Below are 42332 nucleotides of genomic sequence, written 5' to 3' on the forward strand. Positions count from 1 at the left end.
CCGCTGGCGGCACTGGACAACACTGACGGCGCGAAGTGCGCGGCCCGGGCGAGTTCCCGGTAGCTGGCGTTCCCGGCCCGGCTCCGCAACGCCCGCAGTTCGTGAGCGAAGGCGGCGATCGGTCCGGCGGTGAGGTCCAGCGGGCGTTCTGGCCGACCCATGCCATCTCCCTCTGCCTGAGCTCATTGCTAAAGGGGCAACGAGCTTTACCACAGATACAAAGGGAAATCGGGCCGCCGCGGATGGCCCGATCGGCGTAACCCGGGTGGCAGGAAACGACGCCGTTTTTCCGGTCACCGCACGGGCTGCGCGAGGCTACGGTGGTGTCGCGGCGCGAACCGCCTGCCAGCTCAGGTGGATGTCTCCAGCGGCCGGTGACAGGTGCGCTGCCGGCCGGGTGAGGTTCGCTCGCGGGCGCGTGTATCAAGCGGTGGCCCGCCCGCTCCGGGAAGTGTGCCCAGGGAAGTCCTGCCGCTCCGCGGCCAGCAGCGCGACGATCGCCGGCGTGTTGCGCACCCTCGCCAGGCACCGGGCGCGCGACGGGCCGATCGAGCCGACCGGAATCCCCAGCGTCGTGCTGATTTCCCGGTAGGACCGGGGCGGGTCGTCGAACAGCAGCGAGAGCAGCTCCCGGTCCGGCCGCGACAGCTGGGCGCAGGCGGTGCGGGCGGCGACCAGCCGCTCGGCTCCGATGATCGTGGCGTCGGGCGCGGGGCCCTCGGGGTCGGCGAACATCGTGGCCTCGGTGGGGATCTGCCGGTTCCGGTGACGCAGCAGCCGCAGGCACTCGTGCCGGGCGGTGGTGCGCAGCCAGCCGGGCAGCGCGTCCGGTTCGCGGATCTGCGCCAGGTTGGCCACCAATTGCAGCCACACCGCGCCGCTGATGTCCTGGGCGTCGGCATCGCCGATCCGGTGTTGCCGGCACACCGCGTGGATCAGCGAAGAATAGCGGTCGACCAGCTCCCGCCAAGCCCATTCCGCACCTCGGGCCGCATTTTCCAGCAATCGTCCCGCCGACTCGTCCCGCATGGTCCCTCCTCGAACTCGGCTGTTCCCGGGTTCACGATTCCGCCACGCCCTGGACGCCGACCTTGCAGAGACCTTGCGGTGCGGGCAGCATCGACGTGGCCGGTCCGGACGCGTCGAGCACGGGGAGTCCGCCGCATGGAGTTCCTGCTGTTCGGGGCGGTGCAGCTGCGCGTCGCGGGAGAGCCGCTGGACGTCGGGACCCCACGGCAGCAGGCCGTTCTCGCGGCATTGGCGGTCGATGCCGGGCGCCCGGTTCCGATGGAGACGCTGATTGATCGGGTTTGGGGTGAAAACCCGCCGGAAGAGGCGCGCAATGTCGTCTATTCCCACCTGAGCCGAATACGCCGGCTCCTCGATCGGGTGACGGAACTGACCGGTACGCCGGCCGGGGTCACCCGGAAAACCGCGGGTTACCTGCTGGAAATCGACCCCGGTGTCGTCGACCTGCACCGGTTCGCCCACCTGGTCGACCGGGGCAACGATCTTCGCGCCTCTGACGCCGACCGGGCCGCCGCGTTGTCGGAGGCCCTGCGCGGCTGGCGGGGTGCGCCGCTGGCCGGCCTCCACGGCGACTGGGCCGAGCAGGTCCGCACGGCCTGGCACCGCCGCCGGCTCGACGCGGCCGTCACCTGGGGCGAGCTGGAACTCCGGCTCGGCCGGCCCGGCACGGTCATCGGCGCGCTACCCGAGCTGGCGGCGGAGTACCCGCTCGCGGAGCCGCTCGAAGCGTTGCTCATGCGCGCGCTGCACGCCGCGGGGCGGGACGCGGAGGCGATCGAGCGCTACGCCGCCGTCCGCGCCCGGCTCGCCGACGCGCTCGGCACCGATCCGGGCGCCGAGCTGCGAGCCCTGCACGGCGAGATCCTGCGGGGCGAGCTGCCGCCCGGCCCGCGCGCCGCGCCGGCTTCCGTCCCGGCACAGCTGCCCCCGGACACGCCGGGGTTCGCGGGCCGGGAGCGGTCGTTGCGCCGGCTCGGCGAGATCGGGAGCGAGCGGTCCCCCGCCCCGCGGATCGTCGTCCTGTCGGGCACCGCCGGGGTCGGCAAGACGGCCCTGGCGCTGCACTGGGCCCACTCGGTGGCCGGCGAGTTCCCCGACGGCCAGCTGTACGTGAACCTGCGCGGTTTCGATCCGACCGGGTCGCCGGTGGCCCCGGCCGACGCGGTGCGCGGGTTCCTCGAAGCCCTGGACGTCCCCGACAACCGGATCCCCCGCACCCTCGACGCGCAGGCCGGCCTGTACCGGACGCTGCTGGCGAACCGGCGTGTGCTGGTCGTGCTGGACAACGCCCGTGACGCCGGGCAGGTGCGCCCGCTGCTGCCCGGGGCGCCGGGCAGCGTGGTGCTGGTGACCAGCCGCGACCAGCTCACCGGTCTGGTCACGGCCGGCGCGCGTCCCCTCGCCGTCGACCTCCTGGACACCGCGGAGGCGCGGGCGCTGCTGCGCGGCCGGCTGGGTGCGGACCGGATCGCGGCCGAGCCCGCGGCGGCGGACGAGATCATCGCCCTGTGCGCGCACCTGCCGCTGGCCCTGGCGGTGGTGGCGGCGCGCGCGGCGATCCACCCCGGGTTCGGGCTGGCCGCGCTGGCCGGCCAGCTGCGGGACGCGTGTGGCCTCGACGAGTTCGCCGCCGCCGACCCGGCGACCGACCCCCGGGCCGTGTTCTCCTGGTCGTACCTGCGGCTGGATCCCGCGGCGGCCCGGCTGTTCCGCCTCTTCGGCCTGCACCCCGGCCCGGACCTCGGCACGCCGGCGGCGGCGAGCCTGGCCGGGCTGCCCGCGGGACGGACCCGGGTGCTGCTGACCGAGCTGGCGCACGCGCACCTGATCGCCGAGCCGGCCCCCGGCCGCTACACCCTGCACGACCTGCTGCGCGCCTACGCCGCGGAGCTGGCGTCCGAGGAGGAGTCCCCCGCCGGGCGGGCCGTGGCGGCGCACCGGCTGCTCGGCCACTACGCCCACACCGCCTACCTCGCCGACGGCTTCCTCGACCCGCGGCTGGAAGTGCCGCCCGAGCTGACCCCGCTCCCCGAGGGAGCCGAGCCGGACCGGATCACCGACCACCGGCGGGCGCTGGCGTGGTTCGAGGCCGAGCACCGGGTGCTGCTGCAGGCCGTGCACGCGGACGCGGAGTTCGACGCCCGGGTCTGGGAGCTCGCCTGGTCGATGCAGCGGTTCCTGAACATGCGCGGGTACTGGCACGACGAGCAGGAAGTGCTCACCACCGCACTGGCCGCCGCGCGCCGGCTCGGTGACCGGCGCCAGCAGGCCTTCGCCCACCTGCACCTGGGCGGCACGCACGCCAGGTTCGGCCGGCACACCGAAGCCGGCACCGACCTCGGAGCGGCCCTGGAGTTGTACCGCGCGAGCGCCGACGTCGTCGGGCAAGCCCACGCCCACCGCCAGTTCGCCTGGCTGCTCGACAAGCAAGGCCTCGCCGCGGACGCGCTCCCGCACGCCGAACAGGCCCTCGAGCTGTTCCAGGCGGCCGGGCACCGAGCAGGCGAGGCGACGGCACTCAACGCCGTCGGCTGGTTCCACACCCTGCTCGGCGCGCACGCCGAGGCCATCGCGTACTGCCGGCGGGCCCTCGACCTGCAGACGCAGCTCGGCGACCAGATGGGCGCCACCCAGAGCTGGCACAGCATCGGCTACGCCCACAAGCAGCTCGGGGACCACCCCCGGGCGATCGCCTGCTACGAGCGGGCGCTGGAGATCGTGCACCGCAACGGAAACCTCGTGACGGAGGCGCGGGTGCTGATCGAGCTCGCCAACCTCCGCCACGAACTGGGCGAGGCCGAGGCCGCCCGGTCCGGCTGGCAGCGGGCGCACGACATCCTCGCCCACCTCGCGCACCCGGAGGCGGACGAAGTACGGATGAGACTGGCCGAAGTACACAGTGGATAGTCACCGAACCGGAGGAAAAATGTCCGAAAAGGACCAGCCGGCGGACCTCGCCGATTTCTGGCCGAATCTGAAGAAACTGGCCAAGGCGCTCCCGGAGGAGCAGCAGGAATTCCTGTCCGCGGTGCTCTGGTTCGCCTGGCTCGCGACGGCGAAGGAGAACGCGGTCGAGCGCCGGATCACGGAGGCGTTCAGCTCCGAGTTCGACGAGTCCTTCACGCCCGAGCAGCAGGAGCTGCTGGTGAACTACCAATCCGACTCCTCGGCGGCGTTCGTGGTGCCGCGGTTCATCAAGGCGTCCTTCATCCGGTAGCACCTGAAGCCGCCGCGTGCGGGGTTGGAGCCCGGCCATGACCACCTCACCCGTTGTCCTCGTTTCGATGCCGTTCCTCGACGCCGATCGGCCGTCCATCCAGCTCGGGCTGCTCAAGGCGATCGGGGAACGGCACGGGTTCCCCGTCCGCACACTGCACCTGAACCTCGACTTCGCCGTCCGGATCGGCCTCGAGCGGTACCGGAAGCTCGCCGACCACCGCGGCCGGCAGCTCGGCGACTGGCTCTTCTCCGTCGCGGCCTTCGGCGACGCCGCACCGGACCCGGACGGGAAGCTGCTCGCCGAGGCCGGCGCCGAACTGTCCTACCTGGACGACCCCGCCGGGGCGGCCCCGGAGTGGCTGGCGGCCGTCCGGGACCGGGACGTGCCCGCGTTCCTCGACGCCGTCGCCGGCGAGCTCGCCGGGGCCCGGATCGTCTGCTTCAGCTGCACCTTCCAGCAGAACGTGGCGTCGTTCGCGCTGGCCCGCCGGCTCAAGGACCGCGATCCCGGCGTCGTCACCGTGTTCGGCGGGGCCAACTTCGACGGCGAGATGGGCCTGGAGCTGGTCCGGTCCGTCGACTGCATCGACTTCGCCGTGCTCGGCGAAGGGGACGTCGCGTTCCCGCGCCTGCTGGAGGCGCTGGCGACCGGCACGGACCCGGCGACCGTCCCCGGAGTCGCCCGGCGGGCCGGCGACTCCGGGGACGAGGTCGTCTCCACCCCCGGCGAGGCGCCGCACGACCGGCTCGACGACCTGCCGGTGCCGGACTACGACGAGTACTTCGAGCGGGCCGGCCGGCTCGGGCTGCCGACCGGGCACGTCGCCCTGCCGTTCGAGTCGGCGCGCGGGTGCTGGTGGGGCGCCAAGCACCATTGCACGTTCTGCGGGCTCAACGGCACCACCATGCGGTTCCGCGCCAAGTCGCCGTCCCGGGTGCTCGGCGAACTGGACCGGCAGGCACGGCGGTACCGGACGTTCCGGTTCGACGCGGTCGACAACATCATGGAGCCCGGCTACCTCAACACACTGGTCCCGGCCCTGGCCGAGGCCGGCCGGGAGTACCAGCTCTTCTACGAGGTCAAGGCGAACCTGTCCCGCGCCCAGCTGAAGCAGCTCGCCGCCGCCGGAGTCACGCATCTGCAGCCCGGCCTGGAGTCGCTGAGCTCCGAGGTGCTCCGCCTGATGGACAAGGGGGTCCGGGCGGCGCAGAACGTCAACCTCCTGCGCTGGGCCCGCTACTACGGCATCTCCGTCGCCTGGAACATCCTCTGGGGGTTCCCGGGCGAACCGGCCGGGGCCTACGCCGAACAGGCGGCGGTCATCCCGCACCTGGTCCACCTCCAGCCGCCCGCCGGCGCGGCCCGGCTCTGGCTCGAGCGGTTCAGCCCGCTGTTCACCCGGCCCGGCCGGTTCCCGCTGCGGGCGCGGGAACCCGAGCCCAGCTACCGGCAGGTCTACCCGCCCGCGGTGGACGTCCGCCGGGTGGCCTACTTCTTCGAGTACGAACCCGAGGACGAGTTGCCGGCGGAGGTCTACGCGCCGCTGCGGGAGGCGGTTTCGGCGTGGTCGGTGGCCTGGCAGGCGGCCCCGGAACCGGTGCTGGTGTACCGCTGCGCCCCGGGATTCCTGCAGATCTACGACGGCCGCCACCCCGGCAGCCGCGGCACCCACACCTTCCGCGACACGCTCGCCGCGCTCTACCTCGCCTGTGTGGACCGGCCCCGCACCGCCGCGGCCGTGCACCGCGAACTCGGCCTCACCGTGGGGGTGCCCGCGGTCGAAGCCGCCTTCCGGCAGTTCGGGGCGCGGGGGCTGATGTTCCTCGACGGGAACCTCGCCCTCTCCCTCGCCCTGCCCGCGACACCCGGCCGGTGACCGGTATCAAGCGCCTCCCCCGCGGCTCTGTCCGGCGGTAGCACTGCGGACGAGCGGAAAGGCACTCGACATGGATCCGTCGGTCATCATGGAGGCGGCGAACGCCTCAGCGAAACGGCTCAGCGGCTGGACGCCGTGGGAATTCACCTGGGGGCTGATCCGGAAGGGGGACTGCACGATGTTCGAGGGCGCCAAGTGGACCCTGTTCCCCAACGGGACCGCCGCTTTCGACGCCACGGTGACCAGCGGGGACGACGACGACGCCTGGGTCATCTGGCACGTCGACCTGCTCGACGCCAACCGGGCGATCCTGGGGTCGCTGGCCACCGAACACCCGGTCGGCGGCGACTGGCGCAAGTTCGTGCAGAACATGCCGAGCAGCGCCGAACGCTACCGGTTCCGGGCCTGGGCGACCTTCGACACCGGCCTCTGGGACGACATCGTCCACCTGAAGATGCATTCGAGCTGCTGACCGGCCCGGTGGCCGGTTCCGCGGCGGCGGAACCGGCCACGGACCCGGCTGCTCAGCCGCGCACGTCCTGCCGGGACAGCTCGACCGGGGCCGGCGTGACCGCCAGCGCGTGCACCGCCACGCCCGCCGCCGCCGTCGGCGCCAAGTCCGCGGGCAGCTCGTAGGCGTCCGCCGCGTCGATGTCGACCTGGTAGCCGAGGTCGCCGAGGGAAGCGACGGTGACCCGGCTCAGCGGGTTCGGGGCGTGGCCGACGAAACCGGTCATCAGCTCGTTGCCGAAGGTGCGGTCCCGCCAGTGCACGTCCCGGGTGCCCGGCCCGCCGGTGTCCTCCACCGGCACCCGCACCGGCTCGCCGGCCCCGAGCCGCAGCTTGTGGTACTCGGCCATCGCCGCCGGGCCGGCGAACACCGGGTCGCTGGTGCCCTTGCCGACCAGCAGTCCCTTGGGACCCCAGAGCGAGCCGACGCCGAGGACGTGGCCCATCTCGTGAGTGATCACGTCCCCGAGGATGCCGGTGGCCTCCATCTTGGCCAGGTCGGCCCGGTCGAACGTCATCTCCCCGCGGACCGGCAGCAGCGCCCATGGTTCGGGGCCCGCCGGCCGCACGTGGGTGATGCGCGCCTGGCCGAGGATGTGGCCCTCGCCGTCGATGTCGGCGCCCTTGGCGACGATCAGCACGTCGTCGATCGGCTCGCCCTCGAAGACGACGTCCGGCAGGTCGCCGACGATCACCGTCGCCCAGCGATCGGCGGCCGCGGCGAAGGCGTCCTGCTGGACCTGGGTCAACCCGCCGGCGAACTCGACGGTGATGGTGAACGGCGAAGTGGTGCCCGTCAGCAGCCGGGCGCGTTCGGCGTCGGCGCGGGCGTGGTGGATCTTCGGTTCCGGCATGGTCGTTCCTTCCGCAGTGGGAGCTGTGCCTGACAGAGCCCGGAAACGCCCGGCAGATACACCGGCGGGTCCGGCGTATTTCCCGGGCGGCTCGCGGCTCCGTCTCGATGACGGAAGGGGACAAACCGTGAGCGTCCTGCTGATCCTTCTCGCGTTGTCGCTGGTGGCCGCGCTGCTCTGGCGACGACGCCGCCGCCGGCGCGCGGACAAGCCCGCGGCGCTCCTCGCCGGCCCACCCGGGGGCATCCCGGCGTTCCGGATCGTCACGCTCGGGCTGCAGGGCTCGGGCAAGACGCTGCTGCTGACCGGGATCTACCGCCGCCTGCAGACCCCGGGCGACCGCGGCTTCTACCTGCGCGTGCCGCACGAGCAGCTGATCGAACTGAACCGGTGGTACCGCAAGGCGGCCGACGTCCACGAAGAGTGGCCGCGCGGCACCACCCGCGGCGAACTGCGCGAGTTCGAGTTCAGCGTGCTGACCGACGTCGCCGGCGCGGCCGAACCCGTCGTCAAGCTCGGCTACCTCGAGTACCCGGGCGAGCTGCTGACCGACCCGGACGCGCCGGGCTCGACCGCGCAGGCGACGCTGCTGGAGGCGATCGCCGGCGCCGACGCGCTCGTCGGCATCATCGACGGTTTCCGCCTGCTGCAGGCCGAACAGGGCGACCAGCGGGGCATGCTGATGCTCGAGGCGTCCCTCGACGCGATGATCAACGCGATGCTGCCGGTGCGCAGCCCGATCGTCTTCGTCATCACCAAGTGGGACCTGCTCGACCACCTGCACCCGGACGAGAACGAGCGGCTGCGGATCGTCCGCGACCGGCTGATGCGGACGTCGGGGTTCGCCGACCTGGTCAAGGTGCACAGCGCCCGGCGGATCGTGCGGCTGATCCCGGTGACCGCGGTCGGGCACGACTTCGCCGTCTTCTCGGACGGCCTGGTCCGGAAGAAGCCCGACGGGCAGTTCCGGCCCGGCAACGTCGAAGCCGCGCTGTCGGTGGTCGTGCCGGACATCCTGCGCCAGACCGAACTCGCCCTCGACCGGGCCACCCGCGCGGAGCTGCTCGCGGCCGCGCAACGGCGGCTGCGGATGGGCCCGGCCGAGGCGCTGCGAACCCTCGGCGGCTACCTCACCGCCAACGCCGCGCGGGTGCTGGCGTCGGCGCTCGGCGCGGGCCTGGTCGCCGAGTCGAGCCTGATGCTGCTGCTGGACACCCTGCGCCCGCACGACGACCCGGCCGAGCGCAGCGCCCGGATGGCCCGGCTCGGCGAGGCCGACCAGCTGGCCGAACACTACGTCCAGGCCCGCCGGCGCGTGGTCGGCGAACTGCAGCGCCAGGTCGCCGTGCTCGAAGCGAAACTGCCGGTGTCCCGCCTCGGCGGCGACCGCTGGGGCGACTGGTGACGGGCCGGGCGTGGCCGTTCCTGATCGCCCGCGGACGGCGGCGCGGCTACTCGGCCCTGCTGGTGCCGGGCTTCCTGCCGGAGCACGGATTCCTCGAAGCCACCGCGACACCGCTGGACGACGTGCCATCGCGTGCCGCGCCGACGCCGTACGGGGTCCTGGTCTGGGCCGAGCACGCCGTGACCGAGGTGGAATCCGGCGGCGAGCCGCGCGACGAGTACGGCCGCCCGCTGGTGCTGCTGCACGGATTCTTGTCCCCCGACGGCGATCCCGCGACGGTCGCGGGCGCGTTGTGCCGGACGCGGGCCATCGCGCTCACGGTGTACGGCCGGTTCCTCGCCGGCGAAGAGGATTTCCGGGCGGAGCGTTCGGAACCGTTCGCGATCGACGTGGTGGCGCGCCCGCGGGTGTCGCTGCCGGAAGCCCCGGCGCGAGCCAGGCGTGGCCTCGCGTGGGCGGGCGCCGGAGGTCTCGTGGCGGCCGGCGCGGTGGCCGCGGTGGTCGGATTCGCCTCGGGCGGTGAAGCGCCACCGCCGGTGTGCGGCGCCGACGTCGTCGCGCTGACGGCCGCACCGACGTCTCCGGCCGCGACTTGCGTACGCGGCGGGACGACCGTGACGTACTCGCCGCCGCCGACCGGCCGCCCGCGGTGACCCGGGGTCAGGACGTCACGGCGAGGCCCTCGGGTTCGCTGCCGACCGGCACGGTCGCGACGGGTGTCGTACACGGTGACGTTGTCCGAACCGCTATTGGCCACGAACACCTGCACCCGCGCGGGATAGGCGTGCGCGTCCGGGCCGAGCGAGGCGGCGGCCAGCACCCCGCCGGCCCCGACCGGGTGGCACGGAAGGCGCGGAAACGGGTCCCAGTGCAATTTCCGGGTGATTCACGAAAACGAGGAGCAGCCCCGGCCGGTGGTCGGCCGGGGCTCCTCCTCGGATCGGTCGGGTGCTAGCGCTGCAGCGTCAGCACGCCCGGGCGCCACGGGAGGCGGTTGTAGTCGCCGCCCGCTGCCGGGTCCTTGCCCTGGTAGAGGAACTGGAGGTTGCAGGGGTCGATGGTCTTGGTCTGGTCGGGGTTGGTGCGGACCAGGTCGCCGTGGCTGATGTCGTTGGTCCAGCTCGCACCGCTGTTGGCCTTGCCCGCGAACGGCCGGCTCTCACTGGCCGCCTGCGGGGTCCACGAACCGCTCAGGCTGCTGGAGGTGAACGACCGGAAGTAGCGGCCGCCCGAGCCCATCGCCTCGACGATCATCAGGTACTGGTTCTGGCCCTGCACCTTGTAGACCTCGACGGCCTCGAACAGGTTGGCCTGCGTGTCGCTCATGATCGTCGTGTAGTTCGACCCGAAGCTGCCCGGGAAGTTCCCGATCGGCATGCTCGCCCGGTAGATCTTGCCGTTGTCACCGGCGAAGAACAGGTACATGTTCGAGCCGTCGGCGATCAGGGTCTGGTCGATCGGGCCGGTGCCGGAGCCGGAGATGCTGCCGGTGAACAGCGGCTGCGGCGCGGACCACCCGTTGGGGTTGGTCGGGTCGCTCGACGTGCGGTAGATGAACGGCCACTGCCCCCACTGGTAGGCCAGCACCCAGATGTTCTTGGGCGCGAAGTAGAACAGCGTCGGGGCGACCGTGCCGGAGTTCATCCCGTTCTGGCCGGCCGAAGCCATGTCCGACCAGTTCGTGAACGGGCTGAAGGCCATCGAGCCGTACGACCCGGACGAGTTGACCGTCGAGCCGTAGACGAGGTGCTTGCCGTTGTAGACGACGTTGGTGAAGTCCTTGAGCGACAGCCACCCGTTCTTCGGCTGCGCCAGCGCCCCCGAGGAGGACCAGCGGTACGTCGAAGGCAGGGAGCAGCCGGTGCCGCCGCCGGTCGTCGTCGTGGTGGTGGTCGGTGTGGTGCCGGACAGGCCGGTCCACTGCTGGTTGCTGCCGCCGTGGCAGGTCCACATCGCGACCGCGGTGCCGTTGGCCGTGCCGGCGCCGGTGACGTCCAGGCAGAGCCCGGACTGGACCCCGACGACCGAGCCGTCGGAGTTCACCCGCCACTGCTGGTTGGCCCCGCCGTGACAGGTCCAGATCTGCACCTTGGTGCCGGCGGTGGTCCCGCTGCCGGCCACGTCCAGGCACTTGTTGCCGAACACGGTCAGCTGGCCGCTGGCGGTCGAGGTCCACTGCTGGCCGGCACCGCCCGAGCAGTCGTAGATCTGCACCCCTGTGCCGTCGGCCTGGTTGGCGTTCTGGACGTCCAGGCAGCGGCCCGAACCGACGCCGCGCAGGGCGCCGGTGGCGTCGGCTTCCGCGGCACCGGCGCCGAACAACGCCGTCACCGCGACCGTCGCCGCGGCGGCGGACACGGCCATCAGGTGCCGGCTCCTGCGGCTGATACTTCTTCTGTTCATGACGATCTTCTCCCGGTCAGCTACCCGCCGTTGGACGGCCAGATCGGTATTCGTCCAAGCAAGACTGTTATCGCTAACATGCGTCGGGCAAGCCTGAACTTCCGGCAGCGTGATTGTCAATGCACACGCACCGGCCCAGCCACTTCCACCGCCGGACCGGGACGCTTTGCCTCCTCAGGACCACTGTCCGCAGTCCACAAAGGACACCCGAGCCGTGAAACTTACACGGCTCGTCACCCGTCGAAACTTTCGAGACCGCTGGTCACGGCCTCAGCGGCCGACCTCCCGATCGGCCCAGTCGATCACCGCCCGGAAGTAGTCCGGCGCATTGGGCGCGTAGTTGATCGCGTGCCCGTAGCCCTGCAGCGCGTACGTCGTCAGGTCCACTCCGGCCGCGTAGTACGGCGTCTCCGACGTCTTGATCCCGCCCGCCGACGCACAATTGGTCGCCAACAGCCCGCAGAACACCGTGTCCTGGCCCAGCACGACCATCACCGGGCGGTTGATCAGCAGCGAATACGGCGCGATGATGCCGATCGGGAAGAGATCGGCCGCCTGCTCGTAGGCCGAGGTGTCCTTGGTCGCCTCGTCGAAAGCGATCGCGCCGTCGACCTTCGGCCCCGGTGCGTGGAAGATCGCGTACCGGCTGCCCGGCATCGTCGTCAGGTAACCGGGGTCGTAACCGCCCCTGGCGAACCGCGGGTCGAGCAGGGCCGGATAGGTCGCCGCGAACACCGCCGCCGTCCCGGTCAGGTTCAGCTTGTGCGCCAGCCCCGTCACCAGCACCGCATCGACATCCCGGAACGTGCCCGCCTCGATGCTCGCGGTACCCGACCCGAACGAATGCCCGGCCAGGATCACCTTCCCGAACCGCGCACCCTGCGAGCCCGACCGCACCGCCTGGATCACCTGGTGCACCACCGCGGCCTCGGTGATCGTCGTCAGCACCGCACTCGGCGGAGTCGTGCTGCCCCCGGTCCCCAGCCGATCGAGCGCGAGCGTGGCGTACCCGGCATTGTTCATCGCCAGCCGGTACGACCGGATCTCCGGCTGGTACCCGATGTCCCAGTACGAACTGTTGTACGTGCCACCCGGAATCAGCACCTGCACCGTGTTCGCACCCCCCGCGGGCACGCACAAGGTGCCGTGCATCGTCTGCGGGAGCGCCACGAGCGTCACCGGGAAATACACCTCCCGGCAGCTCGCACCCTCCGCCCTGGCGGAAACAGGCAGGAGCAGGAAACCGAGAGCCACCAGCACGAGCACGACACCCCGCCGGCGCCGACCGGCGGCACGCGTCATCCCACCACGGATTTCGGACACGGAAACATACCTCCGAAAGAAATCAGCCGAACAAAACGATCGAAAAAACGGATCAGACCGCTCGCCGGGGCCGCACGGTCATCGGCATCCGGTCCGGATAGGCCGCCGACGTCACCGTGAGGCGCACCGGCACCCCCGGCACCGGAAACAGGTCCCACCCGGCCAGCACGGTCGCCGCAACCAGCGTGATCTCGGTGTGCGCGAACGCCTGCCCGATGCATTGCCGGCCGCCCGCACCGAACGGGAGGTACGCCCCCTTCGGAACGCGCGCCGCCCGCTCGGGCAGCCAGCGATCGGGATCGAACCGCTCCGGGTCTTCGTGGAACCGCGGATCGAAGTGCAGCGAAAACGGGCTGAACATGACCTCCGTCCCGGCGGGCAACCGCACCCCGCCGAGTTCGACGTCCCGTAAGGCCCGCCGCATCAAGATCCAGATCGGGTACATCCGCAGCACCTCACCGACCACCCGGCGCAGGTACGGCAGCTTCCCGACGTCGGCGAACGTGGCCGCCCGGCCGGCCAGCACCTCGTCCACCTCGGCCCGCACCCGGCCCGCCACCTCCGGATGCCGCGCCAGCTCGTGGAACAGCCAGGTCAGCGCCACGGCGCTGGTCTCACTGCCCGCGGTGAGCAGCGTGACCACCTCGTCGTAAACCTGGTCGTCGGTCATGCCCTCACCGGTGTCGGGATCGCGGGCCAGCATCAGCATCGACAGCAGATCCCCGTGATCCTCCCCGGTGACCCGCCACCCGGCGATGACCTCGTGCACGATCCGCCGGAGCCGGTCCACGGCCCGGTCGAACCGCCGGTTCGCCGGCACGACCGGCACGTGTTCGAGCACCCGCGGCGACAGCGCCCGCACCATCCCCGCCTTGAGCACCACCGGGATCGACCGGCGAGCCTCCGCGACGGCCCGCCGCCCGAGCTCGGTCGCGAACAGCGTCTCCCCGACCACGGTGATCGCCAGCCGCTGCATGTCCGCATCCAGCCGCCGCACCTCACCCGCCCGCCAAGTACCGGTCAGCTCCTCGGTCACCCGCACCATCGTGTCCGCGTACGCCGCCAGCCGAGCCGCGTGGAAGGCGGGCTGTATCAACCGGCGCTGCCGCAGGTGGAACGCGCCCTCCGACATCACCAGCCCGTTTCCCATGAACGGCCGGAAACGGTCGAAGATGATCCCCTTCGAGAAGCTCGTCGCCTGCGTGACGAGAACGTGATTGACCAACTCCGGGCTCGTCAGGAAATACGTCTCCAGCGGACCGAGGAACAGGCGCACCATATCGCCGTGCGCACGCAGGGAAGACGTGAACCCGACGCGCCGACGCAACAACGACGGAGTGTGTCCCAGCAGGAGCCGGCGGCCTGGTGCGACCGGGACGTTCATTTCCTCTCCTTGGCAGTCCGGAAGAGGACTGCCACCTTAGGCCCAACCGGCGGCACGCGACAGCACCCATCGGCTGAATTGCCGTCACACCTATGGCGTAATCGCGGGACGCCGCGTGAGTGAGTATGTTCTTCGTTCGACGGTGAGCGAGGTGCACGATGACACAACATCAAGAAGAGGAATGGGTCCCGCCGGGTATCGACACGACGAAACCCAGCAGTTCCCGGACCTACGACTACCTGCTGGGCGGCGCCCACAATTTCCAGGCCGACCGCGCCGCCGCGGAACAGGCCGAAAAGATCATGCCCGGCATCCGCGACGTCGCCCGGCTCAACCGCGCGTTCCTCGGCCGCGTCGTGCGCACCCTGATGGACCTGGGCATCCGGCAGTTCCTCGACATCGGCTCGGGGATCCCCACCGTGGGTAACGTCCACCAGATCGCCGCCGAAATCGACCCGCATTGCCGGGTGGTCTACGTCGACCGCGACCCGATCGCCGTCGCGCACAGCAAGATGCTCCTGCGCACCAGCGAAAACGCCGGCATCGCGCACGCCGACTTCACCGACCCCGGCGGCCTCTTCGCCGACCCGGACGTGCGCCGCCTCGACTTCACCCGGCCGATCGGGCTGCTGATGGTCGCCATGCTGCACTGGATCCCCGACGCCAGCGACCCGCACACCCTGCTCGCCGAATACCGCCGCCGCGTCCCGGCCGGCAGTTACCTGGCGATTTCGCACATGATCAGTGACCAGGAAGGCAACCGGATCAACACCGCGGTCGGCACCTTCAACCAGGCCCGGGGCCAGGACCAGGCGACCACCCGCACGTACGAGGAAGTCGAGACGATGTTCGGCGACTTCGAGCTGATCGAACCCGGCCTGGTCGGCTGCGCCCTGTGGCGCCCGGGTGGCCCCGGCGATATCTCTGATGATCCTTATACCAACACCCAGCTTTACGGTGGAGTGGCGCTGAAAGCTGCCAATTGAGCCGTCATATATGACGTTATACAGGAGGTCTTGACGCTCAGGCCGGGCCGAGCAACGCGATCGACGCGCGCACCGCGACCTCGGTGACGTCGCCGGCCCGGCCGCCGTCTTCCACCGTGGTGGCGATCAGCTCACGCAGTCCGCCCAGCAGCATGATCGACAGCTGCCGTGAAGGCGGCTTGATCCCCGCCGCGCGCATTTCCGGGGTGTCGGTCAGCCTCTGCGTCATCGCGATGAACCCCTCCATCGCGTCGCGTTGCAGGTCGCGGGCCGGTGCGCCCAATGCCGGGACGTCGCGGATCCAGCTCAGCGTGATCGCCGGTTCCGATTCCGCGCAGGCGATCCAGGCCTCGATGGCCTGGCGGACCTGGACCGCCCAGGGTGCGTGGGGGTCCACGGCTTCCGAGATCTGGCGGATCATCGAACGGTTCGCCTCGGCGAGGAGCGCGATCAGGCACTCCTCGCGGCTGGAGAAGTGCTCGTAGAACGTCCGGCGGGACGTGCGGGCGCGGCGGACGACGTCGGCGACCGTCGTGTCGCGGAAGCCCACCTCGGTGATCGATCCGGCCAGCCCGTCCAAGAGGCGCTGCCGGTGCCGGCGGGTGTCGACGTCCACGGAAGTCACGCTATACCCCTCCCTTGAAACGAGATGGTACACCGGCGTACCGTACCGACGGTACGTTCGCGTACCACCTTCCGGGAGGGTCGATGACGACCATGACACGCCCCGCGACGCTGCCACCGGGGCCCACCGCGCCACGCGCCGTCCAGGGTGCCTATGCGCTCACCCAGCCCTTGCGCGGCATGCGGCGGCTCAAGGACCGCTACGGGGACGCCTTCACGGTGAACGTGCCGATCTTCGGCAACGCCGTGGTGATCAGCAACCCCGCCGAGATCAAGCAACTGTTCACCTCCGGGCCCGAACTCGTCGACAACCTCGAGGTCAACCTCGGGCGCGTGCTCGGGCCGCGGTCGATGTTCGCCCTCTCCGGTGCCGAGCACAAACGGCAGCGCAAGTTGCTGGTCCCGCCCTTCCACGGCCGGCGGCTCGCCGCCTACGAGCGGATCGTCGAAGAAGAAACCGTGCGGGAACTGGCGAGCTGGCCGGAAGACCGTGCGTTCGCCACGCTGCCGTCGATGATGCGGATCACCCTCAACGCCATCCTCCGCGCGGTCTTCGGCGCTGAAGGGGCCGAGTTCGCCGAACTGCGGGAACTGCTCCCCCCGTTCGTCACCCTCGGCTCACGGCTGGCCGTGCTGCCCATCTCGAAGAAGGGTCGCTACAACCCGTGGCGCCGCTTCGAACGGATGCGCCGCGAGTACGACGCCATCGTCGACCGGCTGATCGCCAAGGCGCGCGCCGAAGCCAAGGACGACGTCCTCTCGATGATGCTGCAGACCCGCTACGACGACGGGTCCGGGCTGAGCCGCGAAGAGATCTCCGACCAGCTCCTCACCCTCCTCACCGCCGGCCACGAAACAACCGCGACCACGCTGGCCTGGGGCGTGGAGCGCCTGCGCCGCCACCCCGCGCTGCTCGCCGAGCTGCACGACGACCCGAAGCTCCTCGACGCCACCATCCTCGAGGTCCAGCGCACCCGCCCGGTCATCGACCTCACCGCCCGGCAGGTCAAGCAGGACGGCTTCCAGCTCGGCCGGTGGACGCTGCCCAAGGGGTACGCCGTCCTCGTCAGCATCGCCCTGATCCACGACGACGACGCCGTCTTCCCGCACGCGGCCACCTTCGACCCGCACCGCTTCGAAGGCACGCGCCCGGACCTCTACCAGTGGATCCCGTTCGGCGGCGGCACCCGCCGCTGCCTCGGCGCCGCCTTCGCGACCATGGAGATGACCGTCGTGCTGCGGACCCTGCTGCGGGACTTCACGCTGGTACCGACGACCGAGCCCGGCGAACGCTGGCACTCGCGGGGCGTGGCCTACGCCCCCGCCAAGGGCGGCCGCGCGGTCGTGCGCCGCCGGACCACCATCGGAGGTGTTTCTTGACCGAGCAGATCGCCGAGGTCGGCCGCGGGATTTCCCTGGCCTACGAGCGGATCGGGGACACCGGCGCCGAGCCGCTGGTCCTCGTCGCCGGGCTGGGCCAGCAGCTGCACAGCTGGCCGGACGCCTTCTGCGCGCAGCTCGCCGAGCGCGGGTACGAAGTCGTCCGGTTCGACAACCGCGACGTCGGCCGCTCGACGCACCCGCGCTTCCGGCCACCGAGCCTGCTCGGCATGCTCGCCGGACGGTTCCCCGCGCAGCAGTACGACCTGACGGACCTGGCCGCCGACACCGCCGGCCTGTTCGACGCCCTCGACATCGAGACCGCCCACATCGCGGGCGTCTCCATGGGCGGCATGATCTCCCAGACCACCGCCGCGCTCCACCCGGAGCGGATCCGCACCCTGACGTCGATCATGTCGACGACCGGGTCGCGCCTGCTCGGCCGGCCCGCGCTCTCGACGTTGCGGATGATGGGCGCGAAGCCGCCGAAGTCGCGCGAAGAGGCGGTCGAGAGCGCCGTCCGGATGTTTCGCCACATCGGCTCGCACGGCTTCCCCTTCGACGAGGCGTTCGTGCGCGAGCTGGCCGGGACGGGCTGGGACCGCGATCCGACGTCCGGCGGTGTCGGCCGCCAGCTCGCCGCCATCATGAAGTCCGGCAACCGGACCCCGCTGCTGCGGAAGATCACCGCGCCGACGCTGGTGATCCACGGCGACCGCGACCGGATGGTCCACCCCACCGGCGGCGCCGCCACCGCCCGGGCCATCCGCGGCGCCCGGCTGGAGACCGTCCGCGGCATGGGCCACGACCTGCCCGAAGGCGCCTGGCCCACGATCCTCGACCTGATCGACCAGCACGCGAGGAGCAGCGATGTCACGACCTCGTAGTCTCACCGGCCGCCCGGTGGTCATCACCGGCGCGGCGTCCGGCATCGGCCGGGCGCTGGCCACCCGGCTGTCCCGGCTCGGCTCGCCGGTCGCCCTCGCCGACGTCGACGAAGACGGCCTCAAGGCCACCGCGGCTGCGCTGCCCGGCAAGGTGCTGACCCGCGTCCTCGACGTCCGCGACGCGGCAGACCAGCTGCGGTTCGCCGCCGAGGTCCGCGACTGGCTCCCGGCGCCGCTGGCCGCGGTGTTCAACAACGCCGGCGTCGCGGTCACCTCGTCGGTGCTCGACGCGGTCCCCGAGGACGACGACTGGCTGCACGACATCAACTTCCACGGGGTCGTGCACGGCACGCGGGCGTTCCTGCCGATCCTCGTCGAGCAGGGCGAAGGCGCGATCGTCAACACCTCCAGCGTCTACGGCCTGCTCGGGGTGCCGTACCAGAGCGCGTACTGCGCAGCGAAGTTCGCCGTCCGCGGCTTCACCGAGTCGCTGCGGCAGGAACTGCGTGGTACCGACGTCCGCGCGGTGACCGTCCACCCGGGCGGCATCACGACGAACATCGCCCGCAACGCCCGGGTGCGCCGCGACCCCGAGGGCCGGGGCCGCACCCACGAGCAGATGGCCGCGCAGTTCGAGGCCATGACCATGACGTCGCCGGACAAGGCGGCGGCGATCATCCACACCGGCGTCGACCGCGGGAAGGCCCGCATCCTGGTCGGCCCGGACGCCTACCTGTTCGACGCGCTCGCCCGGATCACCCCCACCCACTACAACGCCGTGCTGACCCGCGTGCTGCAGCGCGCCCGGCGGACGGAGACCGTCTGACATGACCGAACACCTCGACGTCCTCATCGTCGGCGCCGGGCTGTCCGGCGTCGGCGCCGCCCACCACCTGAGCTCCGCGTTCCCGCGCAAGAGCTACGCGATCCTCGAAGCGCGTGCCGCGATCGGCGGCACCTGGGACCTCTTCCGCTACCCCGGCGTGCGGTCCGACTCGGACATGCAGACCCTCGGCTACCGGTTCCGCCCGTGGACCGACGCGAAGGCCATCGCGGACGGCCCGTCGATCCTCAAGTACGTCCGCGACACCGCGGCCGACGCGGGGATCGACCGGCACATCCGCTTCGGGCACAAGGTCGTCCGCGCCGCCTGGTCCACAGAGGACGCCTGGTGGACGGTCGAGGCCGAGCACGACGGGAAGCCGGTGGAGTTCACCGCGAAGTTCCTGTACCTGTGCAGCGGCTACTACGACTACGCGGCCGGGCACACGCCCGAGTTCCCCGGTCTGGAGAACTTCGGCGGCACGGTCGTCCACCCGCAGCACTGGCCCGAGGACCTCGACTACACCGGCAAGAAGGTCGTCGTCATCGGCAGCGGCGCCACCGCGGTGACCCTCGTGCCGGCGATGACCGACCGCGCGGCGCACGTGACGATGCTGCAGCGCTCCCCCACCTACATCCTTTCGCTGCCGTCGGAGGACGCGCTGGCCAACCGGCTGCGCGGGCTGCTCGGCCCGCGGCTGGCGTACCCGATCGCGCGCTGGAAGAACGTCGCGGTCAGCACGCTGATCTACCAGCTCAGCCGGCGCCGCCCCGGCGTGGTGAAGAAGCTGATCCGCAAGGCCACGGTGAAGCAGCTGCCGCCCGGGTACGCCGTCGACACCCACTTCAAGCCGCGGTACCAGCCCTGGGACCAGCGGCTGTGCCTGGTCCCGGACGGTGACCTGTTCCGGTCCATCAAGCGCGGCGACGCCTCGATCGTCACCGACCGGATCGCCTCCTTCACCGAACACGGCATCCGGCTCGAATCGGGCGGCGAGCTCGAGGCCGACGTCGTCGTCACCGCGACCGGGCTGCGGCTGCTGGCCTTCGGCGGCATCGAGCTGTCGGTGGACGGCGACCCGGTGAAGCTGCCGGAGACCATGGCCTACAAGGGCATGATGCTCAGCGGCGTGCCGAACTTCGCCTTCACGATCGGCTACACGAACGCGTCGTGGACGCTCAAGGCCGACCTGGTCGGCGAGTACGTAGTCCGGTTGCTGCGCCACCTCGACCGCAACGGCTACGACCAGGCCGTGCCGGTCAACGACGACCCGGCGGTCACCGAGCGGCCGCTGCTGGACTTCGACGCCGGGTACGTCCAGCGGTCGATCGACGAGTTCCCGAAGGCGGGTTCGCGGGCGCCGTGGCAGCTGGGCATGAGCTACGCGCACGACGTCGTCAAGCTCCGGCACGGGCGGATCGACGACGGCGCGCTGCGCTTCTCGCGGCGACCGGCGGCGGGAGGGGGCAGACTGAGCGCATGACGCTCTCTTCGCCCGCCCGGGGCCGCTGACATGCACTCCGCGGGACTCGTGCTGCACCCCCGCCGCGACTCCGCGGCCGCCGTCGAAGCCGTGCTCGGCTGGGCGGGCAACCGGAACATCGAAATCCTCGGCATCGAAGACGAGATCGTGCGGCTGAACTGCGCGGCGGAGGGAGTGTCGGCCGAGGAACTCGGGCGGCGGGCCGACCTGCTGGTCAGCCTGGGCGGCGACGGCACGATGCTGCGGGCCATGCGGCTGGCCGACGGGCAGCGCGCGCCGGTGCTCGGCGTGAACCTCGGCAAGCTCGGCTTCCTCGCCGAGGTCGACGTCCCCGACCTGCCCGGCGCGCTGTCGGCGATCGACGACCACGAGTTCACGGTGGAGCCGCGGCTGGCCGTGGACGCGACGCTGCAGGGGCGGCGGATCACCGCGTTCAACGACATCGCGGTGGTGCGCGTGCCGGGCGACGGCAGCGCGGTGGTCGCGGTCCGGGTCGGCGGCCAGCCGTTCGTGAGCTACTCGGCCGACGCGGTGGTGGTGGCGACGCCGACCGGCTCGACGGCGTACAGCTTCTCGGCGGGCGGCCCGATCACCAGCCCGTCGGTGGAAGCCCTGCTGGTGACGCCGGCGGCGCCGCATTCGGCGTACAGCCGGGGCGTGGTGCTCTCGGTGCACGACGAGGTGACGCTGGAGCTGCTGCCGACCAGCGGCCGGCTGGCGGTGGAGGTCGACGGCCAGGTCGAGGGGTACGTCTCTCCCGGCGAGCGCCTCGACTTGCGTGGCCGGCCGAGCGCGGCCCGGGTGGTCCGGCTCGGGATGACGACGTTCTACCAGCGCGCCCGGCGCAAGCTGCGGCTCACGGACTCGGCCGAAATCCCCCAGGACGGCGACCACTGACGGTGTCCTGCGTCACAGGGCGGGCGCGTCGGCAATGGTCACGGAAAGGTCACGGGTAGCGTGCGCGGCTGCGCCTGAACCAGCCGAACCGCCCCGGAGTGTCTCCCTACATGCTGTGTCCCGCACCCGTCCGTCCCCGCCTGCGCGCCCGCCTGCTCGTCCCCGGAGCGCTCGCCGCCTTCGCCGGCGCCCTCGTCCTGCTCGCCGTGCTGCACGTCGACCGCAGGCTCGCGCCCCTCGACCCGGTCAGCACGATGCTCAGCGACTACGCGTTGAGCCCGGGCCGGTGGCTGTGGGACGGCGCGTTGCTGCTGACGAGCACGGGATCGGCGCTGCTGCTGGTCGCGCTCTACCGCCGTGGCCTGCTGGCCAACCCGGCGCTCGTCGCGGCGAAGGCGCTGTGGTGCGTGAGTCTGCTGGCGGTGGTGGTGTTCGCGAAGGACCCGCAGGGTGGCGCGATCACGGCGACGGGCAAGATCCACCTGTACGCCTCGGCGGTGACGTGCCTGAGCTTGCCGGTGGTGGGCTGGGCGCTGGGCCGCCGCCACCGCGATGACCCGCGCTGGCGCCGGTTCGCGACCTGGTCCCGGCGCCTGGCCCTGGGCGCGATCCCGTTCTACCTGCCGTTCATCGTCCCGTTCGCGGTGAACGTCGTGTTCGGCGGCCACCTCCCCACGGTGGCGACGGGCCTGGTCGAGCGGTTGATGATGCTTCTGGAGATCACGCTGCTGGGAGTGCTGGGGTACTGGGCCCACCGGGCGATGCACCCGGCGCGGCGGTCTTATGCCGGTGCCAGTGTGTCGCCCGCCTGACCGAGCACGACCAAGGGCGGCGTCCGCTACGCCGCCTCACCCGGCTGATCGCGGGTGCGGTGCAGGAGCCAGTCGCGGGCGGTGCGGATCAACGCGTACCGCACCGCACCAGCCCGGCCGTGCAGCGTGAACAGGATGCGCTTGGCCGTCCGGTCGTGTTCCTCCCACCAGCCCGTGTCGGCGATCTTCTTCGTGTCGTCCTCGTAGGCCAGGTGGTCCAGGGCGTGGTCGGGCACCGCCACCGCGAGCCGGTCGCTTCCCGGGTCCGGCGGGAGGCCGCGCGGGACGGCCCAGGACCGCAGCACGCCGTCCTCCTCCAGGCGGAGGTCGAAGTGGTGCCGGGGACGGAAGTGCTCGTGCAGGACGAACGCCGGTTGCCGGTCGGTCACGGTGTTCAGCCTGCCAGATCACCCGTCCGGGCAACGGCGGCTAGGCTTTCGGGTGATTCCAGGGGAGGCCGGGTGAACGTCGCCGGTGCGGTGCTGCCGGTTGCCGCCGGGGTGGCCCTCGTCGTGTTCGCGGTCCGGGTGGCGCGCGAGCCGCGGCGGCTGGGCAACGCCGTGTGGCTCGGCTTGGCCCTGCTGCTGACCGCGTTGTGGCTGCTGCGCGCCGCGCTGCACCTCGAATGGCTGACGCCGGTGCTGCTCGGGTTGCTCGGCGTCGTCGCGGTGCTCGTCGCCCTCGTGCTGCCGACCGCGCTCATCGCCAACGGGGTGCGGATGTGGCGGCGGGAAGGGCGCAGCGCGGGAAACCTGCTGTCGCTCGGCCTGGGCGCCGGGCTGGTCACGCTGGAAGCACTGGCGTTCGCGCCGCTGGGCCGGTGGGGTTCGGCGCTGGTGGCCGTCGCCGCCGTGCTGGCCGGGTACTTCGGCTTCCTCTTCCTGTCGCTGCTGGTCTACTCCGTGGTGTACAGCCGGATCGGCCGCCGCAGCGGGTTCGACGCGATCATCGTGCTCGGCTGCGGCCTCGACGGCGAGCGCGTGCCGCCGCTGCTCGCCGGGCGGCTCGACCGCGCGATCCGGCTCCAGGCCCGGGAAGCGACGTCGCCGCTGATCGTCGTCTCCGGCGGGTGCGGTCCCGGCGAGACCGTCACCGAAGCCGAAGCGATGGCGGCGTACCTGCGCGACCGCGGTGTCCCCGACGACCGCATCCGGCGGGAGGACCAGGCCCGTACGACCGAGGAAAACCTCCGGTTCTCGGCGGACCTGCTCCCCGCCGACGCGCGCCGGGTCGTCGCGGTGACCAGCAACTACCACGTGTTCCGGACGGCGGTCGAGTGCCGGCGGCTCGGCCTGCCGTTCCACGCGACGGGTTCCCCGACGGCCCGGTACTTCCTGCCGAGCGCGCTGCTGCGCGAGTTCGCGGCGCTGATCCTGCACTACCGCCGCACGACGATCGCGGCATGCGTGCTCATCATCGGCACCGGCCTCCTCCTGGCCATCCTCGCGACCACCTAGCCCGCGCGCAGCACCGAGCACGCGCGGGCCACGCCGTCCTCGGCTCGCAGGCGCGCACCCACGTACTGGGCGCCGCGCCGATACAGCGGGTTTCCGGTCAGCTCGCGGAGTCGCGCGGTCAGGGTGTCGGCGTCCAGGTCCTTGAGCGGCACGGGTTTCGGGCCGGCACTCAGCTTCGACACCCGGTCACCCCAATAGGGCTGGTCGGAGAAGACGGGGCAGACGAGCGCCGGCACCCCGGCCCGCAACCCGGCGGCGGTGGTCCCGGCGCCGCCGTGGTGGACGACCGCCGCCATGCGCGGGAACAGCCAATCGTGCGGGACATCGCCGACGACCAGCACGTCATCGTCCTCGGCCCCGGTGCAGAGGACGCCGCGCAACCCGGCCCGGCGCAACGCCTCGCGGACGACGTCGGACGTCCGCTCGGCGTCGGCGGGCCGCATGCTGCCGAATCCGACGTAGACCGGCGGTGGGCCGGCGGCGAGGAAGTCGCGCAGCCTCGGGTCCGGGCGCGGGGCTGCGGTGTCGAGGAACCAGTAGCCGGTGACGTGCACGCGGGCGGGCCAGTCGGGCGGCCGCGGCACGACGGCGCCGGAGAACCCGCACAGGACGGCCGACCGCCGCCGCGGGCCTCTTCGCCCGGTTCCGGGCAGGCCGAGCGTCTCGACGCGCCAGCGGTCGATTTCCGGCCGGAGGACTTGCCAGGCGAGGGCGTCGACGGCGGTGAAGCTGAGGTGCCGCCCCCACGGGCCGAGCCGGGCGGCCCACGGTAAGAGCGGGTGGGCGAAGGCGCGCGTCGGCACGCTGGGCTGGTAGTGCAGTTCGACGTCGGGGACGCCGAGGTGGGCGCCCAGGTGCGCGCCGAGGAAGCCGAGCGAGGGGGCGAGCACGAGGTCGGCGCCGGCCGCTCCGGCGTGGACGTCGGCGAGGAGCGTGTCGAGCACCGGCCGGAGGACGGCCCGCAGCCCGGAGAGGAACCGCCTGCCGCCGGTCCACGCTTGCCCGACGGCCGAGCCGAGGAGTGCGGCGGGATCCGCGGAGAGGGGTGCGAAGCCGAGGCCGTGGGATTCGACGAGCTCCCGGAACGCGGAGGCGGCCAGGACGCGGACGCGATCGCCGTGGGCGGCCAGGCCCCGCCCGAGGGCGACGCAGGGTTGGACGTCGCCCCGGGAGCCGGGCGCGACGATCACGACCAGGCGGCTCATCGCTTGGCCGCCGTCAGGTGGTACCGCACCCGGAACGGCAGGTTCGCCAGCACCGCCGCCAGCCGGGCGTCCCGGCCCACCAGGTACCTCGGCGCCGGACGGCAGGCGGTCAGCGCGCGGACCACCGTCTCCGCCGCACGGCGCGGGGGTACTCCCGTCCGGGCCGAGCGGGCCGCGCTCCTCTCCGCCGCCGTCAGCTGTTCCCCGTACCTCTCCAACGCCGCCGGCGACAATCGGGCCCTCACCTCCTCGGCCGCCGCGCGGGCCCGGGGCCAGATCGGCGTCGCCACCGCTCCCGGCTCGACCAGCACCACGCGGATCCCCTCCGGGGCCAGCTCCGCGCGCAGGCTGTCGGTCAACCCCACCAGCGCGAACTTCGACGTGTGGTACGGCCCGACCATCGGCCCCGCGATCCGGCCGCCGATCGAGCCGATCGTCACCACGCGCGCCGATTCCGTGCGCCGCAGCGCCGGCAGCATCGCGCGCGTCACCGCCAGCTGGCCCGTCACGTTCACCTCCAGCTGCTCCCGGAACGCGGCCAGGGGCACGTGCTCGAGCGGTCCCGGCCGCGCCAGGCCGGCGTTGTTCACCAAGCCCCGCACCGGCCCGGCCGCCGCGACGCGCTCTCCGCAGCGGGCGATCGACGCCTCGTCGCGCAGGTCCATCCGCAGCACCGTGACCGCGTCCCCGTACGCGCGCCCGAGATCCGCTTCGTCGGCGTCGGACCGCACGCTCGCCCACACGTGGGCGCCCCGCCGGACCAGCTCCGCCACGCACGCGCGGCCGATGCCGCCCGCCGCGCCCGTGACCACATAGGACGGTTTCACGACGCCAGCACCTGCAGCATCCGCGGCCACGTCTTGTGCAACTGTGCCTGCCAGTACGCCCACTGGTGCGTGCCCGGCCCGTAGAGGTCCACCGTCGCCGGGACGCCGAGGTCGCGCAGGCGGCCGGCCATCGCCGTCGTCTGGGCGCCGCAGAGGAACTCCAGGAGCATCGCGCCGGGCAGGACGTCGATCGGGAGCTTGGCGTCCAGCGGACCCGGCAGCCCGTTGCCCGCCGAGAGGTACAGCTCGGTGCCGCGCAGGCGGTCCGCGTTCACCAGCGGGTCGTGCGCTTCCCAGCGCGCGGCCTCCCGGCGCCGGTCGCCCCACAGGGCTTCGGGGTCGAGGTGCGCCGACGTGACGATCGCGCCGGTCAGCAGGTCGCCGCCCGCTCCGGACGGATTGAGGTTGCCGCTGAAGGAGGCCGCGTACCGGAACACCCCCGGGCGCCGGGCGGCGAGTTCGAACGCGCCGTAGCCGCCGAGGGACAGGCCGGCGGCCGCGCGCCGGCCGTCGCCGCGGTAGCCGCGGTCGATCAGCTGCGGGAGTTCGACCGCGGTGAACGTCTCCCACTGGTTGAGCGCGATGTCCTTGCCGTAGTTCCACCAGTCGCTGAAGAACCCGGCGGAGCCCGAGCCGGGCATGACGACCAGGACACCGGCGTTGTCGGCGAGCTGCCGGACGTCGGTGTTCGCGCTCCATCCGCGGTAGTCCTGCAGCCGCGTTTCACCGGCCAGCAGGTAGACCGCCGGCCAGCGCCCGCCGGCCCAGTTCTGCGGCAGGATCAGCCGGACCATCGCGTACGCCCCGACGCCGGTCGAGCGCACGGTCAGGTCCAGCACCCGCGCGTCACCGTCCACAGTGGTCTCGGCGACGACGTGCGAGCCGTCGTCGGCCCGGGCGTCCGGGACGTCGGCCGCGGCCGCAGCGGGGGTGCCGGGCAGCACGCACACCGCGGCCGCCAGGGCGGTGAACCACCTCACCGAAGGGCGCATGCGTTTCCTTTCCCCGTTCGTCGAAGGTGCGGCCAAGCTAAAGGAATTGCGCTCGCGGGCGCAATTGTCCTGTCCACGATGTGAGCGGACAATGTGAATGGCAGGAAAACAAACTCCCCCGCCGGGGTGAGGCAGCGGTCGCGCAGCGTGACCAATCCCGGACGGCCGTGCTACAAGCGCTTGCCGAACTCGCCAGTAACCTGCAATCCGGCAGCTCACCCGCTGTGCACGGCGATGTTTACGCCGTCTTGAGGTGCTTCCGGTAACCGATTTCCCGGCGTAGCCTTCGCCGTGCCGCCGGATCGGCCGTCGCTCGACGTGCCCCCGGCGAAGGGTTCCAGCGCAGGGGCCGCACCTCCCCCGAGAATGCTCCCGGAAGGGTTGTTCATGGCTGCCCGAATTCGCTTTCCCCCGGCCGCACTGCTGATCGCCGCGGCCGCCGTGGTCACCATTTCCCCCGCCAAACCCGCGACGGCGGTCCCCGCTCCCCCGCCGCCCGCCGTCCCCCCGGCCGCGCTCCTGCCCGCCGAAACACTCCCCGGACGGCCCGAGGCACGCGAGGTGTTCGACGTCGCCACCGCTCTGTCCACTGCGGACCGCAGCGACACCGGCGACTGCGCCGACGTCGTCCACGGCCGGCTGCTGCGCCCCGGCGCGGGCACCGGCCAGGGCTTCCAGACGGCGGTACCCGGCGGGCAGCTGTCCGAACTCGTCGCCCGCACCCCGCAGCCACCCGACCTGACCGCCTGGGCCGCGCAGGCCCGCCGCTGCGCCCGCGTCACCGCCGACGACGGGGACCTCCCCACCGAGTCGACCACCACCGTCGGAACCGGCCCTGCCGTTCCCGGCGCGCAATCCCTGTCCTACCAGCAGGTCCTGACCCTGCCCGGGCAGCCGGAACCCGGCCTGCGCCTGCGCACCGTCGCCATCGCCGCCGACGGCGTGCTGGTCCTGCTCCGCGACGCCGGAGCGACCGGCCTCGACCTCGACACCCTGGCCGTCGCCGCGTGGCAGCACGCCGCGCCACGGCTGGGCCGCTAGCAAGGAGAAACCCATGTCCCAGCAGAACTTCCCGGCGGTGGGCGGCAACACCCTGACCGCGTGCCTGCGCCACTGGGCGGCGACCACCCCCGACGCGCCCGCCCTCACCTTCGCCGACTTCGCCACCGACCCCGCCGGGCGGCGCCGCAGCCTGACCTGGCGGCAACTGGCCGAGCGCGTCGACACCGCCGCGGGCGCGCTGCCGGTGGCGCCGGGCGACCGGGTCGCCGTGCTCTGCCCGCAGGGCCCGGACTACGTCGTCGGGTTCCTGGCCGCGATCGCCGCGGGCGCGATCGCGGTGCCGCTGTTCGACCCGGGCCTGCCGGGCCACGCGGGCCGGCTCGCCGCGGTCCTCGCCGACTGCGCGCCGTCCGCCGTCGTGACCACCGCGACCGCCCGCGCGGGTGTCGAAGCGTTCGTCGGCCAGGACGTCACCGTCGTCGCGATCGACCGGCCGGAACCGGCGCGGACCCGACCGGCGCCGGCCGCGGCCCCGGACGACGTCGCCTACCTGCAGTACACGTCCGGTTCGACCCGCAGCCCGGCCGGCGTGGTGCTGACCCACGCGAACGTGCTCGCCAACGTCACCCAGGCCGTGCGCGGTCTCGGCCTCGACCCGGCCGCGGCGACCACGGTCTCGTGGCTGCCGCTGTTCCACGACATGGGGCTCGTCCTCGGCCTGATCACGCCACTCGCGCTCGGCCTGCGCTCGGTGCTGATGGACCCGCTGGCCTTCATCGAGCGGCCGGTCCGCTGGCTGGAACTGCTCGGCGACCACGCGGGCAGCTGGAGCGCGGCCCCGAACTTCGCCTTCCACTACTGCGCGAGCCGGATCCGCGACGCCGACCGCGCGCGGCTGCGGCTCGGGCGGGTCACCGCGATCGTCAACGGCGCCGAGCCGATCAACCCGGACGTCGTCGACCGGTTCCACACCGCCTTCGCGGCCGCCGGGTACCGGCCGGAGATGACCCGCCCGGCGTACGGCCTGGCCGAGGCCACCGTGTTCGTCACCACCGGCCCCGCCGCGGCCCCGCGCGTCACCACGTTCGACCGCGACGCCCTCGCCACGGGCGCCGCGCGGCCGGCCGCGGACGGCGTCCGGCTCGTCGCCTGCGGCGCCCCGGCCGGGCAGCTCGTCGCCCTCGTCGACCCGGACAACGCCGTCGTGCTGCCGGACGGCTCGGTCGGCGAAATCTGGGTGCACGGGCCGAACGTCGGCGCCGGGTACTGGCAGAAACCCCTGGAGAGCACCGAGACCTTCGGCGCCCGGCTGGCCGGCGGCCTGCCCGAGGGGCCCTGGCTGCGGACCGGCGACCTCGGCGTCCGCCACGACGGCGAGCTCTACATCGCCGGCCGGATCAAGGACCTGATCATCGTCGACGGACGCAACCACTACCCCCAGGACGTCGAAGCGACCGCCGCGTCGGCCGACCCCGGGATCCGCCCGGGCAGCGTCGCCGCCTTCGCCGTGGCGGGCCCCGACACCGAGGCCGTCGTCGTGGTCGCCGAACACCGCGGCCACGCGGACCTGGCCGAACTCGCCGAACGCGCGCTCGCCGCCGCGATCCGGCGGCTGATCTCCGACGCGCACGGCCTCGCGCTGAGGGACGTGCTGCTCGTGCCGCCCGGGCGGGTCCCGCGCACGTCCAGCGGCAAGATCGCCCGCGCCGCCTGCCGCGACCGCTACCTCGCCGGCGACTACGGAAAGGCATTGGCGCGATGAGCGACACCCTCCGCCGCTGGCTCCTGGACACCGTCGCCGAGCACACCGGCGTCCCGGCCGAGCCCGACCGGCCGCTCGGCGACTACGGCCTGTCCTCCCGCCAGGCCGTCGGCATCGCCGCCGACCTCGAAGACCGGCTCGGCCGCCGGCTGCCGGCGACGCTGCTGTGGGAAAGCCCGACCATCGACCACCTCGTCCGCAGCCTCACCGGTGAGGCCGAGCCCGAGGCCCAGCCGAGCACCGACCGCCGCCGGACCGACCCGGTCGCCGTCATCGGCCTGGGCTGCCGGTTCCCCGGCGCGGACGGGCCCGAGGCGTTCTGGGACCTGCTGAGCAGCGGACGGGACGCCGTCCGCACCGCGCCGCCGGGCCGCTGGAGCGCCGAGGCCGCGCCGGTGCTCGGCGGGTTCCTCGACGACGTCGCCGGGTTCGACGCCGAGCACTTCGGCATCACCCCCCGCGAAGCGGCGACGATGGACCCGCAGCAGCGCATGCTCCTGGAGGTCACGTGGGCGGCGCTGGAGCACGCCGGCCTCGCCCCGGCGTCCCTGCGCGGCAGCCGGACGGGCGTGTTCACCGGGATTGCGACCCACGACTACGGCCACCTCACGATGACCGGCGGCGCACCGGACCTGTGGACGGCCACGGGCGCGGCGGGCAGCATCGCGGCCAACCGGCTGTCGTACGTCTACGACCTGCGCGGGCCGAGCATGGCGGTGGACACGGCGTGCTCGTCGTCGCTGGTCGCGGTGCACCACGCGGTGCGCGCCCTGCGCGACGGCGACGCGGACCTGGCGCTGGCGGCGGGGGTCAACCTCATGCTGCTCCCGGGCCCGACGGCGGCCTTCGCGGCGGCGGGCCTGCTCGCGGAGGACGGCCGCTGCAAGACGTTCTCGGCGGCGGCGGACGGCATCGCGCGAGCCGAGGGCTGCGGCGTCGTGGTGCTCAAGCGCCTGGCCGACGCCGAATGCGACGGCGACCGCGTGCTCGCGGTGATCCGCGCCTCGGCGGTCAACTCCGACGGCCGGTCCCACGGCCTGGCCGCACCGAACCCGCTGGCCCAGCAGTCGATGCTGCGGGACGCCTACCGCGGCGTCGAGCCGTCCACTGTGGACTACGTGGAGGCGCACGGAACGGGCACGCTGCTGGGCGACCCGATCGAGGCGAGTGCGCTGGGAGCGGTGCTGGGCACCGGCCGCGCGGCGGAGGCACCGCTGCTGATCGGCTCGGTGAAGACGAACATCGCCCACACCGAGGCGGCGGCGGGCATCGCCGGGCTGATCAAGGTGGTCCTGGCGATGACGCACGGAGTCCTGCCGCCGCAGCTGCACTTCGGTGCGCCGAACCCGCACATCGCGTTCGGCGCACTGGGGTTGAAGGTGGTCACGAAGCCGACACCGTGGCCCCGCCACGCCGGCCGCGCGACGGCGGGGGTGTCGGCGTTCGGGTTCGGCGGGACGAACGCGCACGTGGTGCTGGAGGAAGCGGCCGCACCGGAACCGGCTTGCGAGAGCAGGCTGCCGCACGGTGGTGCTGCGGCCCGGCGCGGCACCGGCGGTGTCCGGATCGGGCTGCTGTCGGCCCGGACGCGCGACCGGCTCGCCGAGCGGGCCGCCCAGCTCGCCGGCTGGCTGGACTCCCCCGCCGGGCGGCGGAGCTCCCTCGCCGACGTCACCCACACCCTCTTCCGGCGCGACAACTCCGGCCCGCACCGGGCCGCCTTCGTCGCCGCCGATCACGGGGAGCTCGCCGCATTGCTGCGGGCCGTCGGGGACGGGGCCGATCCGCTGCCCGCCGGGGCCTTCGCCGGTTCCGCCGTCGGCGGGGAGGGGCCCGTCTTCGTCTTCTCCGGGCACGGGTCGCAGTGGGCCGGGATGGGCCGCCGGCTCCTGGCCACCGAACCCGCCTTCGCCGCCCAGGTCGACAAGCTCGGCGATCCCTTCACCGAACACGCCGGGCGATCACTCCGGTCGCTGCTCACCGGCGCCGCTCCCGGGTCCCTCGCCGAGACGCAGCTGGTGATCTTCGGGACGCAGGTCGCGCTGGCCGCGCGGTGGGAGGCGCTCGGGGTGCGGCCCGCCGCCGTCCTCGGGCACTCGCTCGGGTCCGCCGCGGCCGCCGTCGTGGGTGGGGTGCTGACCGCCGACGAGGCCGTCCACCTGGTCGCCACCCGCGCCCGCCTGCTGGGCACGATCGGCACCGGCGGTGCGATGGCCGCGGTCGAACTGACACCCGGCGAGCTCGCCTCGCACCCCGGCGTCGAACTCGCCGTGGATTCCGCTCCGGGGCAGCTGACGGTCGCCGGGGACGCGGTGCTGCTCGACCGGCTCGTCGCCGACCTCGAGGCCGCCGGACGGAGCGCGCGGCGGCTGCCGGTCGGGGTCGCCGGGCATTCGGCGGGGGTCGAGCCCGTCCTCGGCGCCCTGCGCGACACCCTCGCCGAACTGGGCGGACGGCGGCCGTTGGTGCCCTGGTACGACACGGTGCTGACGGACCCGCGCGAGCTCCCGGACTTCGACGCCGGCTACTGGGCCGCGCACCTGCGCCGCCCGGTCCGCTTCCGGCAGGCGGCCGCCGCGGCGGCCGCGGACGGGCACCGCGTTTTCGTCGAGGTCTCCCCCCACCCGATCCTGCGCGGCTCGCTGGCCAGGACGCTCGAGGCGGCCGGAATCGCCGACGCGGTGGTGACCGGCACCCTGCGCCGCGGCCAGGACGAGATCCGGGCATTCGCGGCCGCGGCGGCAACGCTCTACTGCGCGGGCACCCGCATCACCCTGACCACCCCGGACGACGACGCCCGCCTCACAGACGTGCCACCGATGCCCTGGCGCCACGAGCGGCACTGGTACACCGACGCGGACGAGGCGCCCCGGCCCGCAGCAACGCCCGGCGAGACCCGGCCCGCTCACCCGCCGGCCAGAACCGCCGCGGGACCCGCGGCACCGCCTGGCGACACCCGACCCGCCGCTCAGCCACCGGCCGAACCCGAACCCGACGGTGATCGGCTCACCCGGATCGTCGCGGCCGTCATGGGGCTCGCCCCGGACCGCCTCGACCCCGACGTGCCGCTCGTCGACCTCGGGCTCGACTCGCTCATGGCGAACCGGATCCGCGAAGCCGTCCGCCGGGAACTCGGCGCCGAACCCGATGCCGCCGCCGTGCTGCGCGGGGCCACCCTCGCCGACCTCAACCGGGACCTCGTCCCCCGGGGCGACGAACCTCCGGCCCGCGGCCGGGCCTGGGACGCCGCCGATCGGCTCGTCCTGCGGCTGTGGCGGCAGCACACCGGCACCGACGCCGGCCCGCACGTCCGCCTCACCGGAACCGCCGACCCGCACCGCCTCGCGCGGCTGCTCGCCGGCAGCCTCGCCACCGAACTCGACACCCCCGTCGACGCCGCGGAGCTCCTCCGGCACGACTCGCTCGCCGCCGTCGCCGACGTCGCGCGGGCCCTGCTCGACACGCGCGAAGACGTGCACCTGCTCAAGCCCGGCGACGCCGGCACCGCCCCTCTCCTGCTGTTCCACCCCGGCGGCAGCACCTGCACCGTCTACCGCCCGCTGCTGGACCGGCTCCCCGCCGGGATCCCCTGCCTCGGCTTCGAACGCGTGCCCGGCACCAGCATCGAAGACCGCGTCGACCGGCTCCTCCCGCTCGTCCGGGCCCGCCTCCCCCACGGGCCCTACCGCCTCGCCGGCTGGTCCTTCGGCGGCGCCCTCGCCTACGGCCTCGCCGCCCGGCTCGCCGGCGAGGGCGAACCGGTCGAGCTCGTCGCCCTCATCGACACCATGCTGCCGCTGCCCGAACCGGACCTCGACCCGCGCGCGTCGTCGGCCCGGCGGTTCCTGCGCTTCACCGGCTACGTCGAAGGCACCTACGGCCGGACCGTCCGGCTCGGCCACGACGAACTCGCGCCCCTGCCCGAAGAAGAGCAGATCGAACTCACCATGCAGCGGGTGGCCGAAGCCGGGTTGCTGAGCCCCGGCGTCCTCCGCCACCAGCGACAGTCCTTTTTGGACACCCTGGCCGCCGAACGCGGGACACCGCCGCCCTACGCCGGCCGCGTGGTGCTGTACCGGGCCACCGAACCGTACGCCGCCGGGCTCGCGATGGAACCGCGCTACTCCCGCACCGACCCCGACGCCGGGTGGGGCGGGCTGTGCCCGCGGCTCGAGATCGTCCCCGTCCCGGCACACCACCTCTCGATCGTCGACCCGCCGCACGTCGACGTCGTCGCTCGGCACCTGGCGGACGAGCTGTGGCCGTGACCCGGACCGGGCCGCTGCTGGCCGTGCTCGGCGCCGGCCTCTTCCTGGTCGCGGTGGACGCGACCGTGCTGCACGTCGCGCTGCCCGACCTCGTCCGGCAGCTGCGGCCCGGCGCGGCCGCCCAGGTGTGGATCGTGGCGATCTACCCGCTCACCGCGGCCCCGCTGCTCCTGCCGTCCGGCACGCTCGGCGACCGCTTCGGACGGCGGCGCGTGCTCGTCACCGGCTATGCGGTGTTCGGGCTGGCGTCGCTCGGCTGCGCCCTCGCCCCCGGCGTCCCCGCCCTGCTCGCCGCCCGTGCCGCGCTCGGCGTCGGCGGCGCGCTGATCATGCCGGTGACGATGTCGCTGCTGCGGGAACTGTTCCCGGACCGACGGCGGCGGCGCACGGCGATCGCGGTGTGCAGCGGCATCGCCGGGACCGGTTCGGTGTTCGGGCCGGTCCTCGGCGGGCTGCTCGTCGAGGCGTGGGGCTGGCGGGCGACGTTCCTGGTCAACCCGCCGGTCATCCTGGCCGCCGTGGTGGCGGCGCTGCGGTGGCTGCCGCGCAGCCCGCCCGGGCGCGAGCCGTGGGACGCGCCCAGCGCGGTGCTCGCGGCCGGTGGCGTGCTCGGCATCGCCTTCGCCGTCGGGCCGTCGGGGGGCGGCTTCGTCGCGGGGGCGGCCGGGTGCGTCCTCCTCGTGCTCTTCGTGCGCCGCCAGCGGCGGGCGGCCACTCCCCTGCTGGACCTGGGCCTCTTCCGGCGGCCGGGCGTCCCCGGCGCGGCCGGCGGGGTGCTGCTGGTGATGAGCACCCTCGTCGGACTGGGCCTCCTGCTCGCCCAGTACCTCCAGGTGGTGCTCGGCCTCTCCCCGACGGCCGCGGCGGCGCGGCTGCTGCTCGTCCTCGGCGCGTCGGCGGCCGGCAGCGTGGTGGCTCCGGCCCTGCTGGAGCGGTACGGCAACACCCCCGTCCGCACGGCGGGATTCGCCCTGGCGGCCGCCTCCCTCGGCATCCCGGCGGCGGGCGGCCTGCCGTCGCCGTGGTGGCTCGGCGGCGCGCTCGCCGGCTCGGGCTTGGGCATGGCCCTCGCGCTGACGTCGAGCACGGACACGCTCCTGTCCGCCGCGCCGCCGGACCGGGCCGGAGGCGCGGCGGCGGTCGAGAAGACCGGCTACGAGCTGGGTGCGGGCCTGGGCACGACGGCGTTCGGCTCCCTGGCGGCCGCCGTCTACGCGACGCACCTGGTGCTGCCGCCCGGCGTGCCCGAGTCCGTGAAACGCCTGGCTTCCGCCGGACCGGCCCAAGCACAAACGGCGTCGCACGGCCTTGCGCAGGCGGCCGAGCTCCTCGCGGCTGCCCGGGCGGCCTGCACCGAGAGTGTGCAGGCCGCCGCGTTCGTTGCGTGTGGCTTGTTCATCCTCGCGACGATTTTTTCGATCGTCGCGAGGCGTATAGGTCGTTATACGATCAGAAGTGCTCGCGCTCGGCCTCGTGGGCGACGACCTCGGCGCGATCGGCGAGCCGTTCGAGCCCGCTGAGGGGCCGGCGCATCCGGTGGTTGCCGCGCAGCCGCTCGGCGTTCCGGTCCAGGAACGCCCAGTACCCCGCGGTGAACGGGCACGCGTCCGGCCCGGTCCGCTTCTTCGGGTCGAAGACGCAGCCGCCGCAGTGGTCGCTCATCCGGTTGATGTAGGCGCCGCCGGCGGCATACGGCTTGGTCGCGACGAGCCCGCCATCGGCGTACTGGCTCATGCCGATCACGTTCGCCGGCATCACCCAGGGGAAGCCGTCGACGAAGGCCGTCGCGAACCAGCGGGTCAGCGCGGCCGGGTCGTAGCCGCGCTGGAGCCCGTGGTTGCCGAGGACCATGAGGCGTTCGATGTGGTGGGCGTAGCCGCGGTCGCGAACTCCGGCCAGCGCGGTGCGCAGGCACGCCGCTTCGACCGCGTCGGCGTCGAGCGAGCGCCACCACTCCGGCAGTGCGCGGCGGGCCTGCAGCGCGTTGCGGCGCAGGTAGTCCGGCCCTTGGTGCCAGTAGAGGTGCCACACCCATTCGCGCCAGCCGAGCACCTGCCGGACGAACCCTTCGACGCTGCTCAGCGGCGCCTCCCCCGCCCGGTACCGGTCTTCGGCCCGCCGGACGACGTCGCGCGGGTCGAGCAGCCCGAGGTTCAGCGGCACCGACAGCAGGGCGTGCGCCATCGCCCAGTCGTGGGTCAGCATCGCGTCCTGGTGCGGCCCGAACGAGGAGAGCCGGTGGTCGAGGAACCGGCGCAGCGCCCGGTTCGCTTCGTCGTGCCCGACGGCGAACTGCCGCGGCCCGTCCACACCGACCGGGCGGATCTTCCCGGCGCGCTCGGCCGCGTCGAGTTCGGCGCGGACCCGGTTGTCGAGCTCGTTTTCGCGCGGGTGCCACGGCGCCGGGACGCCGAGCCGGGTGGTCTTCGGCGGCGGCTGCCGGTTGTCGTGGTCGTAGTTCCAGTGCCCGCCTTCGGGTTCGCCGTCGGCTTCGAGCAGCACGCCGAACTTCCGGCGCTGGTCGCGGTAGAAGTCCTCCATGACGAACCGCGTCCGCCCGGCCGCCCAGGCGGCGAAGTCCTCTTTGGACAGCAAGAAGCCGGGCGTGGGCACGATCTCCGTGACGGCGCCTTCGTCGCGCAGCCGCCGGACGAAGGCGTCGGCCGCGTGCGACGTCGGCTCGTGCACCACGACCGGCCGCCCGAAGCGCCGCAGGCCGGTGCGGTAGTCGGGCGCGTCGATCAGGGTGACGCGGTCGCCGAGGTCGGCGGCGAGCCGGTACAGCGCCGCCTGGACCAGGTGCAGTTTCTGCCGGTGGAACGGTTTCGCAGCGAAGGCGGCGGCCGACCGGATCAGCAGCACGTCTCGATCGCGGTGCTCGGGTGTGCTGTGGAAGTGAGGCCCGAGCTGGTCGGCGAACAGCCACAGCGCGGGCTCGTCTCGCATGCGCGGAACGCTAACCCGCTTCCGGCGGCTCCGCAGCGTAAGCACAGAGGATCTCCGTGGTGTCGCCGAGGAACTGCGCCACCACCTCCGCCTGCCCGGGTGGCAAGCCGTCCGTCAACCGGGTGATGGCGTCGACGAGCGGGGCCAGTGCGGCCCGGACTTCGGCGCGGGCCGCCTCGCTGACGACGAGGGTGACCCGCCGTCCGTCGCGCGGGTGCGGGCCGCGACGGACGTGGCCGGCCGCTTCGAGCCGGTCGACCAGCACCGTCGCCGACGCGGACCGGATCTTCAGCGCGTGCGCGAGGTCGACCGTGCCCATCGGCGTGCCGGCGGCGAGGTGCTGCAACGCCTGCACGTCGGTCGCGCCGAGGCCGAGCCGCCGGGCCAGGGCGATCTGCACGTCGTGGGCGAGCGCCAGGAGCTCGCGCAGCGCGAGGTTCACCCGGAGCGCGACGGGGATGTCTTCCACCTGGTCATTCTAAGTTAGCTAGACAATCTAGCGAGTTTTGCTACCGTGGAACCGTGGATGTCCGAGCGATGAACGCCGAAATGACCGCGAAGCTGATCGACGCCCCCGCCGAGGCCCCACCGGACGGCGGGTACGCGCTGCGCGTCGTCGAGACGCGCGGCCGCCGCACCGGCGAGCCGAGGCGCGTCCCGCTCGCGGTGGTCGCGCACGACGGCGGGCAGTACCTCGTCTCCCCCGTCCGCGACCGCGACTGGGTGGAGAACCTCCTGGCCACGCCGGTGTGCGCGCTGCTGTCCCACGGCCGGCGCGAAGACCGGCGGGCCGACGAGACCGGCGGCGAGGAAGCAGCCGCGGTCGTCGCCGCCTACCTGGCCGCGATGTCGGTGCCGTGGGCGATCCGGGCGTTCCCGGTCCCCCAGGACGCGACTCGAGCGCAGATCCTGGAGCACCTGCCCGCCATGGCGGTGTTCCGTCTCTCCACGGTGGACACGGCATGAGCGTGGCGATCGCCGGCGGCGGGCCTGGCGGGCTGCTGCTCGGCTACCTGCTGGCCCGGGCCGGGATCGAGGTCACCGTGCTCGAATCGCGGTCGGACTTCGACCGCGATTTCCGCGGCGACTCGCTGCACCCCTACACCCTCGAACTGCTCGACCGCCTCGGCCTGGCCGGCGACCTGCTGGAGCTCGACCACTTCAAGGCGCGCTCGTTCCGCTTCCACACCCCGGACGGCGTCTACCGCGCCGCCGACTACGACCGCCTCCGAACACCGTTCGGCTACATCGCCCTGATGCCCCAGGTGCGGTTCCTCGACTTCCTCGCCGAGCGGGCGAGCGCGCTGCCGTCCTTCATGTTGCGGACCGGCGCCAAGGTCACCGGGCTGCTCGAAGACGACGGCATGGTGACCGGCGTCCGCCACCGCGGCGGCGAGCTCGCCGCGTCCGTCGTCGTCGGCGCCGACGGCCGGTTCTCCACCGTGCGCCGGCTGGCCGGGCTCGAAGCCCGGTCGCTCGGCGCGACCACCGATCTGCTCTGGTTCCGGCTGCCCCGCTCCCCCGGCGACCCGCCGGACGCGGACCTCGACCTGTACTTCGGGCGCGAAGCCTACGTCGGCATCCTCGGCGGCGTCCGCGACTGGCAGGTCGGCTACAGCATCGAAAAGGGCTCGTACCCGGCGTTGCGCGAACGCGGGGTCGAGCCGATCCGGGCGTTCGTGCGCGAGCGCGTGCCGTGGCTGGCCGACCGCGCTCACCTGCTTGCGGACTTCTCCCAGACGACGCTGCTGTCGGTGGACATCTCGCGGGTGGACCACTGGTCCCGGCCGGGCCTGCTGCTCCTCGGCGACGCCGCGCACGTCATCTCGCCGGTCGGCGGCAACGGCATCCTGATGGCGGTCCAGGACGCCGTCGCCGCGGCGAACCGGCTGGTCCCCGCCTTCCGGCGCGGCGGTGTCACCCCCGCGGACCTCGCCGGAGTCCAGGCCGACCGGATCCGCGCGATCGAGCGGGTGCAGGCCGACCAGGTGCGGGTCGAGCGGCGGGCGGCCGCCGCGCGGGCCCGCGGGCGCGGCGCCGCCCCGCCGAAGCTGCTCAAGTACCTGTTCGCCGTGCCGGCCGTGCGCGCCCGCGGCGCCCGCGGCAACGCCTACGGGCCGTTCCCGCCTCAGCTGGACGTGTCCCTCTTGTCGTCGTAGGAGGTCCAGCCGCCCTGGCCTTCGGCGGCTTCGACGTCGGCGTCGGACGACGCGGCGTGCGTCATCGCCGCGATCGTGCGTTCCAGGCCCTGCTGGACCTCGTCGCCGTCGGCTTCGCGGACGCTGTGCAGCGTCACGGTGATCTCCGAGGACGCCGGGCCGTCGTCGCGGATGCGGAGTTCGCCGTGGTAGTCGTCGGGGCCCTCGGCGCCCCACGTCAGCGACCTCGTCGCCGGGTCGGTGTGCAGCCACGCCTCGCTGGCCACGCGTTCGCCGTGCACCTCGGCCTCGACGTGGACGCTGTCGCCGCCCTTCGGCTCGGCGACCTTCATCTCCGGGAAGTACCGCGGCAGGTTTTCGGGGTGGCTCAAGAAGGCGAACAGCTCGTCCGCGGGGATGTCGGCGGTCGCGCTGTGGCGGTACTCGGTCATCGTGTCACTCCTCGTCGGCGTCCGGATCGTGCCCGGATACCCCGGATGCGGTGCATTAAAAGGGTTCGCGCGGGGAACCCAGGAACCATGACGGCCACCGAACCCGAGACCCGGGCACCCCGGCGGGGCCCCGCCCCCGTTCAGGGCATGGGCATGCTGATCGGCCTGCTGTTCCTCGTCCTCGCCGCGCTGGAGCTGATGTCCGGGGTCGCGGACGGCGGCGGGCCGCGCGTGCTGTTCGGCGTGCTCGCCGTGTCCGGGGTGTGGACGCTGGTGCACCTGCTGACCGGGGCCGCCGCGGTGTTCTGCACGCGCTCGTCGCGGTGGGCCGCGCGGTTCCTGGTCGCCGCCGGTGTCTGCTACGTCGTGGCCGGTTTCGCCGGGCTGCTCCCGCTCCCGTCGGCGGTCACCGACACGCTGCCGTGGAACACCGCCGGCATCTGCTTCGACCTGGCGCTCGGCACGGCGATGTTCATCCTGGGAGCGGGCTGGCTCCGGCGTGGGCCGGCACGACGTCGCTGACCAGGCCGTCCCGGCGCGGGAACCGCACCAGCGCCGCGGTGAGCAGGACCGCGAGTCCGTACAGGACATAGCCGTTGCCGGTGAGCTGCTGGACGAAGTTCCAGTGCCGCTCCACCTCCCCGCCGCGCGGCCACCACCACTGCGGCCCGGCGACGAAGAGCACCGTGCCCGTCCCGGCCAGGACGGCGAACCCGCGCCGTCGCGTGCGGCGGGCCAGCTCCGCCCAGCCGAGCAGGACCAACACCGCCCACACCCAGTGGTGGGTCCACGAGATCGGCGAGACCAGCAGCCCGCCGAGGGCGTTCAGGCCGAGCGCGATCGTCGGCTCCCCCGCCGCCAGCGCACGCCGCACGCCCCACGCCGTCAGGGCGAGCACCACCGCCACCAGCGGCAGCCACCACGCCGTCCGCGCCTCCGCCGGCACCCCGGCCCTGGCCAGCAGCCCGAGCAGCGACTGGTCGCCGGCGTAGGTCGGCTCGCCGACGCGGCCGGTGTCCCACAGCGCGCCCGTCCAGTACCGCACCGAGTCGGTGCCGGCGAGCAGGAACCCCAGCGCCGTCGCGGCCAGGAACGTCACCCCGGCGGTCACCGCGGCCCGCGTGTCGCGGCGGAGCAGGAAGTACAGCAGGAACACCGCCGGGGTCAGCTTGACCGCGGCGGCGAGGCCGATCAGCAGGCCACGCGGCCAGCGCGGGTGGTCCACCAGGACGTCCAGCACGACCAGCGCGAGCAGCAGCAGGTCGATCTGACCGGCGTACAGCGTGCGCAGCACCGGCTCCAGCACTTCGGCGGCCAGCAGCAGCGTCACCACGCGCCGCCAGTCGCAGCGCGCGCCGAGCGCACGCAGCACGGTCACCAGGACCGCCGCCAGGACCCCGAGGGTCAGCAGGGTGAGCGCGAGGCAGGCGGCCCAGTACGGCAGCACCGCCAGCGGGGCCAGCACGATCGCCGCGAACGGCGGGTAGGTGAAGAGCAGGAACTGGCCGTCGCCGGTGGGCGGCAGCGTGCCGTACAGCGCTTGGCCGTGCAGCAGCGCCGACGAGCCGAGCCGGTAGACGTCGAGGTCGACGCGGTAGGCGGGGAACCGCCACCGGCCGCCGTTGTACGACACGAGCACCGCCACCAGCACGAGCACTTGCGCGCCGAGCAGCACGTACCTGTTCCCCAGCCGGGCCCGCAGCCCCGCTCCCCCTCCGGTCATCCTCGCATTCTGTCGGGTCCGGGCCCGGGCACCATCCGGGAACCCCCCGGATCCGACCCGGGGAAAACCGGTTGCCGCCCGTGTCACCCTGGGGCGCATGGGGACACCGGAGGGCTTCGCCTACCGCGACGAGCACGGCACCGTGACCATCACCCACCGCGGCCGGCCCGCGGGGACACTGCGTGGGACCGCGGCCGCCCGCTTCCTGGCCGCGGTGGCCCGCGGCGACGACCAGCAGCTGCTGATGGCCAAGGTGACGGGCAACTACAAGCACGGCAACGAACGCCGGGCGCGGGAGCACCCGCGCAACCGGGGGCGCTGACTTCCCGACCAGGGGATCTTGAGGCCGGTGGCCACCGTTCGGCATGCTGGCGGCGTGACCTACGACGTTCAGACGATCCGAGCGCACTTCCCCGCCCTCGACGGCGGCGCGGCCCACTTCGACGGACCGGGTGGCTCGCAGGTCCCCGCCGTCGTCGGGGAAGCGGTGGCCGGCACGCTGTGCGCGGCGATCGCCAACCGCGGCGTCGTCACCGCGGCCGAACGGCGGGCGAGCGCGGTCGTCACCGAAGCCCGCGACGCCGTGGCCGACCTGCTCGCCGCCGACCCGGCGGGTGTCGTCTTCGGCCGCAGCATGACGCAGCTGACCTACGACTTCTCCCGGACGCTGTCCCAGAAGTGGGGCCCGGGCGACGAAGTCGTGGTGACCCGCCTCGACCACGACGCCAACATCCGCCCGTGGGTCCAGGCCGCGGCGGCGGCCGGGGCCACCGTGCGCTGGTTGGACTTCGACCCGGCCACCGGTGAACTCGCGCCGATCGGCGCGCTGCTGTCGGAGCGGACGCGGCTGGTCGCGGTGACGGCGGCGTCGAACCTGCTCGGCACCCGGCCGGACATCCCGGCGATCGCGGCGCAGGTACACGACGCGGGCGCGCTGCTCTATGTCGACGGCGTCCACCTGACCCCGCACGCTCTGGTGGACATCACGGCGCTCGGGGCCGACTTCTACGCGTGCTCGCCGTACAAGTTCCTCGGGCCGCACCTCGGCGTGGTCGCGGCGGCGCCGGCGCTGCTCGAGACGCTGCACCCGGACAAGCTGCTGCCCTCGACCAACGCCGTGCCGGAGCGGTTCGAGCTGGGCACGCTGCCCTACGAGCTGCTGGCGGGCACGACCGCGGCGATCGGCTTCCTCGCCGGGCTGGTGCCGGGGACGGGGACGCGCCGGGCGCGGCTGCAGGAGTCGATGGCGGGGCTGGAGGAGCACGAGACCGCGCTGCTGGCCCGGCTCGACGCCGGTCTGGCCGCGCTTCCGGACGTCACGCGGTACGGCGCGCCGGAGCGGCACCGGACTCCGACGGTGCTGTTCTCGGTGGCCGGCGTGGCGTCGCAGGCGGTGTACGAGCACCTCGGCGCGCACGGGGTGAACGCTCCGGCGGGGAGTTTCTACGCGCTGGAGTGCTCACGGCACCTGGGGCTGGGTGACACCGGGGCGGTCCGGGCCGGGATCGCGCCGTACACCACGGCGGACGACGTCGACCGGCTGCTGGCCGGGGTGGCGTCGCTCCCGCGCGGCTGACGACGGGTGGCGGGGGGGGGGTTTGCCGCGGCGCCCCCCCCCCCCCCCACGCCCCCCGCCCCCCCCCCCCCCCGCGGGGGGGGGGCGA

The 42332-nt window shown here is 73.2% G+C and carries 38 protein-coding genes (1 of these 38 only partly in view); 23 read left to right on the plus strand and 15 right to left on the minus strand.

Annotation, left to right across the window (positions count from 1 at the left end; all coding sequences use genetic code 11):
- On the minus strand, positions 1-161 hold the 5' end (the start) of the coding sequence (locus ACWEF6_RS18540) for a helix-turn-helix domain-containing protein (RefSeq protein WP_449684059.1). The gene continues 1102 nt to the left of window position 1, outside the view; only the first 161 of its 1263 coding nucleotides appear in the window; its start codon is at positions 159-161; its stop codon lies beyond the left edge, outside the window.
- 262 nt (positions 162-423) lie between these two features.
- Positions 424-1029: an RNA polymerase sigma factor gene (locus ACWEF6_RS18545; RefSeq protein ID WP_449684060.1), complete on the minus strand. Its 606-nt coding sequence runs from the start codon at positions 1027-1029 to the stop codon at positions 424-426.
- Positions 1030-1164: 135 nt separating this feature from the next.
- Here ACWEF6_RS18545 and ACWEF6_RS18550 point away from each other — a divergent pair, with 135 nt between their 5' ends.
- From ACWEF6_RS18550 to ACWEF6_RS18565, 4 genes are all read left to right on the plus strand, one after another.
- The gene (locus ACWEF6_RS18550) at positions 1165-3936 is read left to right on the plus strand and encodes a BTAD domain-containing putative transcriptional regulator (protein WP_449684061.1); all 2772 of its coding nucleotides are present in this window, start codon (positions 1165-1167) and stop codon (positions 3934-3936) included.
- A 19-nt stretch (positions 3937-3955) separates the two neighbouring features.
- Positions 3956-4246 (plus strand): hypothetical protein, encoded by a 291-nt coding sequence (locus ACWEF6_RS18555; RefSeq protein ID WP_449684062.1) that lies wholly within the window; start codon positions 3956-3958, stop codon positions 4244-4246.
- A 37-nt stretch (positions 4247-4283) separates the two neighbouring features.
- The gene (locus tag ACWEF6_RS18560; RefSeq protein ID WP_449684063.1) at positions 4284-6125 is read left to right on the plus strand and encodes a RiPP maturation radical SAM C-methyltransferase; all 1842 of its coding nucleotides are present in this window, start codon (positions 4284-4286) and stop codon (positions 6123-6125) included.
- A gap of 70 nt (positions 6126-6195) precedes the next feature.
- On the plus strand, positions 6196-6597 hold the full coding sequence (locus ACWEF6_RS18565) for a DUF6294 family protein (RefSeq protein WP_449684064.1): 402 nt from the start codon (positions 6196-6198) through the stop codon (positions 6595-6597).
- A gap of 52 nt (positions 6598-6649) precedes the next feature.
- Here ACWEF6_RS18565 and ACWEF6_RS18570 read toward each other — a convergent pair whose 3' ends face one another.
- The gene (locus ACWEF6_RS18570; RefSeq protein WP_449684065.1) at positions 6650-7489 is read right to left on the minus strand and encodes a leishmanolysin-related zinc metalloendopeptidase; all 840 of its coding nucleotides are present in this window, start codon (positions 7487-7489) and stop codon (positions 6650-6652) included.
- Between the two features lie 127 nt (positions 7490-7616).
- Between ACWEF6_RS18570 and ACWEF6_RS18575 the strand changes: the two genes are divergently transcribed.
- A complete protein-coding gene (locus ACWEF6_RS18575; protein ID WP_449684066.1) occupies positions 7617-8894 on the plus strand; it encodes a hypothetical protein in 1278 nt (425 codons plus the stop codon).
- Entirely contained in the window at positions 8891-9547 is a 657-nt protein-coding gene (locus ACWEF6_RS18580) for a hypothetical protein (RefSeq protein WP_449684067.1), read from the plus strand. Before ACWEF6_RS18575 ends, ACWEF6_RS18580 begins: the two co-directional genes overlap by 4 nt.
- 298 nt (positions 9548-9845) lie before the next feature.
- On the opposite strand, the gene ACWEF6_RS18585 is transcribed toward ACWEF6_RS18580, so the two are convergent.
- The 3 genes from ACWEF6_RS18585 to ACWEF6_RS18595 all read right to left on the minus strand — a co-directional run bounded on the left by ACWEF6_RS18585 (position 9846) and on the right by ACWEF6_RS18595 (position 14004).
- The gene (locus ACWEF6_RS18585) at positions 9846-11297 is read right to left on the minus strand and encodes a non-reducing end alpha-L-arabinofuranosidase family hydrolase (RefSeq protein ID WP_449684068.1); all 1452 of its coding nucleotides are present in this window, start codon (positions 11295-11297) and stop codon (positions 9846-9848) included.
- A gap of 270 nt (positions 11298-11567) precedes the next feature.
- The gene (locus ACWEF6_RS18590) at positions 11568-12620 is read right to left on the minus strand and encodes an alpha/beta hydrolase (RefSeq protein ID WP_449684069.1); all 1053 of its coding nucleotides are present in this window, start codon (positions 12618-12620) and stop codon (positions 11568-11570) included.
- A gap of 52 nt (positions 12621-12672) precedes the next feature.
- Positions 12673-14004: a cytochrome P450 gene (locus tag ACWEF6_RS18595; protein WP_449684070.1), complete on the minus strand. Its 1332-nt coding sequence runs from the start codon at positions 14002-14004 to the stop codon at positions 12673-12675.
- 158 nt (positions 14005-14162) lie between these two features.
- Between ACWEF6_RS18595 and ACWEF6_RS18600 the strand changes: the two genes are divergently transcribed.
- Complete coding sequence (locus ACWEF6_RS18600) at positions 14163-14990, plus strand: SAM-dependent methyltransferase (RefSeq protein ID WP_449684071.1); 828 nt, start codon at positions 14163-14165, stop codon at positions 14988-14990.
- Positions 14991-15027: 37 nt separating this feature from the next.
- Here the strand turns inward: ACWEF6_RS18600 and ACWEF6_RS18605 are convergent, their stop codons facing one another.
- Positions 15028-15615 (minus strand): TetR/AcrR family transcriptional regulator, encoded by a 588-nt coding sequence (locus ACWEF6_RS18605; RefSeq protein WP_449684072.1) that lies wholly within the window; start codon positions 15613-15615, stop codon positions 15028-15030.
- 83 nt (positions 15616-15698) lie between these two features.
- On the opposite strand from ACWEF6_RS18605, the gene ACWEF6_RS18610 reads away from it, so the two are divergent.
- From ACWEF6_RS18610 to ACWEF6_RS18635, 6 genes are all read left to right on the plus strand, one after another.
- Positions 15699-16994, plus strand: coding sequence for a cytochrome P450 (locus ACWEF6_RS18610; protein WP_449684073.1), 1296 nt, complete (start codon positions 15699-15701; stop codon positions 16992-16994).
- A complete protein-coding gene (locus tag ACWEF6_RS18615; protein WP_449684074.1) occupies positions 16991-17881 on the plus strand; it encodes an alpha/beta fold hydrolase in 891 nt (296 codons plus the stop codon). The genes ACWEF6_RS18610 and ACWEF6_RS18615 overlap by 4 nt, the downstream gene beginning before the upstream one ends.
- Positions 17865-18707, plus strand: coding sequence for an SDR family NAD(P)-dependent oxidoreductase (locus tag ACWEF6_RS18620; protein WP_449684075.1), 843 nt, complete (start codon positions 17865-17867; stop codon positions 18705-18707). The genes ACWEF6_RS18615 and ACWEF6_RS18620 overlap by 17 nt, the downstream gene beginning before the upstream one ends.
- 1 nt (position 18708) lies before the next feature.
- On the plus strand, positions 18709-20187 hold the full coding sequence (locus tag ACWEF6_RS18625) for a flavin-containing monooxygenase (protein WP_449684076.1): 1479 nt from the start codon (positions 18709-18711) through the stop codon (positions 20185-20187).
- Between the two features lie 30 nt (positions 20188-20217).
- Positions 20218-21084 carry an NAD(+)/NADH kinase gene (locus ACWEF6_RS18630; RefSeq protein ID WP_449684077.1) on the plus strand — a complete coding sequence of 289 codons (867 nt, stop codon included), beginning with the start codon at positions 20218-20220 and terminating at the stop codon, positions 21082-21084.
- Positions 21085-21194: 110 nt separating this feature from the next.
- Positions 21195-21896 (plus strand): DUF998 domain-containing protein, encoded by a 702-nt coding sequence (locus ACWEF6_RS18635; protein ID WP_449684078.1) that lies wholly within the window; start codon positions 21195-21197, stop codon positions 21894-21896.
- Positions 21897-21922: 26 nt separating this feature from the next.
- Here ACWEF6_RS18635 and ACWEF6_RS18640 read toward each other — a convergent pair whose 3' ends face one another.
- Positions 21923-22285: a DNA polymerase ligase N-terminal domain-containing protein gene (locus ACWEF6_RS18640; RefSeq protein ID WP_449684079.1), complete on the minus strand. Its 363-nt coding sequence runs from the start codon at positions 22283-22285 to the stop codon at positions 21923-21925.
- Between the two features lie 72 nt (positions 22286-22357).
- Here ACWEF6_RS18640 and ACWEF6_RS18645 point away from each other — a divergent pair, with 72 nt between their 5' ends.
- Positions 22358-23353, plus strand: a complete 996-nt coding sequence (locus ACWEF6_RS18645) for a YdcF family protein (RefSeq protein WP_449684080.1) — start codon at positions 22358-22360, stop codon at positions 23351-23353.
- On the opposite strand, the gene ACWEF6_RS18650 is transcribed toward ACWEF6_RS18645, so the two are convergent.
- From ACWEF6_RS18650 to ACWEF6_RS18660, 3 genes are read right to left on the minus strand one after another with little or no spacing between them, the layout of a single operon-like run.
- Positions 23350-24558, minus strand: coding sequence for a glycosyltransferase (locus ACWEF6_RS18650; protein ID WP_449684081.1), 1209 nt, complete (start codon positions 24556-24558; stop codon positions 23350-23352). The two genes, ACWEF6_RS18645 and ACWEF6_RS18650, sit on opposite strands and share 4 nt — an antisense overlap.
- Entirely contained in the window at positions 24555-25385 is an 831-nt protein-coding gene (locus tag ACWEF6_RS18655) for an SDR family NAD(P)-dependent oxidoreductase (RefSeq protein ID WP_449684082.1), read from the minus strand. Before ACWEF6_RS18655 ends, ACWEF6_RS18650 begins: the two co-directional genes overlap by 4 nt.
- Entirely contained in the window at positions 25382-26377 is a 996-nt protein-coding gene (locus ACWEF6_RS18660) for an alpha/beta hydrolase (protein WP_449684083.1), read from the minus strand. Before ACWEF6_RS18660 ends, ACWEF6_RS18655 begins: the two co-directional genes overlap by 4 nt.
- A gap of 387 nt (positions 26378-26764) precedes the next feature.
- On the opposite strand from ACWEF6_RS18660, the gene ACWEF6_RS18665 reads away from it, so the two are divergent.
- From ACWEF6_RS18665 to ACWEF6_RS18680, 4 genes are read left to right on the plus strand one after another with little or no spacing between them, the layout of a single operon-like run.
- The gene (locus ACWEF6_RS18665; protein ID WP_449684084.1) at positions 26765-27418 is read left to right on the plus strand and encodes a hypothetical protein; all 654 of its coding nucleotides are present in this window, start codon (positions 26765-26767) and stop codon (positions 27416-27418) included.
- 13 nt (positions 27419-27431) lie between these two features.
- The gene (locus tag ACWEF6_RS18670) at positions 27432-29141 is read left to right on the plus strand and encodes a fatty acyl-AMP ligase (protein ID WP_449684085.1); all 1710 of its coding nucleotides are present in this window, start codon (positions 27432-27434) and stop codon (positions 29139-29141) included.
- Complete coding sequence (locus ACWEF6_RS18675) at positions 29138-33409, plus strand: beta-ketoacyl synthase N-terminal-like domain-containing protein (RefSeq protein WP_449684086.1); 4272 nt, start codon at positions 29138-29140, stop codon at positions 33407-33409. The genes ACWEF6_RS18670 and ACWEF6_RS18675 overlap by 4 nt, the downstream gene beginning before the upstream one ends.
- A complete protein-coding gene (locus ACWEF6_RS18680) occupies positions 33400-34929 on the plus strand; it encodes an MFS transporter (protein ID WP_449684087.1) in 1530 nt (509 codons plus the stop codon). The genes ACWEF6_RS18675 and ACWEF6_RS18680 overlap by 10 nt, the downstream gene beginning before the upstream one ends.
- Here ACWEF6_RS18680 and ACWEF6_RS18685 read toward each other — a convergent pair.
- Positions 34859-36355: a cryptochrome/photolyase family protein gene (locus ACWEF6_RS18685; protein WP_449684088.1), complete on the minus strand. Its 1497-nt coding sequence runs from the start codon at positions 36353-36355 to the stop codon at positions 34859-34861. The two genes, ACWEF6_RS18680 and ACWEF6_RS18685, sit on opposite strands and share 71 nt — an antisense overlap.
- Positions 36356-36365: 10 nt before the next feature.
- Positions 36366-36824 (minus strand): MarR family winged helix-turn-helix transcriptional regulator, encoded by a 459-nt coding sequence (locus tag ACWEF6_RS18690; protein WP_449684089.1) that lies wholly within the window; start codon positions 36822-36824, stop codon positions 36366-36368.
- A 53-nt stretch (positions 36825-36877) separates the two neighbouring features.
- On the opposite strand from ACWEF6_RS18690, the gene ACWEF6_RS18695 reads away from it, so the two are divergent.
- Both ACWEF6_RS18695 and ACWEF6_RS18700 read left to right on the plus strand, forming a co-directional pair.
- Positions 36878-37321 (plus strand): nitroreductase family deazaflavin-dependent oxidoreductase, encoded by a 444-nt coding sequence (locus ACWEF6_RS18695; protein WP_449684090.1) that lies wholly within the window; start codon positions 36878-36880, stop codon positions 37319-37321.
- Positions 37318-38514 (plus strand): FAD-dependent oxidoreductase, encoded by a 1197-nt coding sequence (locus ACWEF6_RS18700; protein ID WP_449684091.1) that lies wholly within the window; start codon positions 37318-37320, stop codon positions 38512-38514. The genes ACWEF6_RS18695 and ACWEF6_RS18700 overlap by 4 nt, the downstream gene beginning before the upstream one ends.
- On the opposite strand, the gene ACWEF6_RS18705 is transcribed toward ACWEF6_RS18700, so the two are convergent.
- Complete coding sequence (locus ACWEF6_RS18705; RefSeq protein WP_310976164.1) at positions 38484-38945, minus strand: SRPBCC family protein; 462 nt, start codon at positions 38943-38945, stop codon at positions 38484-38486. The genes ACWEF6_RS18700 and ACWEF6_RS18705 overlap by 31 nt on opposite strands.
- 87 nt (positions 38946-39032) lie before the next feature.
- Here ACWEF6_RS18705 and ACWEF6_RS18710 point away from each other — a divergent pair, with 87 nt between their 5' ends.
- Positions 39033-39467: a DUF4383 domain-containing protein gene (locus ACWEF6_RS18710; RefSeq protein ID WP_449684092.1), complete on the plus strand. Its 435-nt coding sequence runs from the start codon at positions 39033-39035 to the stop codon at positions 39465-39467.
- Here the strand turns inward: ACWEF6_RS18710 and ACWEF6_RS18715 are convergent.
- Entirely contained in the window at positions 39418-40668 is a 1251-nt protein-coding gene (locus ACWEF6_RS18715; RefSeq protein WP_449684093.1) for a glycosyltransferase 87 family protein, read from the minus strand. The genes ACWEF6_RS18710 and ACWEF6_RS18715 overlap by 50 nt on opposite strands.
- 97 nt (positions 40669-40765) lie before the next feature.
- On the opposite strand from ACWEF6_RS18715, the gene ACWEF6_RS18720 reads away from it, so the two are divergent.
- Positions 40766-40990, plus strand: coding sequence for a hypothetical protein (locus ACWEF6_RS18720; protein WP_449684094.1), 225 nt, complete (start codon positions 40766-40768; stop codon positions 40988-40990).
- Between the two features lie 54 nt (positions 40991-41044).
- Positions 41045-42244, plus strand: coding sequence for a cysteine desulfurase-like protein (locus tag ACWEF6_RS18725; RefSeq protein ID WP_449684095.1), 1200 nt, complete (start codon positions 41045-41047; stop codon positions 42242-42244).
- Positions 42245-42332: the final 88 nt, after the last annotated feature.

The sequence above is a fragment of the Amycolatopsis sp. NPDC004772 genome, from assembly GCF_053601215.1.

Bases quoted from the DNA above. Each gene is read 5' to 3' on its own strand.
- ACWEF6_RS18545 (WP_449684060.1), bottom strand. From the start codon at position 1,029: ATGCGGGACGAGTCGGCGGGACGATTGCTGGAAAATGCGGCCCGAGGT.
- ACWEF6_RS18550 (WP_449684061.1), top strand. From the start codon at position 1,165: ATGGAGTTCCTGCTGTTCGGGGCGGTGCAGCTGCGCGTCGCGGGAGAG.
- ACWEF6_RS18555 (WP_449684062.1), top strand. From the start codon at position 3,956: ATGTCCGAAAAGGACCAGCCGGCGGACCTCGCCGATTTCTGGCCGAAT.
- ACWEF6_RS18560 (WP_449684063.1), top strand. From the start codon at position 4,284: ATGACCACCTCACCCGTTGTCCTCGTTTCGATGCCGTTCCTCGACGCC.
- ACWEF6_RS18565 (WP_449684064.1), top strand. From the start codon at position 6,196: ATGGATCCGTCGGTCATCATGGAGGCGGCGAACGCCTCAGCGAAACGG.
- ACWEF6_RS18570 (WP_449684065.1), bottom strand. From the start codon at position 7,489: ATGCCGGAACCGAAGATCCACCACGCCCGCGCCGACGCCGAACGCGCC.
- ACWEF6_RS18585 (WP_449684068.1), bottom strand. From the start codon at position 11,297: ATGAACAGAAGAAGTATCAGCCGCAGGAGCCGGCACCTGATGGCCGTG.
- ACWEF6_RS18595 (WP_449684070.1), bottom strand. From the start codon at position 14,004: ATGAACGTCCCGGTCGCACCAGGCCGCCGGCTCCTGCTGGGACACACT.
- ACWEF6_RS18600 (WP_449684071.1), top strand. From the start codon at position 14,163: ATGACACAACATCAAGAAGAGGAATGGGTCCCGCCGGGTATCGACACG.
- ACWEF6_RS18610 (WP_449684073.1), top strand. From the start codon at position 15,699: ATGACGACCATGACACGCCCCGCGACGCTGCCACCGGGGCCCACCGCG.
- ACWEF6_RS18620 (WP_449684075.1), top strand. From the start codon at position 17,865: ATGTCACGACCTCGTAGTCTCACCGGCCGCCCGGTGGTCATCACCGGC.
- ACWEF6_RS18625 (WP_449684076.1), top strand. From the start codon at position 18,709: ATGACCGAACACCTCGACGTCCTCATCGTCGGCGCCGGGCTGTCCGGC.
- ACWEF6_RS18630 (WP_449684077.1), top strand. From the start codon at position 20,218: ATGCACTCCGCGGGACTCGTGCTGCACCCCCGCCGCGACTCCGCGGCC.
- ACWEF6_RS18635 (WP_449684078.1), top strand. From the start codon at position 21,195: ATGCTGTGTCCCGCACCCGTCCGTCCCCGCCTGCGCGCCCGCCTGCTC.
- ACWEF6_RS18650 (WP_449684081.1), bottom strand. From the start codon at position 24,558: ATGAGCCGCCTGGTCGTGATCGTCGCGCCCGGCTCCCGGGGCGACGTC.
- ACWEF6_RS18660 (WP_449684083.1), bottom strand. From the start codon at position 26,377: ATGCGCCCTTCGGTGAGGTGGTTCACCGCCCTGGCGGCCGCGGTGTGC.
- ACWEF6_RS18665 (WP_449684084.1), top strand. From the start codon at position 26,765: ATGGCTGCCCGAATTCGCTTTCCCCCGGCCGCACTGCTGATCGCCGCG.
- ACWEF6_RS18670 (WP_449684085.1), top strand. From the start codon at position 27,432: ATGTCCCAGCAGAACTTCCCGGCGGTGGGCGGCAACACCCTGACCGCG.
- ACWEF6_RS18675 (WP_449684086.1), top strand. From the start codon at position 29,138: ATGAGCGACACCCTCCGCCGCTGGCTCCTGGACACCGTCGCCGAGCAC.
- ACWEF6_RS18685 (WP_449684088.1), bottom strand. From the start codon at position 36,355: ATGCGAGACGAGCCCGCGCTGTGGCTGTTCGCCGACCAGCTCGGGCCT.
- ACWEF6_RS18700 (WP_449684091.1), top strand. From the start codon at position 37,318: ATGAGCGTGGCGATCGCCGGCGGCGGGCCTGGCGGGCTGCTGCTCGGC.
- ACWEF6_RS18705 (WP_310976164.1), bottom strand. From the start codon at position 38,945: ATGACCGAGTACCGCCACAGCGCGACCGCCGACATCCCCGCGGACGAG.
- ACWEF6_RS18710 (WP_449684092.1), top strand. From the start codon at position 39,033: ATGACGGCCACCGAACCCGAGACCCGGGCACCCCGGCGGGGCCCCGCC.
- ACWEF6_RS18715 (WP_449684093.1), bottom strand. From the start codon at position 40,668: ATGACCGGAGGGGGAGCGGGGCTGCGGGCCCGGCTGGGGAACAGGTAC.
- ACWEF6_RS18720 (WP_449684094.1), top strand. From the start codon at position 40,766: ATGGGGACACCGGAGGGCTTCGCCTACCGCGACGAGCACGGCACCGTG.